Origin of the sequence: Micromonospora sp. NPDC048898, from assembly GCF_043198035.1 — a bacterium.
GTDB lineage: Bacteria > Actinomycetota > Actinomycetes > Mycobacteriales > Micromonosporaceae > Micromonospora.
The window spans coordinates 115,343-173,013 of record NZ_JBICUF010000015.1 but is presented as its reverse complement, the minus strand read 5'-3'; the positions used below and the strand labels follow the sequence as shown (position 1 = coordinate 173,013).

47 protein-coding genes (2 of these 47 running past the window's edge) are annotated in these 57,671 nt (G+C 70.4%); 18 read left to right on the top strand and 29 right to left on the bottom strand.

Annotated features, from left to right (window positions below):
- The 6 genes from ACGFIQ_RS29475 to ACGFIQ_RS29450 form a co-directional block, all read right to left on the bottom strand.
- Positions 1-641 carry the 5' portion of a MerR family transcriptional regulator gene (locus ACGFIQ_RS29475; protein WP_393248753.1) on the bottom strand. The gene continues 109 nt to the left of window position 1, outside the view, so only the first 641 of its 750 coding nucleotides appear in the window; its start codon is at positions 639-641; its stop codon lies off the left edge, out of view.
- A 246-nt stretch (positions 642-887) separates the two neighbouring features.
- Positions 888-1,541, bottom strand: coding sequence for a response regulator (locus ACGFIQ_RS29470; protein WP_393248752.1), 654 nt, complete (start codon positions 1,539-1,541; stop codon positions 888-890).
- Positions 1,538-2,692: a sensor histidine kinase gene (locus tag ACGFIQ_RS29465; protein ID WP_393248751.1), complete on the bottom strand. Its 1,155-nt coding sequence runs from the start codon at positions 2,690-2,692 to the stop codon at positions 1,538-1,540. The genes ACGFIQ_RS29470 and ACGFIQ_RS29465 overlap by 4 nt, the downstream gene beginning before the upstream one ends.
- A 14-nt stretch (positions 2,693-2,706) precedes the next feature.
- A complete protein-coding gene (locus ACGFIQ_RS29460) occupies positions 2,707-3,456 on the bottom strand; it encodes an ABC transporter permease (RefSeq protein WP_393248750.1) in 750 nt (249 codons plus the stop codon).
- Entirely contained in the window at positions 3,453-4,349 is an 897-nt protein-coding gene (locus tag ACGFIQ_RS29455) for an ABC transporter ATP-binding protein (RefSeq protein ID WP_393248749.1), read from the bottom strand. The genes ACGFIQ_RS29460 and ACGFIQ_RS29455 overlap by 4 nt, the downstream gene beginning before the upstream one ends.
- Positions 4,350-4,457: 108 nt before the next feature.
- On the bottom strand, positions 4,458-4,742 hold the full coding sequence (locus ACGFIQ_RS29450) for a hypothetical protein (protein WP_393248748.1): 285 nt from the start codon (positions 4,740-4,742) through the stop codon (positions 4,458-4,460).
- Between ACGFIQ_RS29450 and ACGFIQ_RS29445 the strand changes: the two genes are divergently transcribed.
- Entirely contained in the window at positions 4,741-5,262 is a 522-nt protein-coding gene (locus ACGFIQ_RS29445; RefSeq protein ID WP_393248747.1) for an MFS transporter, read from the top strand. The two genes, ACGFIQ_RS29450 and ACGFIQ_RS29445, sit on opposite strands and share 2 nt — an antisense overlap.
- Before the next feature lie 23 nt (positions 5,263-5,285).
- Here ACGFIQ_RS29445 and ACGFIQ_RS29440 read toward each other — a convergent pair whose 3' ends face one another.
- Positions 5,286-6,191 carry an LLM class flavin-dependent oxidoreductase gene (locus ACGFIQ_RS29440; protein ID WP_393248746.1) on the bottom strand — a complete coding sequence of 302 codons (906 nt, stop codon included), beginning with the start codon at positions 6,189-6,191 and terminating at the stop codon, positions 5,286-5,288.
- Between the two features lie 118 nt (positions 6,192-6,309).
- On the bottom strand, positions 6,310-7,329 hold the full coding sequence (locus tag ACGFIQ_RS29435) for an aldo/keto reductase (RefSeq protein WP_393248745.1): 1,020 nt from the start codon (positions 7,327-7,329) through the stop codon (positions 6,310-6,312).
- 157 nt (positions 7,330-7,486) lie between these two features.
- Here ACGFIQ_RS29435 and ACGFIQ_RS29430 point away from each other — a divergent pair, with 157 nt between their 5' ends.
- Positions 7,487-8,065: a TetR/AcrR family transcriptional regulator gene (locus ACGFIQ_RS29430; RefSeq protein WP_393248779.1), complete on the top strand. Its 579-nt coding sequence runs from the start codon at positions 7,487-7,489 to the stop codon at positions 8,063-8,065.
- A 246-nt stretch (positions 8,066-8,311) separates the two neighbouring features.
- Here ACGFIQ_RS29430 and ACGFIQ_RS29425 read toward each other — a convergent pair whose 3' ends face one another.
- Positions 8,312-9,079 carry an SDR family NAD(P)-dependent oxidoreductase gene (locus tag ACGFIQ_RS29425; RefSeq protein ID WP_393248744.1) on the bottom strand — a complete coding sequence of 256 codons (768 nt, stop codon included), beginning with the start codon at positions 9,077-9,079 and terminating at the stop codon, positions 8,312-8,314.
- Positions 9,080-9,187: 108 nt separating this feature from the next.
- On the opposite strand from ACGFIQ_RS29425, the gene ACGFIQ_RS29420 reads away from it, so the two are divergent.
- Positions 9,188-9,787 carry a TetR/AcrR family transcriptional regulator gene (locus tag ACGFIQ_RS29420; RefSeq protein WP_393248743.1) on the top strand — a complete coding sequence of 200 codons (600 nt, stop codon included), beginning with the start codon at positions 9,188-9,190 and terminating at the stop codon, positions 9,785-9,787.
- A gap of 134 nt (positions 9,788-9,921) precedes the next feature.
- On the opposite strand, the gene ACGFIQ_RS29415 is transcribed toward ACGFIQ_RS29420, so the two are convergent.
- A complete protein-coding gene (locus tag ACGFIQ_RS29415; protein ID WP_393248742.1) occupies positions 9,922-10,521 on the bottom strand; it encodes a TetR/AcrR family transcriptional regulator in 600 nt (199 codons plus the stop codon).
- 112 nt (positions 10,522-10,633) lie between these two features.
- Here ACGFIQ_RS29415 and ACGFIQ_RS29410 point away from each other — a divergent pair, with 112 nt between their 5' ends.
- From ACGFIQ_RS29410 to ACGFIQ_RS29400, 3 genes are all read left to right on the top strand, one after another.
- Positions 10,634-11,194 (top strand): hypothetical protein, encoded by a 561-nt coding sequence (locus tag ACGFIQ_RS29410; RefSeq protein WP_393248741.1) that lies wholly within the window; start codon positions 10,634-10,636, stop codon positions 11,192-11,194.
- Position 11,195: 1 nt separating this feature from the next.
- A complete protein-coding gene (locus ACGFIQ_RS29405; RefSeq protein ID WP_393248740.1) occupies positions 11,196-12,617 on the top strand; it encodes a dihydrolipoyl dehydrogenase family protein in 1,422 nt (473 codons plus the stop codon).
- Positions 12,618-12,759: 142 nt separating this feature from the next.
- Positions 12,760-13,065, top strand: coding sequence for a hypothetical protein (locus tag ACGFIQ_RS29400; RefSeq protein ID WP_393248739.1), 306 nt, complete (start codon positions 12,760-12,762; stop codon positions 13,063-13,065).
- A 201-nt stretch (positions 13,066-13,266) separates the two neighbouring features.
- Here ACGFIQ_RS29400 and ACGFIQ_RS29395 read toward each other — a convergent pair whose 3' ends face one another.
- Genes ACGFIQ_RS29395 through ACGFIQ_RS29385 form a run of 3 tightly spaced genes read right to left on the bottom strand, consistent with a single transcriptional unit; the run spans position 13,267 to position 16,520 of the window.
- Positions 13,267-14,037 (bottom strand): hypothetical protein, encoded by a 771-nt coding sequence (locus ACGFIQ_RS29395; RefSeq protein ID WP_393248738.1) that lies wholly within the window; start codon positions 14,035-14,037, stop codon positions 13,267-13,269.
- A 36-nt stretch (positions 14,038-14,073) separates the two neighbouring features.
- On the bottom strand, positions 14,074-15,405 hold the full coding sequence (locus tag ACGFIQ_RS29390; RefSeq protein ID WP_393248737.1) for an HEXXH motif domain-containing protein: 1,332 nt from the start codon (positions 15,403-15,405) through the stop codon (positions 14,074-14,076).
- On the bottom strand, positions 15,402-16,520 hold the full coding sequence (locus ACGFIQ_RS29385) for an FxsB family cyclophane-forming radical SAM/SPASM peptide maturase (RefSeq protein ID WP_393248736.1): 1,119 nt from the start codon (positions 16,518-16,520) through the stop codon (positions 15,402-15,404). The genes ACGFIQ_RS29390 and ACGFIQ_RS29385 overlap by 4 nt, the downstream gene beginning before the upstream one ends.
- Positions 16,521-16,879: 359 nt before the next feature.
- Here ACGFIQ_RS29385 and fxsA point away from each other — a divergent pair, with 359 nt between their 5' ends.
- The 4 genes from fxsA to ACGFIQ_RS29365 all read left to right on the top strand — a co-directional run bounded on the left by fxsA (position 16,880) and on the right by ACGFIQ_RS29365 (position 23,243).
- On the top strand, positions 16,880-17,062 hold the full coding sequence (fxsA, locus tag ACGFIQ_RS29380) for an FxSxx-COOH cyclophane-containing RiPP peptide (RefSeq protein WP_393248735.1): 183 nt from the start codon (positions 16,880-16,882) through the stop codon (positions 17,060-17,062).
- A 59-nt stretch (positions 17,063-17,121) separates the two neighbouring features.
- Positions 17,122-20,958, top strand: a complete 3,837-nt coding sequence (gene fxsT / locus ACGFIQ_RS29375; protein WP_393248734.1) for an FxSxx-COOH system tetratricopeptide repeat protein — start codon at positions 17,122-17,124, stop codon at positions 20,956-20,958.
- A 12-nt stretch (positions 20,959-20,970) separates the two neighbouring features.
- A complete protein-coding gene (locus tag ACGFIQ_RS29370; RefSeq protein ID WP_393248733.1) occupies positions 20,971-21,972 on the top strand; it encodes a hypothetical protein in 1,002 nt (333 codons plus the stop codon).
- 128 nt (positions 21,973-22,100) lie between these two features.
- Positions 22,101-23,243 carry a hypothetical protein gene (locus ACGFIQ_RS29365; protein ID WP_393248732.1) on the top strand — a complete coding sequence of 381 codons (1,143 nt, stop codon included), beginning with the start codon at positions 22,101-22,103 and terminating at the stop codon, positions 23,241-23,243.
- 15 nt (positions 23,244-23,258) lie between these two features.
- Here the strand turns inward: ACGFIQ_RS29365 and ACGFIQ_RS29360 are convergent, their stop codons facing one another.
- The gene (locus ACGFIQ_RS29360) at positions 23,259-25,424 is read right to left on the bottom strand and encodes a hypothetical protein (protein ID WP_393248731.1); all 2,166 of its coding nucleotides are present in this window, start codon (positions 25,422-25,424) and stop codon (positions 23,259-23,261) included.
- A gap of 339 nt (positions 25,425-25,763) precedes the next feature.
- Here ACGFIQ_RS29360 and ACGFIQ_RS29355 point away from each other — a divergent pair, with 339 nt between their 5' ends.
- Together ACGFIQ_RS29355 and ACGFIQ_RS29350 are read left to right on the top strand one after the other, a co-directional pair.
- The gene (locus tag ACGFIQ_RS29355; protein WP_393248730.1) at positions 25,764-27,650 is read left to right on the top strand and encodes a RyR domain-containing protein; all 1,887 of its coding nucleotides are present in this window, start codon (positions 25,764-25,766) and stop codon (positions 27,648-27,650) included.
- Complete coding sequence (locus ACGFIQ_RS29350; RefSeq protein ID WP_393248729.1) at positions 27,647-28,159, top strand: hypothetical protein; 513 nt, start codon at positions 27,647-27,649, stop codon at positions 28,157-28,159. Before ACGFIQ_RS29355 ends, ACGFIQ_RS29350 begins: the two co-directional genes overlap by 4 nt.
- Before the next feature lie 198 nt (positions 28,160-28,357).
- Here the strand turns inward: ACGFIQ_RS29350 and ACGFIQ_RS29345 are convergent, their stop codons facing one another.
- The gene (locus tag ACGFIQ_RS29345; RefSeq protein WP_393248728.1) at positions 28,358-29,452 is read right to left on the bottom strand and encodes a LacI family DNA-binding transcriptional regulator; all 1,095 of its coding nucleotides are present in this window, start codon (positions 29,450-29,452) and stop codon (positions 28,358-28,360) included.
- 564 nt (positions 29,453-30,016) lie between these two features.
- Between ACGFIQ_RS29345 and ACGFIQ_RS29340 the strand changes: the two genes are divergently transcribed.
- Positions 30,017-32,725, top strand: coding sequence for an RICIN domain-containing protein (locus tag ACGFIQ_RS29340; RefSeq protein WP_393248727.1), 2,709 nt, complete (start codon positions 30,017-30,019; stop codon positions 32,723-32,725).
- A 231-nt stretch (positions 32,726-32,956) separates the two neighbouring features.
- Here ACGFIQ_RS29340 and ACGFIQ_RS29335 read toward each other — a convergent pair whose 3' ends face one another.
- From ACGFIQ_RS29335 to ACGFIQ_RS29270, 14 genes are all read right to left on the bottom strand, one after another.
- Positions 32,957-33,541, bottom strand: coding sequence for a DoxX family membrane protein (locus ACGFIQ_RS29335; protein WP_393248726.1), 585 nt, complete (start codon positions 33,539-33,541; stop codon positions 32,957-32,959).
- Between the two features lie 311 nt (positions 33,542-33,852).
- A complete protein-coding gene (locus tag ACGFIQ_RS29330; protein WP_393248725.1) occupies positions 33,853-35,577 on the bottom strand; it encodes a GAF domain-containing protein in 1,725 nt (574 codons plus the stop codon).
- A gap of 107 nt (positions 35,578-35,684) precedes the next feature.
- Positions 35,685-36,647 carry an Acg family FMN-binding oxidoreductase gene (locus tag ACGFIQ_RS29325; protein ID WP_393248724.1) on the bottom strand — a complete coding sequence of 321 codons (963 nt, stop codon included), beginning with the start codon at positions 36,645-36,647 and terminating at the stop codon, positions 35,685-35,687.
- Between the two features lie 84 nt (positions 36,648-36,731).
- Positions 36,732-37,691: an Acg family FMN-binding oxidoreductase gene (locus ACGFIQ_RS29320; RefSeq protein ID WP_393248723.1), complete on the bottom strand. Its 960-nt coding sequence runs from the start codon at positions 37,689-37,691 to the stop codon at positions 36,732-36,734.
- A gap of 121 nt (positions 37,692-37,812) precedes the next feature.
- Entirely contained in the window at positions 37,813-38,562 is a 750-nt protein-coding gene (gene pflA / locus ACGFIQ_RS29315) for a pyruvate formate-lyase-activating protein (protein ID WP_393248722.1), read from the bottom strand.
- Complete coding sequence (pflB, locus tag ACGFIQ_RS29310; protein WP_393248721.1) at positions 38,562-40,799, bottom strand: formate C-acetyltransferase; 2,238 nt, start codon at positions 40,797-40,799, stop codon at positions 38,562-38,564. The genes pflA and pflB overlap by 1 nt, the downstream gene beginning before the upstream one ends.
- A 165-nt stretch (positions 40,800-40,964) precedes the next feature.
- Positions 40,965-41,276: a hypothetical protein gene (locus tag ACGFIQ_RS29305; protein WP_393248720.1), complete on the bottom strand. Its 312-nt coding sequence runs from the start codon at positions 41,274-41,276 to the stop codon at positions 40,965-40,967.
- A gap of 10 nt (positions 41,277-41,286) precedes the next feature.
- A complete protein-coding gene (ppdK, locus tag ACGFIQ_RS29300; RefSeq protein ID WP_393248778.1) occupies positions 41,287-43,944 on the bottom strand; it encodes a pyruvate, phosphate dikinase in 2,658 nt (885 codons plus the stop codon).
- Positions 43,945-44,188: 244 nt separating this feature from the next.
- On the bottom strand, positions 44,189-46,591 hold the full coding sequence (locus ACGFIQ_RS29295) for a phosphoketolase (RefSeq protein ID WP_393248719.1): 2,403 nt from the start codon (positions 46,589-46,591) through the stop codon (positions 44,189-44,191).
- A 116-nt stretch (positions 46,592-46,707) separates the two neighbouring features.
- A complete protein-coding gene (locus tag ACGFIQ_RS29290; protein WP_393248718.1) occupies positions 46,708-47,184 on the bottom strand; it encodes a nitroreductase/quinone reductase family protein in 477 nt (158 codons plus the stop codon).
- Positions 47,181-48,134: an Acg family FMN-binding oxidoreductase gene (locus ACGFIQ_RS29285; protein ID WP_393248717.1), complete on the bottom strand. Its 954-nt coding sequence runs from the start codon at positions 48,132-48,134 to the stop codon at positions 47,181-47,183. Before ACGFIQ_RS29285 ends, ACGFIQ_RS29290 begins: the two co-directional genes overlap by 4 nt.
- Complete coding sequence (locus ACGFIQ_RS29280) at positions 48,131-48,700, bottom strand: SRPBCC family protein (protein WP_393248716.1); 570 nt, start codon at positions 48,698-48,700, stop codon at positions 48,131-48,133. Before ACGFIQ_RS29280 ends, ACGFIQ_RS29285 begins: the two co-directional genes overlap by 4 nt.
- Positions 48,701-48,740: 40 nt before the next feature.
- On the bottom strand, positions 48,741-51,305 hold the full coding sequence (gene adhE, locus ACGFIQ_RS29275; protein WP_393248715.1) for a bifunctional acetaldehyde-CoA/alcohol dehydrogenase: 2,565 nt from the start codon (positions 51,303-51,305) through the stop codon (positions 48,741-48,743).
- 126 nt (positions 51,306-51,431) lie between these two features.
- Positions 51,432-52,295 (bottom strand): universal stress protein, encoded by an 864-nt coding sequence (locus tag ACGFIQ_RS29270; protein WP_393248714.1) that lies wholly within the window; start codon positions 52,293-52,295, stop codon positions 51,432-51,434.
- A gap of 561 nt (positions 52,296-52,856) precedes the next feature.
- Here ACGFIQ_RS29270 and ACGFIQ_RS29265 point away from each other — a divergent pair.
- The 5 genes from ACGFIQ_RS29265 to ACGFIQ_RS29245 all read left to right on the top strand — a co-directional run.
- Positions 52,857-53,498, top strand: a complete 642-nt coding sequence (locus ACGFIQ_RS29265; RefSeq protein WP_393248713.1) for a response regulator — start codon at positions 52,857-52,859, stop codon at positions 53,496-53,498.
- A gap of 180 nt (positions 53,499-53,678) precedes the next feature.
- A complete protein-coding gene (locus ACGFIQ_RS29260; protein ID WP_393248712.1) occupies positions 53,679-54,116 on the top strand; it encodes a MarR family winged helix-turn-helix transcriptional regulator in 438 nt (145 codons plus the stop codon).
- Positions 54,103-54,618, top strand: coding sequence for a hypothetical protein (locus tag ACGFIQ_RS29255; RefSeq protein ID WP_393248711.1), 516 nt, complete (start codon positions 54,103-54,105; stop codon positions 54,616-54,618). Before ACGFIQ_RS29260 ends, ACGFIQ_RS29255 begins: the two co-directional genes overlap by 14 nt.
- A 519-nt stretch (positions 54,619-55,137) precedes the next feature.
- The gene (locus tag ACGFIQ_RS29250) at positions 55,138-57,318 is read left to right on the top strand and encodes an MMPL family transporter (protein ID WP_393248710.1); all 2,181 of its coding nucleotides are present in this window, start codon (positions 55,138-55,140) and stop codon (positions 57,316-57,318) included.
- Between the two features lie 129 nt (positions 57,319-57,447).
- Positions 57,448-57,671 carry the beginning of a hypothetical protein gene (locus ACGFIQ_RS29245; RefSeq protein WP_393248709.1) on the top strand. It continues 1,024 nt past the right edge of the window, so 224 of the gene's 1,248 nt are visible here — the first part of the coding sequence; the start codon lies at positions 57,448-57,450; the stop codon falls past the right edge of the window.

Genomic DNA, 57,671 nt, shown 5'->3' with positions numbered 1-57,671 from the left:
TCGATGAACATCTGGCGCGTGACGTGCTGGCTCTTCGACAGATGCCGGGCGGGGTCGCGCAGCCAGGGATAGTCGACCAGATGCTGCGCCAGGAGCGCGGCGAGCTTCTCGGCGAGGTTCTGGCGGGTCGCCTCGTCTGCGTCGGGTGGCAGGGTGTCGATGTCGTGGCTGATGGGATCCGTGTCGGCGTCCGCCATGCGCCGCAGGTCCTTCATCACGTCCTCGTCGTAGAGCTGGGTGAAGACGTGGATGAGCGAGGTGTCGGACACGGTCAGCCGCGGCGCGACCGACTCGAAGCCGGCGGGCGCGTCGGCTGGCGCCCCGTCGCGCAGAATGATCGCGATGTCGGAGCGGGCTCGGCGTAGACGCTCGACCTCGGCCGCCAGGTCGGCGTCGACCTGACGCAGCACTTCCGGGGCGGGGGCGCCGCCCGAGGTGATCGCGCCGATCCGGGACAGGGGCACGCCCAGCTCTACGAGCCGCCGGATGCGCAGGAGGACGACGAGATGCTGTACCCCGTACTGCTTGTATCCGTTCGGCCGGCGCTCGGGCTCGTCGAGCAGTCCGAGCCGGTGGTAGTGCCGAATCGTGTTCACCGTGGTGCCGGCGAGTTCCGCGAGCTCACGGGTGCTCCAGGCCACGTCGGTTCCTTCCTGGGTCTGACCCGGCGGTCGGCGGTCAAGTGCTGGCTCGCAGTCGACACCGTGTTCCCACCACAGAGTCAATGCGCCGATAACTCGGATCTTGAAGCCACCTGTCAGGCGTCGGCCGAAGAGGTCGCCGCGCCCGCCCGCCAGGTCGGGGTTCCGGACATCCCGGCGGCGATCAAGCCACCGGCAAGCACCTGCCTGCTCGGCGCGTCCGCCATCGTCGTGCCCTTCCGCCCGTCAGCGAGGGTGGACCAGGCCGTTGTCGTACGCGAAGATCACCGCCTGGATCCGGTCGCGGGCGCCGATCTTGAACAGGACCCGACCGACGTGCTTCTTCACTGTCGACTCGGTCAGCGTGAAGCGTTCGGCGATCTCGGTGTTGGTGGCACCCTGGCCGATCGCCTCGAGCACCTCGCGCTCCCGCTCGCTCAGCGTGCTCAGGCGGGGATCCTCGGATGTGGCCGGCGCCGGTTCCTGCAGGTAGGCGTCCATCAGCTTGCGGGTCAGGCTGGGGGCTACCACTGAGTCTCCGCTCGCGACGGCGCGGATACCGGCGATCAGTTCCTCGGGGCGCGCGTCTTTGAGGAGAAAGCCGCTCGCTCCGGCTCGAAGTCCGGCGTAGACGTATTCGTCCAGATCGAACGTGGTCAGGATCAGCACGTGGGTGCGGGAACCGGAAGCGGTTATGCGGCGCGTGGCCTCGATGCCGTCCATGCCGGGCATGCGCACGTCCATCAGCACCACATCGGGCCGGGTCTGATCTGCTTTCCGCACGGCCTCGGCGCCGGTGGCGGCCTCACCCACCACGGTGATGCCGGGGGTGCCGTCGAGCAGCATCTTGAAGCCCATTCGTTGCAGCTGCTGGTCGTCGACGATCAGGACGGTGGTCATGAGGGCTCCTTGAGGACTACGTCAACGAGCCAGCCGTTCTCCACCGGGCCAGCGGTCACTACCCCGCTGTACATGGCGGCGCGTTCGCCTATGCCGAGCAGGCCGTGGCTTGGAGAGGCCGGTATGGCACGGCCGTTGTCGAGAACGCGTACCCGTACCTCTCCGCGGCAGGCAGCGATAGTGACTGTCGCGGACGCGCTGCGCCCCGCGTGTTTGAGGGTGTTGGTGAGCGCTTCCTGGACGATGCGGTAGACCGCGAGCTGCAGCCCCTTGCCGAGGGTGTGCAGCTCGCCCGAGGTGGAGTAGGTGACTGGCAGCCCGGCTGCCCGCACGCTCGGCAGCAGCCGGTCGAGATCGTCGATGCCGGGCTGCGGCCTCAGCTGCGGACCAGGGTCACCCTCGCGCAGCACGCCCAGCACCCGGCGCAGCTCCGCGAGCGCCTGGCGGCCGGTCTCGCCGATCAGCCGGAGCGGCTCGGCGGTCTGCTCCTGCCGCGATCTGGCGAGGGCGGCGCTGCCGTCGGCGAGGCCGACGATCACCGACACGTGATGGCCGACGATGTCGTGCATCTCGCGGGCCACCCGGGCCCGCTCCTCAGCGACGGCCAGGCGGGCCTGCTGGTCCCGTTCGATCTCGAGGCGGGCGGCCCGGTCCTCCAGGGCGATGAGGTACGCCCGGCGGGTGCGCACCGCGACGCCGGACGCGACCGCGGCCGCCTCTGTGCCGATCGCCAGGAGCAGGGTGGTGACGCGGTTCTCCGTCACCGGGTTGATCAGGTAGATCTCGGCGACCAGCAGCGCGAGGGCGATCCCGGAGGCCCAGGCCAGCGCCCGCCACGAACCGCGGGAGGCCACCCCGAACAGCATCACGAGCAGGATCACTCCGGCGCCGACGCCGACGTCCAGCAGTCCCTCGATCAACTCGATGGCCGCGGTGGCCAGGAACGCCGGGAACGGGTACCGCCGCCGCCAGTAGAGCGGTGGCAGCAGCACCAGGGTCGCGATGGTCGCCGACAGGGGTTCCTCGATGATGTTCGGGATGCTGAAGAGCACGATCGGGACGGCTACCAGGGTGTCCATGACCCACGGATGGTGCCGGTCGAACGCCCGCAGCCGTGCCTGCCGGTCCACGAGCCATCCCTGCGTGCTCATCGCCCGAGTCTCCCTTACGCGTCGGTCTTCTTGAGCCGATAGGCGGTGACGGCGAGCGTCACGACCACGTACCCGGTGAAGACCGCGAGACCGGCCCACGGACCCAGCGTGCCGTCCGTGGGAGCCAGTGCCATCACGGCGCTGCCCGCGTTGCTCGGCAGGTACGGGGTCACGGCATCGGCGATCGAGTCCGGCAGCAGCGGGGCCAGACCGGGCACGACGAGCAGCGCGCCGGACAGGATCGCGATGGCGCCGGCGCTGGACCGGACGAGCATGCCGAGCGCGACACCGAGCACCGCGACCAGCCCCAGATAGAGGCCGGCGCCGAGCAGGGCCCGCACGACGCCCTGGTCACCGAGGCCCAGACCGTCGACCTTGTCGTTGAGCACGGCCGACCCCAGGGCGAAAGCGGCGAAGGCGCCGATGGCCATCGTCACGAAGGCGGCTGCCCCGGCGACGAGGCCCTTTGACCACAGCACCGGCAACCGGCGCGGCACCGCGGCCAAAGTCGCCCGGATCATGCCGGTGGTGTATTCGCTCGCCCCCAGCAACGCACCGAGCACACCGACGGACAGGGCGGCCAGGGCGCTGCCGGACAGGGCAAGGTCGATTGAGGTCAGGTTGTCGCCCGTGAAGGAAGCCGAGGCGATCATGCCGAAGGCGATCAGGAGGAGGACGGAGATGCCGGTCGTGATCCAGGTGGAGCGCAGGGAGGAGAACTTGGTCCATTCGGCGGCGACGACGCCACCAGGGGTGATCTTCATCGGGAGGCCTCGTATTCGACAGCGTCGCGGGTCAGGTCCATGAACGCCTCTTCGAGGGAGGCGTTCTGCGGGGTGAGTTCGAACAGGGGGATGCCGCGAGCGGCCGCGGCCAGCCCGATCACGCGGGCGGAGGTGCCGGCGACGAGCAGTTCCTCGGCACCGGTCGAGGTGACCGTGATACCCGGGCCGGCAATCGTCGTGCGCAGCGCGTCGGGGGCGGGAGTGACGACCCGGACGCCCTCGGCGGTCACGAAGTCGGCCACGGTGGTGTCGGCCAGCAGTCTGCCCCGGCCGATGATGACCAGGTGGTCGGCGATCAGCGAGACCTCGCTCATCAGGTGCGAGGACAGCATCACGGTGCGGCCCTCGGCGGCCAGGCCGGTGAGCAGGTTACGCACCCAGAGGACACCCTCGGGGTCGAGGCCGTTGACCGGCTCGTCGAGCATCACCACGGCCGGGTCACCGAGCAGCGCGGCGGCGATGCCGAGCCGCTGGCCCATGCCGAGGGAGAACGCACCGACCCGCTTGTGGGCGACGGCCGAGAGGCCGGCCAGGTCGAGCACCTCGTCCACGCGCGAACGCGGGATGCCGTTCGTACGCGCCATTGCCAGAAGGTGGCTGACCGCCGTCCGGCCGGGGTGCGCGGCCTTGGCCTCGAGCAGCACACCGATCTCGCGCAGGGGCGCCTGCGACGACGCGTACGGCTTGCCGTTGACCAGCACGTCGCCGGAGTTCGGCGCGTCGAGGCCGACGATCATCCGCATGGTCGTCGACTTGCCGGCGCCGTTGGGGCCGAGGAAGCCGGTGACCTGTCCGGGCTTCGCGGTGAACGACAGGCGGTCGACGACCGTCTTCGCACCGTACCGCTTGGTCACTTCGCGTATCTGAATCATGCTCACCACGCTAGGTCCGGGCACAGCCCCCATCGTGGTACCGCGGTCGGCATCTCCGGCCCACCGTTGGTACCCAGGTTCTACTGGCCATCGCTACGTAAGGGTGTTTCACCGACGCGAACGCCGCCCCGCCGATGCGAGCGTGGAGCCACAGCCAAGCAGTACGGGGTGCCCGACCTCAAGCTTCTGCAGCGCATCCGGTGCTTGTCCGAACTCGGCGTGCCGCTCTCCCAGATCCGCGAGATCTGCCTGGACGGCGCGGCCGCGCCGGACGCCCTGAGGCAGGTCGACGCCGGCCTTGCCTCGGAGATCGAGCGGTTGAGCAAGGCCCGGACCGACATCGCGACCATTCTGCTCACCCGTGCACCGGTGGGGACCGACCTGCTGGTTCATGCCGGCGTTCTGGAGAATTCCCAGGTCGACGACTCGGGTGACCGAACGGGCCGGGAGCCGGACCGCTGTGGCCCTCGGGGCGGTACTGACTGCTGCGGGGTACGTGCTGACGGCACTGGTTCACGACGCCGTAGCCACTTTCGTCGTCTGGCAGGTCATGATCGGTGCCGGCAACGGCGTGGTGCTGGCCACGCTCTCGACGTATGTGGTGACTCGGGCGCCCGCGGACGCGGTCGGCATCAGCTCCGGCTTGTTCAACACCGCGCGGGCGGTCGGAGGCGCTGTGTCCGGTGCCACCTTGGCGGCCGTCATGGCGGCCCTGTCGAGCCACGTGCCCGGGGTCGCAACGCCGGTGACGGGTAAGGCCGGCTACGTGACGGTCTGGCTCGCCTGCGCCGTCTTGGCGATCGTCGTAGCCGCTGTGGCGCTCTGTTTGTCCACGAGAAAGTCCGTTCGAACTCGAAATCCTTCGCGAGCTGGCCAACGACCTCGACGGCGGTCTGGCACACCGGGCACTTGAGCAACCGCCCCGAGGGTCGGAGATCATTGCAGACCGACCCGCCGGGGCAGCTCTGCGGTGGACGGGGTGATGAGCTCATCGGCGACCCAACGCGCGACGCCAACGGGGTAGGGCGCCGGCAGTGTGAGCACGATGTGCCCGAAGCCGGCGCCGATCGTCCTGCCGATGGCGTCCCGGGTGAGCCCGGGCCGGTCGTAGGAGACGGGCAGGTTGATCGAGCGGGTGATCGACGCTGGGTCGCGGCCGATTTCGGCGCAGTAGCGTTCCAGCAGGGCGCTGCGGCTGACGGCGTCGTCGACGTCGCCGCTGGCGATGTTCCAGATGTCCGCGTGCTCGGCGACCACCCGCAACGTGGCGGCGGAGCGGCCACCGACAACGATCGGCGGGTGCGGGCGCTGCACGGGCTTGGGGCTGGCGAACGCTCCGGTGAGGTCGACGTACGTTCCGTGGAAGTCGAACGGCTCGTTGTCGGTCCAGAGTCGCCGGATGACAGTGAGCGCCTCGGCGAGGCTGCCCACGGCGTCGGCGGTGTCGGCGAAGGGCAGGCCGTGCGCGGCGTACTCCCGCCGGGCCAGAGGGTGACCAGGCCGTGACCCGACGCCGATGCCGAAGTCGAGGCGCCCGCCGGAGACGATGTCGACGACCGTGGCGATCTTGGCGAGCATCGCGGGAGGTCGGAAGCGGTTGCTGGTCACCATTACGCCAAGTCGCAGCCGCTCGGTCTGCGCGGCGAGGGCGGAGAGCAGGGTCCAGCCTTCGTACGCCGTGCCGCCCGGGTCGCCACCGATGGGCATGAGGTGGTCGAACAGCCACGCGTGCTCGATCTCGGCGATGGCGTCCGCTTCCTGCCATACCCGCAGGATGTCGTGGTAGTCGACGTGCATCGGGGCGGTCATGAGCCCGAAGCTGGGCGAGGGCTTGCTTGGCATGGGTCCGTTCGTCCTTTCGGCGCCGAGGCTGGAAGGTCTGGCTGTGCGGCGGGTCAGCGGCGGGCGGACGCGCGGGCGCACGTCCGCCTGCCGCCTGGTCACTGACACGTGCGAGTGATCAGCGGCGGCGCAGCGCCGGCTCGAGCAGAGCGGGCGGCGTGTCGTTCTTCTCGTGGGCGGCGAGGTCGACACCGGGAGCCACGATCGCGTCGATCGCGTCCAGCACGTCGGCCGAGAGCACCGTGTCCGCGGCGGCGAGCTGCGAGCGGAGGTGGTCCATCGTGCGGGGGCCGATGATCGCGCTGGTCACGCCCGGGTGCGCGGTGACGAAGCCGAGCGCGAGTTGGATGATGCTGAGGCCGGCGTCGTCGGCGACTGTGGCGAGCTGCTCGACGGCGTCGAGCTTGGCGCGGTTGGCGGGGACACTGATGTCGTAGCGCTGCTGCATGAAGCCCGAGCGGTTCGTGCTGATGGCCTGGCCGGCACGGATCGCGCCGGAGAGCCAGCCCGATGCCAGCGGGCTCCAGGCGAGCACGCCCATGCCGTACTCCTGGGTCGCGGGCAGCACGTGGGTTTCGATGCCGCGCTGCAGGATCGAGTAGTTCGGCTGCTCGGTGACGTACCGGCTCAGACGTCCCTCGTGGGCGGCCCACTGCGCCTGCACGATGCGGTAGGCGGGGAAGGTCGAGGAGCCGAAGTAGCGGATCTTGCCCGCGCGCTGCAGGTCCGTCAGCGCCGACAGCGTCTCGTCGTCGCTGGTCGTCGGATCCCACCGGTGCATCTGGTAGAGGTCGACGTGGTCGACGGCGAGGCGGCGCAGGCTGTTCTCCAGCGCGGTGACCAGCCAGCGGCGCGACCCGCCCCGCTGGTTGCGCTCGTCGCCCATCGGCAGGGTCGCCTTGGTGGCCAGAACGACGTCGTCGCGGCGGCCGGCGATGGCCTTGCCGACCATCTCCTCGGACTGGCCGCCGCTGTAGGCGTCGGCGGTGTCGATGAGGTTGATCCCCGCGTCCAGCGCGGCGTCGACGATGGCGGTGGCGTCCTCCTGGGTGGTGTTGCCGATCTTGCCGAAGTTCATGGCGCCGAGCACGAGGGTGCTGACCTGCACACCAGTGCGACCCAAGGTGCGGTACTGCATGACTGTTTCTCCTTCAGACGTCCGGCGGTCCACGGGTTTGGCGGTAGCGCACCCGGTTCATTATGCTGAGCAAGCGGAGCGCTGTTCCGGTAAACACCATACGGAACGGTGTTCCGGATGCCAAGTGGAGTGACGGAGGTAACGCGACGTGGCTGACATCGACAGCGGCGTGGAGCAACCGGTCCCGCGCAAGCGGGCCGACGCCCGGCGCAACGAGAGGGCCCTGCTCGACGCTGCCGCCGCGGCGTTCGTCACCTCCGGCGTCGACGTGCCCGTGCGCGACATCGCCGTCAGGGCGGGCGTCGGCGTGGGCACGATCTACCGCCACTTCCCCAGCCGGGCCGACCTCATCGTCGCCGTCTACCGGCACCAGATCGAGGCGTGCGCCGAGGCGGGGCCGGCCCTGCTGGCCGACAGCGACACGCCGTACGCCGCCCTGGCGCAGTGGATCGACCTGTTCGTCGACTTCCTGGTCACCAAGCACGGTCTCGCGGCTGCGCTACAGTCCGACGACGCCGCCTTCCAGAGCCTGCACGCCTACTTCCTCGACCGGCTCGTCCCGGTCTGCGACCAGCTCCTCGACGCCGCAGTCGCCGCCGACGAGATCCGCCCCGACCTGGACGCCTACGGGCTGCTGCGCGGCGTCGGCAATCTTTGCATCGGCGCGGGCAACGACCCCCGTTACGACGCACGCCGCCTGGTCGACCTCCTCGTGGCCGGGCTTCGCGTCCGCTAGTGCGGTGTCCACGAACGTCCACCGGGTGTCCGGAGGTCGTTGCGGAGCCTCGCCTTGTGGGCGAGCGAGTCCCCTCCGGCTGGTGGGGCGGGCCTCCGCGGGCCACCTGATCCTCGCGCCGCGCCCGGGGCGGCGGGGATCACGTCGGGACCGGCCGGCACCGGGGAGGGTGCCGGCCGGCTCGACGGTGCGTGAGCACCTCCGACAAGACGCCAGCTGTCGGGGTGGTGTGTCCGCGGCCCGTCCTCAGAGCGCGGTGCCGCCCGAAGCGTCGATGACCTGACCGGTCACCCAGCGCCCCTGGTCGGAGGCGAGGAAGGCGATGATGCTGGCCACGTCGTCCGTCTCGCCGAGCCGGCCGAGGGCGACGCGCGCCGTCTGCTGCGCCGCGAGTTCCGGATTGTCGACCAGGTACTGGCTGTTCCGGGTCATGACGATGCCGGGTGACACCGAGTTGACGGTGATTCCACGCGGGCCCAGATCCAGCGCCATGTCGTAGCTGAACCAGTTCAGCGCCGCCTTGCTGACGCCGTAGGCCAGCAGATCCGGGCTTCCGACTCTGGCCGCGGTGCTGGAGACGTTGATGATCCGGCCGCCGTCGCGCAGTCGCGGCAGCGCGAGCTTCGTGATGAAGAACGGCGCCTTCACGTTCACGGCCATCACCTGGTCGAACTCGTCCTCGGGGAGGTCGGCCAGGCGGGCGAAGCTTCCCTTGCCGGCGTTGTGGACGAGGATGTCGATTTCCCCGTCGGGCACGAACTCCCGGCCCGCCTTGTCGAAGGTCTCCCAGAAGCGAGCCGCGTCGCCGGGTGTGCCCAGCTCGGTGTGCACGGCGAAGGCGCGTCCGCCGTCCTTGCGGATGCGCTCCACCGTGTCGCGGGCCGCCGCCTCGTCGTGGCCGTAGCCGACGGCGACCGTCGCCCCGTCACGGGCGAACCGCTCGACGGTCGCCCGGCCGATCCCGTGACTGCCGCCGGTGACGACTGCCACTTTGTTCTGCAGTGCTCCTGACATGACCGCTCCTTTGTTGAATGATCGCTCAAGAGGAACCGTAGCTCGTTCTTGAGTGATCTACCAACAAGTCTCCGACCTGCTTTTGAGCGATCGCTCTAGAATGGGGTCATGGACACACCAGAGGTACGGCGAGGCCGGCCGCCCACCTTCGACCGGGCGGCGGCACTGGCGGCCGCCACCCGCCTGTTCTGGGAGAAAGGGTACGAGGGGACCTCGATCAACGACCTGACCCGGGCGATGGGCATCCGGCCCGGCAGCCTCTATGCGGCGTTCGGCGACAAGAGGTCCCTGTTCAACGAGGTCATCGAGGCGTACGGTCGCTCCCCGGCCGGCGAGTTCATCTGGGCCGCCATGGCCAGGGAGCCGACGGCCTTCGATGCCTTCCGCCGCATCCTGCTCGACGCGGCGGCGATGTACACCGACGCCGAGACGCCGGCCGGAAACCTGCTCTGCAGCGCGGCCGCGGCCGACACCGATGTCGCCACCTACATGCGCGACCTGCGCAACGCCAGCGTCGGCACCTTCGAGAAGCGCCTGACAAGCGCCCGGCAGGAGGGCGAACTACCGGCGACAGCCGACCCTCGCAAGCTTGCCGCGTACTTCACGGCCGTCATGCACGGCATGTCCCAGCGCGCCCGGGATGGCGCCACGGCGGCGGAACTCACTGAAACCGCGGAACTGGCCATGGCCGCCTGGCCGGCGCGCTGACCGCTGCGGATCTCCCTGGCTGCCGGCGAACCAGGGACTCGTACAGGTCGATGGCTGGCGTCGGGATCGCCGGATGTCGCCCGCCCCCGATCGGCGCGGCCGCGCCGAAGCCTGACCGCGTGCGGCCACGCGGACTAGCCCGCGGGTTCGGTCGACTGGCGCTCGGCAGTGATCCGGAGAAGTCCTTCCACGCCGCGGAGGAAGGTCTCGGACACCAACGCGGGGTCGAAGAGGCATCCGGCTGCCATGGCGCCGTCGCGGAGCATGACGAAGTGACGCGCGGCGGGCTCTGCCGTCTCCTCGTGGACCTGCGCCATCAGCGTGGTGAGCGTGTCCAGGAACCATTGCCGGTGGGCGATGATCTCCTGACGCACGGGATGTTCCGTGTCGGGATACTCCGCCGCAGCGTTCAGAAACGCGCATCCACGGAACCCCGGGGACTGGATGCTCTCCGCGATGGAGTTGGCAATCGCCAGGAGTGGCCGTGAATTGGTGGTGATGACCGTGTCGACCGCGCCGCGATCCATCTCATGGACTTCACGCAGGTAGGCGAGGATGAGATCGTCCTTGCTCGGGAAGTGCCGGTAGAAGGTGGCCCGGGTCACTTTTGCCTCGGCAATGATCCGATCTACGCCGACGGAATGGATGCCCTCCGAGTAGAAGATCCTGGTTGCCGTGGTGAGGAGCCGGTGGCGCGCCTCGGAGGGCCGGGCACCGGGTGCGGTGGTCGTCATGCCGTCATCGTAGCGGATAGAACGTTCGGTCTTGACGATGTGGGTTGCGTCTGTCTTGCTAGGCAAGACAGAACGATCGGTCTCTCTAACCCCTCCGCCGAAAGGGTCACCCGTGACCACCATTGCTGCTTCGCCCGGTATTTCCCAGACGGCTTCCGCGCTGCGGCGGCTGTACTTCGTCCGCTTCGCATTCGCCATCGTCTGGGCTGGCGTGACGATCGCTACGGCTAAGGAGATCGGTCCGCTCGCGGTGGCGCTGTTCGTGCTCTACCCGTTGTTCGACGTGGGTGCCGCCATCTACGACCTCCGTTCGTCGCGGGCCACGGGCTCGCCGACCCTGCTGTACGTGAACATCGCGGTAAGCCTGGTCACGGCGGTCGGCGTGGGCGTCGCCGGTGCCTCCGGTGTTCCCGCCGTCCTGCGGGTGTGGGGCGCTTGGGCGGTCGTGGCGGGTCTGGTTCAGTTGATCGTGGGGGTCACGCGTCGGAAGATGGGCGGACAGTGGCCGATGATCATCAGTGGCGGCATCTCGGTTCTGGCCGGTGGGTCCTTCATCGCCGGTGCTTCCGCGGACAACCCGTCGCTGACCAACGCTGCTGGCTACGCCATTCCCGGTGCCATCTTCTTCCTCATCGCCGCCATCCGCCTCGGGCGCGCCGCGAAGGGCAACTGACATGACCACAACCGAGTACGACGTCGTCGTGATTGGTGCCGGTCCGGTCGGTGAGAACGTGGCCGATCGGGTCGTGCAGGGCGGGCTGACCGCCGCGATCGTTGAGCGGGAGTTGGTCGGTGGTGAGTGCTCGTACTGGGCGTGCATGCCGACCAAGGCGTTGCTGCGCAGCGCGTCGGCGTTGCGGGCGGCTCGTCATCTGCCGGGTGCGCGGGAGGCGGTGACGGGCGACCTGGACGTCGCGGCGGTGCTTGGCCGGCGGGACTCCTTCGCGTCGCATTGGCAGGACGACGGGCAGGTGTCCTGGCTCGAGTCGGCGGGCATCGCGCTGCACCGCGGTCAGGGGCGGATCAGGTCCGCCCGGGTCGTCGAGGTGACCGGCGTCGACGGTGTCACCACGACGCTGACCGCGCGGCACGCGGTGGTCGTTGCGACCGGAAGCAGCGCCCTGCTGCCGGATATCCCGGGGCTGCGGGAGTCGGTGCCGTGGTCCAGCCGCGAGGCGGCTTCGGCCAGTTCGGTTCCCCGTCGGCTCGCCATCATCGGCGGTGGCGTGGTGGCGGCCGAGATGGCGACCGCGTTCGCCGCTCTGGGGTCCGCGGTGACGGTGCTGGCCCGCGACGGTGTGCTGCCGTCGGCAGAGCCGTTCGCGGGGGAGTTGGTCACGGAGTCGTTGCGCGAGGCCGGTGTCTCGGTACGCCTCGGCGCGGAGGCCGTCTCCGTCAGCCGCGACGACAGCGCAACCGTCCATATCGATACGGCTGACGGCGAGCAGGTTGAAGCCGACGAGGTGCTGGTGGCGATCGGTCGCACCCCGAACACCCGGGACATCGGACTGGACAGCATCGGGCTGGTGCCGGGTGCCTGGCTGGCGGTCGACGACACGCTGCGGGTCGTCGGCGGCGGGGAGTGGTTGTACGCCGCCGGCGATGTGAACCGGCGGGTGCTGCTGACCCATCAGGGCAAGTACCAGGCGCGGGCTGTGGGCGACGTGATCGTGGCCCGGGCGAAGGGCGAGAAGGTCGAGGACGGCCGGTGGGGCCGGCACGTGGCGACGGCCGACGAACGTGCGGTGCCGCAGGTGGTCTTCACCGACCCGGAGATCGCGTCGGTGGGCCTGACCGCCGCTGCGGCCGAGGCAGCGGGGCTACGGATCCGGGTCGTGGACTACGACCTCGGGGCCGTCGCCGGATCCTCCCTGCACGCCGATGGCTACCGGGGACACGCCCGCATGGTCGTCGACGAGGACCGAAAGGTGATCGTCGGCTTCACCCTCGCCGGCCCGGACGTCGCGGAACTCATCCATGCCGCGACCATCGCCATCGTCGGCGAGGTCCCGCTGGACCGGTTGTGGCACGCGGTTCCGGCCTACCCGACCGTCAGTGAGGTGTGGCTGCGGCTGTTGGAGACCTACGGCCGCTGACGGTGAACCCGGCGCTCGTCCCGGCGCTGTTCGCGCCGGGACGAGGCTCGCCGTCCACACCGTGAATCGGGGACGAATCCCGTTGCGGCGTTGGCTTCGTCCGAAAATAGAACGAACATCTTTGCACTTCGAGGAGAGTCCCTTGCCCACCAAGATCACTATCGTCATCGATAACCCTGCGAGCCCCGACGACTTCGAGCGGGCCTACGCGGACGTGAAGGCTGCCGCAGCGAAGTTCCCGAAGCTGCGGCGACTCGAGTCCGCGAAAGTGTGGCCGAAGGAGGATGGCACCGCTACCCCCGCGTACCGGACGCTCGACCTTTACTTCGACAGCTACGAAGATGCCTCCGCAGCGGTCGCGACAAGCGTTGCCGCTGATGTCTTCGGCACCCTCGTCGGGACGCAGGTCACGTTCAAGGGGCTGTTCTCGGACATCGAGCAGGTTTGAGTATTACGAGTTCCCCGGGCGTAGGCAGAAACGACGCCCTACGCCCGGGGTTCCTCAGCCGACGTCGGCCGCCGGCGCGCTCCACCACCCTGGGCTGACCGACCTCGTGGCTCGGATTTTCCGGGTTGGAGCGTGCTCCGTCCAGGTTGTCGCCCCCCGTCGCGTCGTAGATCCCGCGCTCGGGCGGCGTCCGGCGCCCGCTCAGCCAGCCCCGCCCGAGCGCTGGATGAGGTGCTGCACCCACTTGTCGAACTTGCTGCTGGCGCCGCCGGCCAGGCTGGCCAGGTCCTGCTCGGTCACCGCGCCCCGGTCGGTCAGCGACACGATGAGGCTGCGCAGCCGCCGGTGGTCGTCCGCCTCGGAGGGTTCGACGGGGCCGGTGCCGCCGACCTGCCGTTGCAGGTCCTGGAGGATGTCCATCATCTGCGGCAGTGTCTCGATGACCTGCGAGAGACCGGTTTCGTGCGGGCTCGACGAGCCGCGCAGGTCCTGCAGGGTGAGCGCCACCGACATCGGGGTGACGATGTCGGCGTCGGTAGTGATCGAGTCGATGGCGCGGCCCAACTGTTCCTTGGCCGAGTGCACACTGTCCAGGTCGGTGTGGTCGACCAGGATCGTCCGCATCCCCTGCACGTCGAAGGGGAGCTGCTGGTCCTTCGCCATCAGCTGGACGAAGGGTTTGCGGAGCGCGTGCCGCACCGCCAGTTCGTAGAAGACGTTGGCGTTCTGGTCGGTGAGGTCGGCGATGACCAGGTCGTTCTGGATGATCCGGTCGAGCACCTGCGAGGTGATCAGGCCGGCGCGTTCGATCTCGTCACCCCGGATCGCCTGGTAACCCCGCGCCTCGACGACCGGGCGGATGACGTGTTTGAGGATCTGGTCGCTGCGTCGGCGGATCTCGGAGCCCTCCTGGCCGATCGGAGCGATGACGAAGCACTCACGTCGGCTGGGCTGCCCGTTAGCGTCCCCCATGCGGCACAGCGTAGAGGAGATCGGCAAGCCTCGCTGTCACCCCCGTCGCGCCTCGGCCCGCTCCCAGTGGGCTTGGTGCGCGGCGAGTAGCCGTCCGGCGTCGTCCACCGCGTTGGGAGTCACCCGTTCCGAGGCCCACCTGTCGAGGACCGGTGCCATGCCGTCGACCAGGCGCCGGCCGACCGGGGTCAGGCGTGGCTGCGCGGCCAGCACCCGCACGGTTTGCCTGGCCGCCCGGGTCCAGCGGACGAACTCGACCTCGGCGTGGTGCCGGGCCGCCCGGTCCCGCTCGACGAACCGTTGCCGTCGCCAGAAGCCGGCAACCCCCAGGTGGGCGTACGCGCCGTGCAGCAGGCCCTCCAGGGGGCGGGGGTCGGGTCGCCACGGCGCGTAGAACGACTCATCCGGACCGGGCTCCACCAGGGGGAACAGGTCGGCCAGCGCGGCCAGCTTGAGGTGTTGGATCTCGTGGGCGAGGGTGACCGCCGCCGAGCGGGCATCCGGCGGCAGGGACATCGCCACCGCGCCGAACCCGTGGTGGAACGTGCCGCTGCGGACCCCGGACCGCGGCGGGTCGAGGGGCACCAGCGCGCGTAGCGCCACCGCCACCTCCTCGGCGACCTCCCGGTGCTCGTCGGTGAGCAGGCGCCACGCCCCGCGCAGCCGGTGCTGCCACCGGCCGGGGTCGCGTACCGAACCGGCGATCGGGTGAGCGTGGGCCTCGGCTGCCATCGGCACGTGCCGCCAGGTGCCGGTGTCCAGCAGCAGTCGCAGCGCCAGCCCGCCGTGGGTGGCACGCAGCTCGGGGACCGGCCGCCAGCGGTGGTCGGGCGGGTGGTCGTACCCGATCTCGGTCCGCTGCCCGGCGCAGCGCACCTCGGCCCGCCCACCCGCGCAGCGCACGCGGGCTCGGGTGGCAGCGGGGTCGACCCGGAGGGTGCCGAGGCCGGGCAGGTCCAGCCGGCCCGGTGTGGTCGGGTCGAGCGGCACGTCCAGGTCGGCGTCCGCGCGGGCCCGCACCACCGCGGCGGCGGCGACCGCCGCGAGCAGACCGGGGTACGCCGCCGCGCGCTCGTCACCCCGGCGCAGCAGTGCCGCGGTGCCGAAGGCCCAGGCGGCCACCGGGGGATGACCCCACGCCGCCTGGCGCTGGCCCTGCTCCAGGCCACCCACCACGCGGTACGCCGCCTCGACCGCAGCCCGGTCCGGGTGGTCCACCCGATGGGTGAGGACGACCAGTGCCCGGACCATCAGCAGGTTCTTGCTGTGCTGGGCGGAACGCAACAGTTCGAGGGCGGTCGGGCCGCCTCCGCCGGTGGCGAGCCCGTCGAGAACGGCTCGGGGTAGCCGGTGCCCGGCTGTCGTCACCGGTGCGCCTCCCGCAGTGCTGTCACGTCCCGCCGCAGGGTGCTGCGGATGTGAGCGATGAGCTGGTACAGGTCGGCGCAGTAGACCGACGGGTTGTCGAAGCCGCGGCCGGCGTGCCACCGGTGTGTGTAGAGGCCGCCGCCGCAGACCTGGTGCAGCTCGCAGGCGCGGCACTGGGCGCAGAGCCCGGCTGCCCCGGACTGCTGGGCCCGCACGCCGGGCTGGTCGAGCGCGGCGTCGAAGGTGTCCCGGTCGACGTGCAGGCCGGTGCTGCCGGCACTGGCGTGGGCGGCGCCGAGAGTGTCGTCCATCTCGATCGCCCCGTCGGTCTCCACCACCGTCACGGCGACCGGGCTGACCCCCACCCCGGCGAGCCGGGAGGAGCCGCCCAGCAACAGCTGGATGATCTCGTCGAAGAGGCGGACCCGGGTCCGTCGACTGTCGTCGGCGTACCACTCGTCGAAGACGGCGGTCAGCCAGTCCGCGTACGGGGCCTGCCGTGGGTCGGCGGGGCGGCCCGCGGGCGGCGACGACCAGGTGCCGTGCGGCAGCAGGAAGTCTATCGTCGGGGGACTGTGGGCCAGCAGGCTGCGGTAGGTGGTGACCGGGTCGTTGCGCAGGTCCACGGTGCACAGCAGACCGTTGAACAGCCGCCGGTACGATCCGGTCAACTGGTGCAGTGCAGCCTCGACCCGGTCGTGGCTGCCCCGACCGTCCGACCCTCGCCGGTGCCTGTCGTGCGCCGCGCGGTCCCCGTCGAGGCTGACGCTGATCCCCACGTCGAGCCGGTCGAACAGACGCAGGAAGGGGCCGTCCAGGCGGACGCCGTTGGTCTGCACCGTCATCCGCGCGGGCACCGGGGCGGCACCGCGCCGCAGCAGCTCGACGGCCCGCTCGACACCGGCAACCCCGGCCAGCAGCGGCTCGCCGCCGTGCAGCACGACGCTCACCCCGCCCAGCCGGTGTCGGCGGGCGTGTTCGCCGATCCGCTCACCGGTGCGGGCCAGTGTCGCCGCCGACATCGTCCGGGGTCGGGATCGCCAGCGCTGGTCAGCCATGGTGTACACGTAGCAGTAGTCGCAGGCCAGGTCGCAGCGGCTGTGCAGCTTCACCACGAACTGTCGGAAAGGAGACGGACGCCGTACTGGCGCGGGGAGGACCACCGTGCCGGGTGACGGCCGGTGACCACCAACGGGTCCGGGCATCAGACGCTCCGCCGTCCTGTCGGTCGCCGGTCGGGCCACCTTCCAGAGTGGAGCATACATCGACAGATGGCGTTCCGGGTGCGGCGAATGACCGGCCGGCGTCGGGACGGACCCGTCCTACCTGGTCCGGCCGCCGTCCGGGTGTCGGCCGTCGAGGCGGCGCACGGTTATCATGAGCACACTCAGCGGAGCTGGCGACCGGTCAATGTCTGGCCCGGCGGTGGGGCCGACCGGGCGCGGCACGACACGGAGACAGGCGGTGGTCGGTGATGGACACCGAAGAGGACGACCTCCGTTCCGAGTTGATCGACCTGACCGACATGGACCTCGCCGAGCTCGACGCGATCCCGGGTGGTGTGCTCGTGGCCGCACTGGCACGACTCGACCGCCGCACCGCCGCCGCCGACGAACAGTACGCAGGCTTCGAAAGCGCCCTCGATGGCGACGACTGACCCCACGGGTGCCGCGATGACGCAGCAGCCCGCACCACCGCCCGGGCCGGGGGAGACCGATGAAGATCAGTAGTAACGAGACGCCGCGTGTCGCCACGATCGTCTCGTTCGTGTCACCCGCCGACGACACCGGCCGTAGCAGCGCGGTGGCCAACGTCGCCTGGATCCTCGCCGGCAACGGCAAGAAGGTGCTCGCCGTCGACTGGTGCCCGAAGACCCCCCGGGTCTACGACTTCCTGCGCCCGGTGCAGGTGGACGCCGTCTCGGCGGCCCGGGAACTGGGCGAGGACCTTGCCACCGCACTCACCCCCGCACCGGACGTGCCGCTGGTGCCACCCTCGACGGTGATCGCGCCGGCCGCGCCCGAGCAGGGCACCCTCTACCGGTACGCGGTGTCCGGCTCGACCGCGACGTTCAGCATGGTGGGGCTCGGCGCCACCACCGACGGGCTACCCACCGGGGATGCCGCCCGCATCCGGCAGCTGCTCCAGCAGGCCGACTACGACTACGTCCTCATCGACGCCCCGGTAGACCTGAGCGCACCGGGAATCACGCACTGCGCGGTGCTCAGCGACGTCGCCGTGGTCTGCATGCCACCCCGCCGACTGTCAGTGCAACACGCCGCCGGGCTCGCCAAGGAGCTGCAGCAGCGGGCCGCCGGCGGGATCCGGGTGCTCGCCGCGCCGACCCTGCACGAGGGTCCCGACGCCGGGCACGGTGGTTCCCGTGACTACGTCCGGCAGGCATTCGGTTGGCTGTTGGAGAAGCCGCCGGGTGACGCCCTCGGCCCCGCCGCAGCGGGAATCGTGGAGGTGCCGGCGCACAACTACGACACCTTCGACGACGTGCTGTCCGTGCTCGGCGACGACCCGGACGACGCCAACAGCCCGTTGACCGCGTACGAGCGGATCACGGAGTGGATCAGCGGGGGCGAGGTCACCCGGGCGGCGCCCGTCGCGGAGCGGATCCGCCGACGTTACCGGCACGCTGTGCTGCTGGACCCGGCGGAGAATCTCGGCGACATCGCCGTGGCGTACGACCCGGTCGACCGGCCCTGGGCGGACTGGATCGGCGGGCAACTGCGCCGCGCCGGGGTCCGGCCCCACCTGCGGGCGGTGCGCCCCGGCGCGCAGCTCGACGTCGCGCCGCACGGCACGGTGCTGGCGGTTCTCTCGCCGGATCTCGCCGAGACCGCCGGGACGGCCCTGGCCGGGCTGCGCCCGGACCTGGCCGGCGGGTCGGAGGAGGTCCTCGGCGTGCTGGTGACCGGGGAGGCGTGGCGGGAGCCGTTCGGGCCCGAACGGGTCGTCGACCTGCGCACGGCCGACGCCGTCCGGGCGCAGTCGTTGCTGCTGAGCCAACTCGGTCTGATCGCCCCCGCGCAACCGTCCGGCGACCTGCGCAACGTGCCACGCTTCCCGGCGGACCCGGACCGTCGGGTGCGGTTCAACGTGCCTCCCCGCAACCCGTCGTTCGTCGGCCGCGACGACTATCTTGAGCGGCTGCGCGACCACCTCACCAGCGAGGACGGCCCGGTGACACTCACTGGTGGGGCGGGAGTCGGCAAGAGCGAGCTGGCCCGGGAGTTCGCCCACCGGTTCGCCTACGACTACGACGTGGTCTGGTGGATCCCCGCCCAGGACCGGGAGACCGTGCAGACCGGGCTCGGTGCGCTCGCCAACGAGATCAAGGCGGTGGACAGCACCGGTGCGGCCGAGGCCGCACTGAAGGCGCTCTCCGCTGCCGACGGCGCGTTCCAACGCTGGTTGCTGATCTATGACAACGCCGACGACGCCGACGTGCTGACCGGCCTCCGGCCGCGAGACGGTGTCGGTCACGTCCTGATCACCTCGCGGGACGACGGTTCCTCCGGGTTGCCCTCTCCACTGGAGGTCGCCGCGCTGACCGGCGACGAGAGCGTCGCGATGCTGCGCCGGGTGCTCGGCATCAGCACCGAGGACGCCCGGGCGATCGCTGTGGCGCTGGAGCACCTGCCGCTGGCCCTGCGTCTGGCGACCGCCTGGATGCGGCAACGTGCCCTGGGATTGGAACGCGCCGGGGTGCCCAGCCTGGAGGCGGTGGGTCAGGGCGTCCGGGAGTTGCTGGTCGCGCTGGACGGGCAGTCCGACGAGGATACCGGCGAACACATCCCCGGATCGCACACCTCGAGCGTCGCACGGGTCCTGCGGGTCACGCTGGAGGCGCTGCGCGCAACCCCCTTCGGGGAACTGGCCATCCGGTTGGCCGAGCTGAGCGCCTTCCTCTCCCCGGAGGGCATCGGGCTGCCGCTGCTGCGGTCCACCTCGATGCTGACCCAGCTCGCCGCCGCGTCCGGCACCGACGTGGACGAGTTGCTGCTCGACGCCGACGAGGTGGACCTCGTCCTCACCGTCGGCGCCCGCTTCGCGCTCTACGACGTCGACTGGGGGAACGGGTCGGCGCTGCGGATGCACCGCGCCATCCAGGTGCTGCTTCGCGAGGCCATCCCCGAGCCGCAGCGCTCTGAGCGGCACCGGCAGGTCCTCCAGGGCCTCGCCGGCTACGCCCCGACCGACCCGGAGGCCGACGGTCGCCGCTACGCCGACGTCTTCGACGAGCTGCAACAGCACCTCGTCCCCACCGGGGCGCTGGACTCCGACGACCGGCAGGTCCGGCACTGGGTCGTCAAGCAGGTGCGCCACCTGTACCTGTCCAACGACAGTGATGCCTGGCGTTCCGCGTTGCTGCTGGCCTCGGCGGCCTGCGACCAGTGGGACGGCGGCGACGAGCTCGACCAGCTGACCATGCGGCTGTTCGTCCAGACGGCGAATCTGCATCGGGCACTGGGCAACCACCAGGAGGCGCTGCGCCTTGACGAACGGGTCCTCGGCGAGCAGCGCCGCCGCTACGGGCTGCGCCACGTCCACACCCTCGTCGCCGGTCGCGGTCGAGGTGGTGACCTGCGCGGTCTGGGCCGCTTCGAGGACGCCCTGGTCGAGGACCAGGCCACCTTCAAGGGTTTCCGCGAGATCGTCGGCGACGACCACCCGAGCACCCGGATGGCGGTGAACAACCTCGGCATCTCGTTCCTGCTCACCGGTGACGCCCCGGAGGCCTTGCGGCTGGCTCGCCAGGAACGGGACCGCCGGATGTTGCTGTTCGGCCCGGAGGACCCGCGGACCTGGCGGGCGTCGTGCCAGGTCGGCACGTGCGAGCGGGAGGTCGGCGAGTACGAGCTGTCACTGGCCACCCTCAGGGAGGCCTTGGCACGCATCCACGAGTTGCCCAGCGGCAGCCTCCTCGACGAGTTGCGGGTGCACCGCAGCCTCGCCGTCACCGAACGCCGCCTCGGTCTGGTCATTCCGGCCAAGAAGCGCAGCGCCGAGACGTACAGCGGCTATGTCAAGAACCTCGGCGAGGATCACCCCCTCACCCGGGGCAGCCTGCTCAGCCTGGCAGCCGACTACTACCGGGCCGGCGACGCCGGGATCGCCGTGAAGAGCGCCATGCGCTGCCTGCGTGGCTACGAGCGGAAGCTGGCGGCGGGACACCCCTTCACCGCTGTCTGCTCGGTCAATCTGGGTCTGTTCCAGCGCGGTCTGGGGGAGTCCGACCAGGCCGTCTGGTATGGCGAGCGCGGTCTGCGGTCGCTGCGCGCCAAGCTTGGCGACGCGCACCCGTGGACCCTGGCGGCGAGCACCGCCCAGGCCGGGCACCTGGCCGCCAGCGGCGACCTGGGCAGCGCGCTGTCGACGCAGGAGGAGGCGCACGCGACCGCCCTGAACTACCTCGGCCGCGGTCATCCGGTGACCCGGGACGCCGCCGCGAACCTCATGGCGGTCCGCGCGCTGCGCGACGGCAATCCCGGTGGTGCTGCCGCCCTGACCGAGACCGACATCGATGTGCCGCAGAGTTGAGGGAGTGACCTGGTGACCGATCCGGAACTGCACGACGTCCTGATCGAGGAGACGGCCGAGCAGGACGTCCCGGGTTTCCTGAAGAAGCGTGACCTCTGTCGGGGGTTGCTGCTCGCTGACGGCGGCGTCTACCACGTGGCCCACTACACCACCGGGGTGCTCGACTTCGCGCTGGACCTGCTCGCCCACCCATCCACCCCGGTACCCGGCGACGAGACCACCCCGCAGGAGCGGCGCGAGGTGTACCGCCGCGTCGGCGCCCAACTGGTGTACCGGGTCAGCGAGCTGAACCGTCGGCTGGGCGAGTTGCACAGCGGGGCGCTGATCCGCACTGTCGTGCAGACCCGCGCGGGTCTCGTCTTCTGCAACTCGGTGGTCGGCAACGAGCACGTGGTCGGCTTCGCCGCCGTGCCCGGAACGGACACCGCGTCGGTGGCCGACCCTGCTCGGGTCAGCGTCGTCGACCGGGCCGCCGCGCACGCCGCGACCGACCTGCGCCGGCTGCTGCGGCAGCGGTCGCAGAACCCGGGCGGCTGGGAAGGTGAGGTGGGCGACGAGCCGCCACCGACAAGCGCGCCGACCGACGGCTTCCAGCCGCACCTGACCGGGTCGTCCACGCCCGACGAAGCGTCCATGGCGGCGCTGCGCCCTGAGTGCCTGCACTACCTGAGCCACCACCGGGCGGGTGAGCAGGCGTGGGCCGTCGACATTCTCGGCCACCCCGACCTGGACACGTTCTTCAACCGGGGAGTCACAGTGGCGGATCGGCGCGACCGCTACCAGCGCCTCGCCGGGGACCTGTCGTTGCTGGCCCTGCAGGTGAGCCGGGACCTGCGCCGGGCCGTCACCGGGGACGTCACCCGGTTGGTGCTCGACGTGGAGATGGGCGCCGTCTACCACTACCGGCTCTCCGCTGACGACTACCTGGTGGGCGTCACCCTGGACCAGGACCGGGTCGCCGTCGCCGACCAGGAGATGGCGGCGGCGGCCCGACGGCTCGCGCGGCCGGCCTGAACTCTGCCGCCAGTCCCCGTGGTTCGGTGATTGAGGTGATTGCCCAGCGCCGATATCCTCATGTCGAATCAACGGGGGTTCGACGTGTCGGTTGGGTGGCCGTGACCGGACTGAGGAGAGCAGCGCCCGTGCTCGCCGCCCTGGCCGGGTTGCTCGTGGCCTGGGCCGGCGACGTGGGCGGGCTCGAAGGCGGCCCTGGGTACCTCATGCTCGCCTCGGTCCTGTTGGCGGTCGGCCTGGTCGGCAGCACCCGGGACATCAGCCTCGCCGAGGTCCGCGCCCACCTGGGCACCGTACTGCTGGCCGTCACCGTCGGCGTGGTCGCCAAGGCCGCGCTCATCGCCGCGGTCATGATGCTGGTCTTCGGCGACCCCGCGTTCCTGGTCCTCGGCGTCGCCGTCGCCCAGATCGACCCGCTCGCGGTGGCCGCGATGAGCCGCCCCGACCGCACGTCCGCCCGAGCGCGCTCCATCCTGTCCATCTGGGCGTCCTTCGACGACCCGATCACAGTGCTGCTCACCGTCTACGTCTCCGCGCTCGCCCTGGACCTCAGCGGAGGTGGCGGCGGCGCGCTCGCCGGCGCGATCAGCGACCGGCCGCTGGACCTGCTGCTCGACCTGCTCGCCAACGTGGCCTTCGCCGTGGGCGCCTGGCTGCTGTGGCGGTTGCTCCGCGCCGCCGGCCTACGTGACGACGCCCCCCGCCCCCGGGTCCGTACGGCGCTCAACTGGCTGGCCGTGGCGCTGCTGATCGCGCTGGTCCTCTTCGCCGCCTGGCAGTTCCTCATGCTCGGCGTCGCGCTGGCCGGGCTCTTCTTCCGTCCCCGGCTGGGCCCCGTCGTCGGCCGCTCCACCCAGGCGGCGTACCTGGTCGCCACGTTCCTGCTCGGGCTGCTGCTCGTGCACGGCGTCGACATCGTCCCCGGCGTGGTGCTCGGTCTGGCGGCCGTGGCGGCGCAACTGGTGGTGTCGCTGCCGATCAGCCGTGGCCTGCCCACTGCCGACCGGCGCTACCTCGCCTGGGGGCAGCAGAACGGCATCACAGCGGTGATCCTCGCCCTCGTCCTCGAACGGGACTTCCCCGGAACGGTGGGGATCGTGGCGACGGCCATCGTGGTCATCAACATCACCCACGCCCTGGCCACGGCCGTGCTGGACCGGCGCCTCCCCGACGGCCCCGGCAACGCCCCACCCGGGCCGGACGCCGACCCGACCGGGCCGCCCCGGATGCGCGATGGCCCGGCGACGCGGACACTGGAGCCGGAACGCTGAGCCCGGCCGACGCGCTCAACCGGCCAGCAACAACTGACGGACCCGACCGCCCAGCCCGTCGAAGACCGACCGGGCCTGTGACCAGGTGCGCGATCGTTCGACCGGGTCGCCGCCGTCCTCCGCGCCCGTGCCGGAGGCAGCCAGCCCACTGAGGGTGTCCAACTGGAACAGCGGCAGATACTCGGCGATCCCGTCGTACGTCTCGCAGAGCAGGTCCAGCCGCTCCAGGTCAGTCGGTTGGGGATTCGCGCGGTGGCCGTCATACCACTGCTCGACCCCCTCGCGGAACGCTTCGATGAGGCGGCGGAGGACGACCGACGTGCCGACCGCGCGTTGGACGTCCCGGGAGCGCAGCAGCGACCGTAGCGCCTGCCCGCCGTCGGCGCCGCCGACGGTCGCGACCCGGTGCGGGGCGAACGCGTCGCGTAACCGGCGCTCGAACCCGGCGAGCTGATCCAGTGCGGCGACGGCCTCGACGAACATTCGTGCCACCCGCCCCGGCAGCGGCGACGTCACCCCCGTCGACGCCGGATGCTGCCCCGGGACGACGCCCAGCCGCCCGACCGGGCCGGTGAGATCGTGCCGCAACTCGCCCCGCATCTCGTCGAGCTGGTACGACAGGTGTTCGATGGACCGTTGGGTGTTGCTCTGCTGGCGGTGTATGCGTTCGACGCGTTGGCGCACCGAGGTGAGCGCGTCCGCCCCGATCGCCTGCTCCAGCCGCCGCATCAGGGCCTTGACGCTGCCCGACAGGTCCTCGGCGAACGACTGCGGGTCGTGGACGATCGGCTCGACGCTGAACGTTCCGGCGAGCTCCGCGGCGAACTCCGCGGGCAGGTGACCGACGACCACCAGGATCACCTCGCTGTCCGGAACTGCCGCCCGGATCGCGACGACCCGCCGGTTGAGGTCGTCGACCTCCTCGGCCTTGAGGACCGACTCACTGAGCAGCACGCAGCAGCCGGCGTTGCGTTCCTCCAGGGGGATCCAGAAGTCGACAGGCAGGTCGCGCATCGATCCGACCAGGTGATCCCGCTGGTACGACCAGCCGTCCTGGGTGAGCACCCGCCGCACGTCGGCGGCGACGTCCTGCCGGTTGGCCAGGTCGAACTGGACCCGGACCACCTCGCGGACCATGACGTGGGTGACAGGTGTGCCGGCCTGGGTGGCGCGCTGGAAGAGGTGGTAGCAGAGCCGGATCACCCGCCGGGGCACCCCGTCGGCGAGGTTCGCCAGGTATTCGGTGGTCTCCACTGTGAACGGCGCGAGTCGGGCCGTGCCGGACGCGCGCAACTGGGTCTGCCGGATGAACGTGCGGACGTCCTCGCCGGTCAGCGCCGACATCCGCACGATCGGCCCGATCCGCTGCCGTACGTCGGTGCTGAGGAGGTGCAGCATGTCGGGCAACCCGGCGATCACCAGGAAGGCCCCGGCGGAGGTGAACACCCCGAGCAGCCGTTGCAGGCGGGCCATCGTCTCCGGGCCGGGCCGGCCGCCCGCGGTGAGGATCTTGTCGAGCTCGTCGAGGACCAGTACGAAACGATCGTGTCGTCGACAGTGCAGCAGAGCCAGCACGCCCATCGCCTCGACGGCGGTGGCCTCGACGTCCGCGCTGGCCGTCACCCCGGCGGCGACCAGCGCGGGGCCCGGGGGGTGACCCGAGAGCCAGTCCCAGGCGGCCACCTCGGTGTCCGGGTCGAGCAACATCGCCAGGGCGGTGCCGAAGGCCGGGTTGGTGGTGACCTCGGCGAGGCTCGCCCGCAGCCGTCCGACCAGACCGTCCGCCGAGCGGGTGGGGCCCGCGGGGTCGGGCAGATATCCGGTGAGCAGCTCCCGCACGGTGTCGCGGGACAGCCGGGACAGGAACCGCCGGTGCAGGGACAGGAAGGTGTCCCCGGGCGCGTCCAGGTAGATCGCCTGCCCGGCGGCCCCGGTCACATTCCGGGCGTGGGCCAGCAGCTCGACAGCGAGGTGGGTCTTGCCGGTGCCGTAGTCACCGACGAGGGCGACCACCGCGCCGACACCGGTGCGCAGGTAGTCGTCGAGCTGTTCGGTCGCGTCGCGGACGGCGGCGGTGACCACCGTGCTCGCGCCCGTACCCTGATCGGTCACCCGGGCCACGGCCGTCGGCGAGAAGGGATTGACCGGGCCTGCCACCGGTGGACCTCCGGTTGCGTCCATCTCCGTGATCCTCCGGTAGGTCCGGCCTGGGCGCCAGGTGGCGGGGGACCGGAGGCCGACCCGCTCGTGCGCCCCCTCCGGCCCGTCTAGCAATCGTAGCCTTCGGCGGCCACCCCGGTGGACCGATCCGCACCTGCGGGCTGCGGTGTTCACCAGCAAAAAGGGCCGATCAGCCGGGGTGCCGATGGTCCGGTCGGATCGACTGCGTCGAATACGATACGGAGTGGCCCGGTCTGGCCCGATCACGAGTCGGTCCGGAGGTGCGCGTGGACGGTGGGCATCGGCCGTCGGTCCGGCGACACTGGTGCGACGACGGTCCCCGGACGAGGGAGTTGGTCGATGACGGGTCCGGTCCCCGGCGCGTACCGCCCGGCCGGGAGGGCACTGCGAATGGTCTTCGCGGTGATCGGTGTGGTCGCGCTGGTGCTCGGCTACGTCGGCTTCGACCGACTGTTGCGGGCCGAGCCGGGCGCGGGCCACGACCTGTACGACGTGGTCTACTACGACATCCAGCTCTTCGTGCTGGGCGCCGAGCCGTTGCAGGATCCCGGCCCGTACCCGTGGCAGTTGCAGGTCGCCCGGTTCGCGGCCCCGCTGTTCACCCTGCTCGCCGTGGTGGAGGCCAGTCGACTGCTGTTGGCCGCCGAGATCCGGCGGCTGCGTGCTCGCCGGGCGCGGGGGCACTCGGTGGTCTGCGGCGACTCCCAGTTCGCCCAGATGCTCGCCGACCGGCTCTTCAGCGGGGGTGAGCGCGTGGTCGTCGTCCGCGCCGAGCCGTTCGGGCCACTGGAGTACCGACGCCGCCGCTACCTGGGGGTCGTCGGGGATCCGACGAGTCCCGAGGTGCTGCGCGGCGCCGGCCTCCCGCACGCCCGCACCGTGTACGCCTGCACCGACGACGACGACCGCAACCACGCCATCGCCAACGCCGCGAGCCGCCTCATCCAGGACCGGCGGCAACCGGCCCGGGTCTACGTGCAGGTCCACGACCCGGAGATGTGCCTGTCGTTGCAGGCCCGGCGACTGGGTGCCGCTGGTTCCAGCCGGCTGCGACTGGATTACTTCCACGTCGACGACGTCGCCGCCCGGGCCCTGCACCGGCACCACCCCCTGCCCTCGGCGCTCCGACGACCGGTGCGGATCCTCATCGCCGGTCGGGGCAGCTTCCGTCGTGCCGCGCTGGTGGCCAGCGCCCGGCACTGGCAGCTGCGCCAGGCCGAGGCGCCGGCCGGTCGGCCCCTGCCACCGCTGCACGTCGACCTGGTCGCACCGGACGCCGCCGCCGAACTCGAACTGGCGAGCGCCCGGCACCCCTTCCTGTCCGGCGCGTGCCAGGTGCGGGCGTACGACCTGGACCTCGACGGTCTGGTCGGGTCGGGGATGCTGCGCCACGGCTACGACCGGCTCTACGTCTGCGCTGACGACGAGCGGACCGGGCTCCAGTTGGCGTTGGACACGCCCGCCCTCTGGCAGCGGGCGGAGAGCACGGTGTTCGTACCGGTGTACCGGCAGGCGGCTCTCGCCGCCGCGTTCCACGGTGACCGGCGGCACGACCTGCTCGACGAGGTGCACGGGCGGCTTCAGCTCTACCCGGTGCTGACCCGGGCCTGCGACGCCCAGTTGATCGCCGAGGACCTCACCGAACGGCTGGCCCGGCAGATCCACGACAGGTACGTCCAGGCGCAGGTGCGCGCGGGGGTACGCCTGGGCGCGTCCCCCGCGATGGTGGACTGGGCCCGGCTGCCCGAGTCGCTGCGCCGGGCCAACCGTGCTCACGTGCAGGACATCGCGGCGAAGCTGTTGAGCCTCGGCTGTGTGGTGGCGCCCCGACACGGCACCACAGCCGGCACGGCGGACCCGGGCGCCAGCCGGGCCATCGACGACCGGATCGACGAGCTGGCCCGGTTGGAGCACGAGCGGTGGTGTCGGGAGCGACGGGGGGAGGGCTGGCTGTACGGCGAGCCGCGCGACGACGCCCGCCGCCGGCATCCCACGCTGCGGCCGTGGGACGAGCTGGCGCCGGACGTGCAGGAGATGAACCGGAACGAGATCCGGGCGCTGCCGGAGGTGTTGTCCGATGCCGGCTTCGAGATGATCCGGCTGACCGCCGACCCGCCCGACCCGGCTGCCCCCGCCGACCCGCCGTCGCCGTCGCGGCAGGTAGCTGGCCCGGACGACGCCCCGCGTGCGCCGGGTGATGCGTCGGGCGAGAGGATCGGCGGATGACGCTCGACCCTCGGCCGGTCCGGGTGGGAGTCACTGGGCACATCAACCTGACCCCCGGCACCGAACGGCTCGTGTACGACGCCCTGCGCACCGAGTTGCGCCGGATCAGCGGGCGGCCGGTGCGGGGTGTCACCTGCCTGGCCGTCGGCGCGGACCAGGCGTTCGCGCGGGCGGTGCTGGCCACCGGCGGCACGTACGAGGTGGTGCTGCCGGCGCCCGACTACCGGGAGCGGGTGATCCCCTCGGCCAACCGCGCGGACTTCGACGACCTGCTCGGCCGGGCGGACGAGGTCGTCCACACCGGATTCCAGCACTCCGGCACGGCGGCCTACGTGGCCGCCAACCGCGAGTTGCTGCGCCGGGTGCACCGGTTGGTGGCCGTCTGGGACGGGGAGCCCGGCTGTCACGAGGCGGCGACCGACCGGACGGTGAGCTGGGCGCGGCAGCGGGACATCCCGACCAGCATCGTGTGGCCAGCGGGCGCCCGGCGGACCGCCACCGCTGGCTGAGGACGCGTGCCGCGCGACCAGGTCAGCACTGCCGTCGGCGCGGGGCGCCCCACGGCTGCGGGCTGGGGTGCGGTGAAGGCCACCGACACGGCGCTCGCGCTGGGCGCGTCGGCGGTCTTCGGGCCGTGCTTCCCTGCCGTTGCCGCCGCACGCGGCCAGCGCGGCACTCAACGACACCGCTCCGGCCGCGGCGACGGCCTACCGGGAACTGTGCGGACGATGTGGCCATGGTGAGATGCCATCAAGGGCAGGGGGGCCGGCGCGCGGTGGTGGCGCCGTCGAGGCGCGGACGACGAGCTCGACCGGTTGGTCGGCCGCCGGTGGAAGCTCGACGTCCGGCTTCTCGATGACCTGTACCAGCAGCGCGAGGCCCTGCCGCGTGACCTCGTCGAACGGCTGCCGCACGGTGGTGAGCGGGGGAGTGACGTAGGCGGCGACCGGGATGTCGTCGAACCCGACGACGCTGATGTCCTCGGGCACCCTGCGCCCGGCCTCGAACTGCGCGCGGATGAGACCGATCGCCATGTCGTCGTTCGCGGCGAACACCGCCGTCACGGTGCCGTCGCCGGCCAGTTCCCGGCCCGCCGCGTAGCCGGACGCGGCCGACCAGTCGCCTTCGACGACCGGCGGCTCGTCCGCGCCGTGGGCTCGCAGCGCCTCGCGCCAGCCGGCGAGACGGTCCCGTGCCGAATACCACCGCTGCGGGCCGGCCAGGTGATGGACTGTCGCGTGCCCCAACTCCAGCAGGTGCTCGGTCACGGCCCGCGCGAGCCGGCCCGCGCCGACCCTGGCGGTCAGCACCTGCGGCGCGGCGAAGGTGGGCGGCGCGCCGAGGACCAGGACCGGCACGTCGACGCTGATGAGGCCGACGCCCTCGTCGATCGGCTCGGAGATGACGACGCCATCCACGCCCTGGTCCAGCAGCGACGCCAGGGCGCTCGCGATGCCGCCCGGGTCGCCCTCGATCGTGGTGGCCACCCGCAGCGTGTAGCCCACCTCCCGGACCGCCCGCTCGACGCCCATGAGCCACGACGCCGGCCCGTACAAGGCGCTGCCGAGCGTCACCACGCCGATCGACCGGGTCCGCCCGGAGGCCAGCGCCCGGGCCGCCTGGTTGCGCCGGTAGCCGAGCTCCTCGGCGGCGTCCAGGACCCGCCGGCGCACGTCGGCCGAGACATACGGCTCGTCGTTGAGGACCCTGGACACCGTCTTCTGGGAGACGCCGGCCAGCCGCGCGACGTCCACGCTGCGCGGCGTCGGAGGGCTTCCACCCGGCCTCGCCAGTCGCGTCACGGCACCTCCCATGGTCGGCCATAGTCCTGTATGATTGCGCAGTCATGTCTACGCAGTCAGACTCTCACCGTAAAGAGCCCGTAACCCGCCCGTGACGCTGGCGAAGCACGTTCCCTAGCAACACCCTAACTCCGGTTTTGAACCGAACAAGTCAGGCCGCGCCGCCCGCCGACTTCGCCGAGGACCGCGTTGCTGTCCACGCCTTCGACGTGTCACGCGGCCGGGGGCCGCAGAGGCGAATCGGTTCGCTATTCGATCGGCGCCGCGTCGGTGGGCCGGCGATACCGAATGCCTGAGCGCGATGCCCCAGTGCTCCGGAGGAGTCGTATTCATCGGCGGCCACTCGAAGCTTGCGAGGCGTCAGGAGCAGGGAGTAACCGTCCTGAAACCTTGACTTCACGCGCGACGCGCCCATTAATACATAGCTATGTATCTGGGCCGCAGTCACCCTTCCCGGGTGGTCGGCGACGCCGGCAGATTCGTCGAATCGATTCGAGTATCGGCCGTGAGGCTGTGCCCTGAACCGGTGTTGCGGAGCTGGCGGATGAGTCACAGGAGGTAACCGTGCATCGTACGAACGTCCACTGGGGTGGCCGATTGTCGGCGTTGGCCAGAGGGCTTGCCGCGACCGTGGCGCTCGCCCTGCCCATGACGCTGGGTGGTCTGACCCTGGCGACCCCCGGATCGGCCCTGGCCGCGCCGGTCGCGACGCAGAGTGTCGCGGCCGCCGGCCTTGACGGTGTGGCGGCCGGCAACGCCGCGATCACCTCGGTCGACCTGGCCGGGACGTGGAACTTCACGCCCGCGGGTCGGGGGGCGACCACGATCGCGGTACCCGGTGGCGGCTGGTACAAGCAGGGCTTCACCACCGTGAACGAGGCGGTGTACTCGCGCAGCATCACCGTGCCGGACTCGGGGCAACCGCAGTCGACCTGGATCGAGTTCGGCGCCGTCAACCACCAGGCGACACTGTCGGTCGACGGCCGGGTGGTCGCCACCCAGACGACGGCGTTCACCCCGTCGAACTTCGACATCAGTGCATACGCGGCGCCCGGCACCACCCACACGATCACCGTGAACGTGAAGGGCCGCGGCGCGTTGAAGGCATCCAACGGCCGGTACCTGGTGCCCGACGCCGCCACGTGGTCCGAGGCCATCCCGCAGGGGATCTTCGGGTCCGCGTTCCTGCGGGTGTACCCGGCGGTGTACGTCAGCGACACATTCGTGCGTACGTCGGTGGCGAACAAGACGCTGACCTACGACGTGACGGTGCGGAACACGTCGGGCAGTTCCCGGTCGGTGACGTTGACCGGGTCGCTGGCGTCCAACAACGGAACGGCTTTCAGCTACCCGGCACTGCCCAGCCGTACGGTCACCGTGGCGGCCCGCTCGACCGCGACCGTGACCGTCGGGCCGGTCGCGTGGAACCTCGACAGCACCTCGTACTGGTGGCCCAACGTGCCGTACCGGTCGGGATACCGGGCGCAGCTGCACGAGCTGACGGTGCATGCCGTCACCGACGACGGCCGGACGAGCGACGCCGAGTACCGGTTCGGGTTCCGGGAGGCCACCCAGAACGGTGACTACTACTACCTCAACGGCGTGCGCGTGAACTTCCGCGGCGACAACCTCCAGGGTGCCGACTACGACCGGATCAACAACGGCGGCAAGGGCGACGCGTACCACACCCTGCCCGGCTTCCTGCCCCCGTCGTCCGGCAACGGCGGCTGGCCGCAGGCGGTGGACAACTACCAGCGGCTGAACTACAACGTGGTGCGCATCCACCAGGAGCCCGGGAGCCCGTACATGTTGGATGTCGCCGACGAGATGGGCCTGATGATCATCGACGAGGTCGCGATTCGCGGCTCCCAGTCCTCGCAGGAGTGGCAGAACTCCGTCGGGCGCGAAAACATGATCAACCACGCCCGTGCGCTGGTCCTGCGCGACCGCAACCACCCCGCGATCATCCGCTGGAGTCAGAACAACGAGCCGAACCAGAGCGGCCAGGATTCCGAACAGTTCGAGAAGGACCTGTACGCGGCGATGAACGGCGCCGACGGCACCCGGCCGATCATTGTCGAGGTGGGCGTCGGCAACAATGTCAGCCTGTATCCCGGGATGACGTACTCCAACTTCGCGGTGATCCCGCACTACGTCGACGGCTTCGGCAGGTACGGGGAGGGCCTGGTCACCGTGAACGGGCGGCCCGACGGCGAGGGCGAGTTCATCTGGCCGGCATGCAACAACAAGCAGGGCTTCGAGTGGTTCGCCACCGCGACTGCCGCCAAGCGTGGCAAGGGCGCCACCGACCTGCGTCCGTACACCCTGCTGTCCGCCTGGGCCAGCGTCGTGCCCGGCGTGCGGTCCACCGACTTCACCCCGGAGGAGGGTGGTCACCCGATCTACGGCGTCGACAACCTGCCCGACCCGTGGAGCAACCCGCAGATCCAGCGCGTGCAGGCGGCGTTCAACCCGGTGGCCGCGATCGACCTCCCCTACTGGTCCGCCTCCGGCAATTCGGACTCGAACGGCAACTTCCCGCTGCCGCAGGCGGTGCCCAGCTACGCCCGCAACGCCACGGTGACCCGCAACATCACCGTGTTCAACGACGACCTCACCAACACCTCGGTGAACTTCGCCTGGACCGCCCGGCTCGACAGCCCGACCGGCGCGGTCGTCGCGTCCGGCAACAGCAACCTGACCATCCCACTCGGCACACGGGTCACCCAGCCGGTGACCTTCACCGCCCCCGCCACCGGCAGCCGCGTGTACCTGCAGCTGTCGACCGCCAAGTCCGGCAGCACCGTCTTCACCGACTCGGTCGAGTACTTCAACCTTGGTGGAGGCGGCGGAACCGGGCCCGCGGCAGGCACCTACCGCATCGTCAACCGCAACAGCGGCAAGCCCCTCGCCATCGCCGGTAACTCCACCGCCGACGGTGCCAAGGCGGTCCAGCAGAGCGGCTCCCCCACGTGGACGATCAGCGCCACGCAGGACGCCTACACCCTGCGCTACACCGCCTCCGGCAAGGTGCTCGACGTCAACGCCGGCAGCACCACGCAGGGCCTGCAACTGCAGCAGTGGTCGGCAAATGGCGGCGCCAACCAGATGTGGTACCTGCGGCCCACCGGTAACGGCTACTACACCATCGTCGCCCGCAGCAGCGGACTGGTAGCCGACGTCTCCGGTGCCTCGACAAGTGACGGGGCGCAGGTCGTGCAGTGGGCCGCCAACGGCGGGACCAACCAGCAGTGGCAGTTCGTACCCGCCTGACCAGTAGCAGAGGTGAGTGTCACGTTCGGCCGCCGGTAACGGGCTGCCGATTGTCGCGCCGACCCGGGGCCACGAACCGTGCCCCCGGGTCGGCCGCGATCCAATCGGTGACCATCCCGCAGGACGGCCGACGTCAACCTCACCTCGCAAGAAAGCCATCCGTGACCATGTTGGAGTTCGACGGGGCGATGCCCGACCGGTGTCCCGGCCGGGCATTCGCGATCGCTTCGGTCAGATCAGCCAGCGGTTCTTCTGCACGAAGGGCAGCTTGGCCCACTGCCGGCCCAGGCCCCAGGTGTGCCCGGCGTAGGTCAGCGCGAGCACGATGGCGCCAATCGCGTAGACGACGTGGTAGTCGGTGACCGGGTTGGTGGAGCCGCTCGGCTTGCCCGCGCTGGTGTGCTGGGCGAGCGGCCATTCGGCTGCCCACATCATGGCCATCATGACGCCGGCCGCCGCCGCGGCCAGGCGCATTCCGACGCCGAGGATGAGCGCGACGCCGATACCGAGCAGGCCGAGCATGAAGGCCCAGTTGGCCCAGGCGTCACCGGCGATGCTGTGGAAGAAGCCCTGCAACGGTCCCACTTCGACATTGGCCAGGAAACCCTTGGTCGGTGACCCGCCGTTGATCCACGACTTGGCCGAGGGGGTCGCGTAGCCGAAGCCGAAGGCCTTGTCCAAGAACGCCCACACAAAGACGAACCCGGTGGAGATCCGTAGCACGGCGAGGGCCCGGGCGGCGGTCTTGGTGAGCATGGCCCCGGGCGCCTCGACGTGTTCGAGGTGCGCCGTACGGCTCCGGTCGATGGTGTTCATTTTGGCTCCTCCTCGGTTGTTCTTCCACCCCCGACTCTGCTCCGGTCGAAGCTTCGCCGCCCGGGTCGAACCACCCGACTCGTACGGGACCAAAGTCCTGATCACTGGCCGAGGCGCGCTGGCGTGCCCCGGCGTCCACGAGCCGCAAGCCATGCTCGTCGAGCTGATCGTCCACGGTAGGACACCATTCCGCCGCCTTGTCCGGCCGCGGTCCGGCGGCGTGTCTGGAGCCTCGGGGCTGCGCCACCCCGTCTGGACCTGCTCGGCTGCTGCTCTCCGCCCCGGGGAATCCCCGGGTGGGGCCAGCGTTCTCAGCCGCCGGTCGGGACCCGCCAGGTCAGTGTTGTCCCGGTGCCTACGCGTGCGGCGCTGACCTCGAAGCTGCCGCCCAGATCTTGGGCGCGTTCGCCCATGTTGACGACGCCGCCGCGGGCGAGGGCTGGGTCGAAGCCCTTGCCGTCGTCCTCGACGCACATGACGACTTCGCCGTCTGCGGCCCGCAGCGAAACCCGGGCGTTGGTGGCTTCGGCGTGCCGGGCGATGTTCGACAGGGCTTCGCGGAGTACGGCGATCAGTTCGGGCTTGATGTCGTCGGGAACGGCGCTGTCCACCGGGCCGGAGGTGTCCAGGACGGGCCGGAATCCGAGCGTCTCGGCTGCCGTGGCCACCGCCTCGTTCATTTCGGCGCGCAGGGACGGGCCGGTCGGGGTCCGTAGTTCGAAGATCGAGCGGCGGATGTCGCGGATGGTGGCGTCGAGGTCGTCGACGGCGGCGTTGATGCGCTTGGCCACCTCCGGCCTTCCGGCCTGGTGCACAGCGCCCTGCAGTTGCATGCCGGTGGCGAACAGCCGCTGAATGACCACGTCGTGCAGGTCCCGGGCGATGCGTTCCCGGTCCTCGAGTAACACGAGCTGCTGACGTTCCTCCTGAGCCCGGGCCCGTTCGAGGGCCAGGGCGGCCTGCCCGGCGAAGGTCGACAGCAGTGCGGCGTCCTCGTTGCCGGATGACTGATCGGGTGGTTGAGCCACGATGAGTACGCCGTGCAGGGTGTCCGGGCCGGCGAGCGGTACGGCCATCGCCGGACCGTCGGGCACCGGCCATGGCCATTCGATGGCGCTTCGAAGGTTTTCGACGGCGCGGAACTTCTCCTTCCCGAACGCCGCCGCGGCGGCCGGCTCCACGGGAACGAGCTTGCCGGCGAGTTCGCCATACGACGGATCGGTGCCGTCGGCCACCTCGATCGAGTATCTGGCGTTGACCTCGTCGTACAGCATGACCAGGACGAGTTCGCTGCCGGACACCTCACGGGCGCGCCGGGCGATAAGCCGCAGCGCCTCGGTGCGTTGGACGGTGCCGAGGAGCACGCTGGTGATCTCGGCGGTGGCGGCGAGCCAGCGCTCGCGGCGCTGGGCCAGTTCGTAGAGCCGGGCGTTGTCGATGGCCACTCCGGCTGCCGCGGCCAGTGCGACGACGATTTCCTCGTCGTCCTGGCCGAACTCGTCGGCGCCCTGTTTTTCGGCGAGGTAGAGGTTGCCGAAGATCTGGTCGCGGGTGCGGACCGGCACGCCGAGGAAGCTGTGCATCGGGGGGTGGTGCGGTGGGAAGCCGTACGAGTCGGGGTGTCTGGTGATGTCGGGCAGCCGCACCGGGCGTGGGTCGGTGATCAGCAGGCCGAGGATTCCGCGGCCGTGCGGCAGGTCGCCGATCCTGGCGTGCGCGGCCGGGTCGATGCCGTGGGTGATGAAATCGCTCAGGTCGGTGCGATCGGCGCCGAGTACGCCGAGCGCGCCGTAACGGGCGCCGGCGAGCGCGCACGCTGCCCCCACGATGCGTTGCAGGGTGCTGCGCAGGTCCAGATCCGTGCCGATGCCCACGACCGCGTCGAGCAGCGCTCGCAGGCGCTCCCGGCTTGTCATCACCTCGCCGACCCGGTCGAGCATCTCCTGCAGGAGTTCGTCGAGCCGGACACGGGAAAGCGGACTGAGCCCGAGCGACGGCCGTTCGATCCGGTCGTCCGCCGACGGATGTTCCACCATGTCGGCCAGACTAATGCCGGGCCACGGATTACGGACCGACGGCCGGCCGTCCATTTGCGCGGCCGTCGGCGGTGGCCCGCCACCATAGAAGGCCGGCCGCCGGTCCGTCAGCTCGCACGGACGACGACGTCGGCGACGTCCCGCCGCGGGGTGGGTCGTCCGGGCGTGCCGTGGCCGATGCGCAGGGCGAGCTGCGGGTATCCGGTCCGGCCGAGGGAGCGCCGCAGCTGGTCACGGGCGGCTGGTACCTCGATCGGTTGCGAGATCATCGAGGTGGCCAGGCCGGCGTCGGTTGCGGTCAGCAGAACCTTCTGCAGGGCCTGGCCGGCGTTGATCTGGTCCACCGGCCCGTCGCCGGCCACGCCGAGGACGCCGACCAGCGGTTCGGGTTCGTGCGCACGGGCGGATGCGCGGCGCCGGTCGCCGAAAGCCCGTTGTGGTAGCAGGTCCCGCGGTTCGGGCAGCGGTGCGCCGGCACCCACCGGAACGCCGTCGGGCGCGTCGTCGGCGTGGATCCAGCTGATCAGCTCGGCCTGGTAACGGGCGTCGCGGCGCAGCACGCGGTCGGCGCTGCCGGCGATCTCAGCGAAGCCGGCCAGGGCGGTCATGCCGACCAGCAGGTCGAGCCACGCGGATTCGCTGCGCGCGGCGTCGATGAGGCGGATGCGAACGTCCGCCGGCACCGGTTCGGGCCAGAACGGCGCCCGGTTGCTGTGCCGGCGGCCGATGGCGGCGTACAGGTCCTGCTCGGCGTAGGTCGGTGGCCTTTCCGGGGCGGGGATGAGCCGGGCGATCACGGCGGGTTCGGCGGAGCGGGGGCGCGGGTGCACCTCGGCGGGCCGGCTGCGCATGGCGAGGGCGAGGCGGGCGTTGTAGGTGGCGGCGCCGCATGCCAGACGGATCGCCCAGCCGGACCGGTCTGCGACGGCGAGCTGCCGGGCCGGATCGGCGACGACCTCGATGCCGCCGTCACGCAGTCGGAACAGCCACGGCTGGCTGTTGTGCATCGACGGCGCGCGGATGCCGGCCTCCGCGGCCGCTTGCAGGTCCGCGTCGCGGTAACCGTCCACTGCGGGTCTCCTTCGCGCTGGTCGAGGGGACGACGACAACCGGGCACGCTGCTTCGGTTGCCACGGTCAGGGGTACGTCGTGGCCTACTTCACGTTGGTGATGACGTCGCGGGGATCGCGGCGCGGTGCGGCGGGCACGGGTACGCGGTCGGGCCGGTAGCCGAGCCGGACCGCCAGGTACGGCTCTCCGATGTGGGAGACCAGGCGGCGCAGCAGATGGCGGGGCCACTCAGGCTCGACAGCGTCGCTCAGCGGAGCGGTGGCCAGGCCGTCGGCGGTGGCCAGCAGCAGCAGCGCGGACAGCGCCGCACCGCCGCGGAGCAGGCTGACGCGCTCGTCGCCGTTGCCGAACAGAACGACGTACGCCGCACCCTGGTCGTGCACAGCGCCCGCGGTGAGCTTCGCCGTGGCATCGGGGAAGAAGTCGCGGACGGGAACGCGCCGCAGCTCCGGCTTGACCGCGGTGGTCGCCGGCACGCCGTCCCCGGCACTTTCCGGCCGGTTCGTCCAGCGGTGCAGGTCGGCGCGGTAGGCAGGGTCGGCCAGCTCGACGGCGGCGGCGATCTCGGCCGAGACGGCGAGCATGGCTACCTGGTCGGGTCGCACCGTGTGCAGGTAGGCGCCCTCCGCCTCGACGAGGCTACGCAGCTTGGTCAACTCGGTGTCGGCCACCGGTCGGTCGTCGAAGGCTCGTCGGTCGGTGCGCCGGTGGGGGATGGCTGCGGCCATGCGCACCGCCTCGGGATCGGGTGGCACCGGCCGGCCGAGGGCGATTCGGGCCAGCAGATCGGGCCGTGCCGGGTCGGGCAGGCTTTCGACAGTCACGGACCAGCCGGCCGCGGCCAGATAGGTGCGGGCGTGGTGCAGGGCGGCGCCGCAGCTGAGCAGCATCAGCCGGCCGTCGGGGTCGATGCTGTCGACGCGGCGGTCCGCCTCGGCGAACAACTCCATCGCCTCGCCGCTGATCCGCCAGTTCCAGGGCTGGGTGTTGAAGACCGACGGTGCGTGCTGTGCGGCGCGGGCGGCCTGCTCGAGCGGTGTCATGGGGAAACCTCCGTATCTGTCACCACCACCTTGCCGTTCACCCGCCCCGGCCGTTCAGGGCCGAAGGTCCCGTTCCACCGGCCAGCCGGTACCCGCCGGGCCCGGCCACGTCAGTGGGCGGTCAGTACACCGTCAGCCCGCGATCGTGGAACTGGCCACGGACCCGACGCAGCAGCGCCTCATCCGGCGGCGGCGTGTCCGCCAGCGCAAACGGCAGGCCGAGGGCGGCGTACTTCTGAGCGCCCAGCCGGTGGAAGGGCAGCACCTCGACGCGTTCGACGGTGGGCACGCTGGCCGCGATGGACGCGACGGCGTCGACGTTGCACGGGTCGTCGGTGAGACCGGGTACGAGGACGAAACGAACCCAGATCGGCATACCACGGTCGGCCAGGCGGTGCGCGAACCGCACGGTCGGCGTCAGCCGCCCGGTGCGGGTCACGGTCCGGTACGTGGCCGGGTCGCCGGACTTGATGTCGAGCAGGACCAGGTCGGTGGCGTCGAGCAGCGCGTCGTCGGCGCGGTCGCCCAGCAGGCCGCTGGTGTCCAGGGCGGTGTGCAGCCGCATCTCCTTGCAGTGGCGCAGCACCTCGCGGCTGAAGGCGGGCTGTTGCAGCGGTTCGCCGCCGCTGAGAGTGACGCCGCCGCGGGCGACCTTCAAGAAACGTTCGTAGCGGCGGATTTCGGTGAGCAGGTCGTCGACGGAGGTAGGCCGGCCGAAACGGCGGTACTGGGTGTCGGGGCTGTGGCAGTAGAGGCAGCGCAGCGGGCACCCGGCCAGGAACGCGACGAACCGGGTGCCCGGCCCGTCCACTCCGGTGGAGATGTCGAAGGAGTGGAGCGAGCCGGTCACCGGTGCGGTGACGACGGTCATCACAGCGCTCCGTGGAAGGTCCGGGAGATGACGTCGCGCTGCTGCTCGGGAGTGAGTCTGACGAAGTTCACCGCGTACCCGGATACCCGGATGGTCAGCTGCGGGTACTTCTCCGGGTGGGCCATGGCGTCCTCGAGCGTCGCCCGGTTCAGCACGTTGACGTTCATGTGGAAACCGCCGCTGTCGGTGTAGCCGTCGAGCACTCCGACGAGATTGGTGATCCGTTCGTCACGGGCGTGGCCGAGGCCGTCCGGAGCGACGGTGATCGTCAGCGAGATCCCGTCGCGCGCGCAGCGGTACGGCAGCTTGGCGACCGACAGCGCGGCGGCGACCATGCCGTGCGTGTCGCGGCCGTTCATCGGGTTCGCGCCCGGCGCGAACGGCTCACCGGCGCGCCGTCCGTCGGGCGTGTTGCCGGTGTGCGTGCCGTAGACCACGTTCGAGGTGATCGTGAGAACCGAGAGCGAAGGCTCGGCACCCCGGTAGGTGGGCTGCCGCCGGATCTTGGCCATGAATCGTTCGACCAGGTCGACGGCGATCGCGTCGGCGCGGTCGTCGTTGTTGCCGAAGGCCGGGAAGTCCCCGTCCACGGCATAGTCGACGGCCAGACCGCTCTCGTCGCGCAGCACCTTGACGTGGGCGTGCCTGATGGCGCTCAGGCTGTCCACGGCTACCGACAGGCCAGCGATGCCGGTGGCGAGGAAACGGTGCACGGGGTAGTCGTGCAGGGCCATCTCGATGCGCTCGTAGGCGTACTTGTCGTGCATGTAGTGGATGACGTTGAGCGCGTCGACGTAAGTCTCGGCCAGCCAGTCCAGCGTCCGGTCGTACGCGGCCAGGACCTCGTCGTAGTCGAGCACGTCGTCGACGATCGGCTCGGCGACGAAGACCCGCTCGCCGGTCATCTCGTCGCGGCCGCCGTTGATCGCGTACAACAGTGCCTTGGCGAGGTTGGCGCGGGCGCCGAAGAACTGCATGTCCTTACCCACCCGCATGGCCGACACGCAGCAGGCGATGGCGGTGTCGTCGCTGTACGCGGGTCGGATCAGATCGTCGTTCTCGTACTGGATGGCGCTCGTGTCGATGGAGACCTGAGTGCAGAACCGCTTGAACCCCTCGGGCAGCGCCGGCGACCACAACACGGTCAGGTTCGGCTCCGGGGCCGGCCCCAGGTTGTACAGGGTCTGCAGGTAGCGGAAGCTCGTGCGGGTGACCAGGGGGCGGCCGTCGCAGCCGATCCCCCCGAGCGCCTCGGTCACCCAGGTCGGGTCACCGGAGAACAACTGGTCGTACTCGGGCGTGCGCAGGAACCGGATGATCCGCAGCTTGATGACGAAGTCGTCGACCAGTTCCTGCGCCTCCCGCTCGGCGAGCCGGCCCTCGGCGATGTCGCGCTGCAGGTAGACGTCGACGAACGTGGCGGTCCGGCCCAGCGACATCGCCGCGCCGTTCTGCTCCTTGGTGGCCGCCAGGTAGGCGAGGTACAACCACTGGATCGCCTCGCGGCCGGTGCTCGCCGGGCCGGAGATGTCACAACCGTACTGGCCGGCCATGAATCGCAGCTCCTCCAGCGCCCGAATCTGCTCGGCCAGTTCCTCGCGGTCGCGGATGACCTCCTCCGACGACAGCTGAGCGTCGAGCGAGGCCTTGACCGTCCGGCGTTCGGCGATCAAGCGGTCCACCCCGTACAGCGCGACGCGCCGGTAGTCGCCGATGATCCGGCCCCGGCCGTACGCGTCCGGCAATCCGGTGATGATGTGCGAGCGGCGGGCGGCCTTCACGTCGGCCGGGTAGGCGTCGAAGACGCCGTCGTTGTGCGTCTTGCGGTATCGGCTGAAGATCGTCCGCACGGCCGGGTCGAGGGTGAAGCCGTACGCCTCGAGACCGGCCTCCACCATCCGCAGCCCGCCGTTCGGCATGATCGCGCGGCGCAGCGGCGCGCTGGTCTGCAGGCCCACGATGAGTTCACGGTCCCGGTCGAGGTAGCCCGGCTCGTGCGAGGTGATCGTGGACGGGGTGTGGGCGTCCACGTCGTAGACCCCGCGACGGCTCTCCTCGACGAACATGCGTTGCAACTGCTGCCAGATTCGCTCGGTACGGTGCGTCGGCCCGGTCAGGAACTCCGACCCACCGGAGTACGGCTCGATGTTGTCGTGGATGAACCCGCCGACGTCGATCGTCTCGCGCCAGCCGGTGCCGCGGAACCCGCGCCAGGCTTCGTGGGATGTGGTGGCCATTGCCCCTCCTTCGTCTCCTCCCAGCCTTGCCGAGCGACCACCCGCGGTTCAGGGCCAGAGGTCCCGGACGGGTCGGGACCGTCCGGGACCTCTGGGTGCGGGCGCGATCTCGTCGGCCCTGGGTGGGTTGGTCATGGTGGCCCGGCGGCGTGTGGGCGGAACACCTCAGCGCTGCTCGACGAGCCGGTGTGCGCCCAACAGGTGCGCCCACCAGGGCCGGCTCGTCGAAGCGGCGCGCAGCGGTGGCCTGCCGGTGCGCTTGAGACTGATCCAGCCGCCGGGACCCATCGTCACCGTGCCGATCGCCGGGCGTCGACGCAGGGCCAGGCCCGCCGACACCGCCGCGGTGGTCACCGCCGCGGTTGCCAGCGCGGCCACCGCGATGGTGGTGGCATCCACGGCCGGCACGAAGCGTCCGTCGATGTAGGCGCCGATCTCCCGATCGCCACGGCGGACCGGTGTCACAGTCGTCGTCATCGTTGACCTCCTACCGGCTGTCCGAGCCGGCCGCTGCGCTCGCGGCACGACCGGCTTCGAGCCGGGCGATCGGCACCCGAAACGGCGAGCAGGACACGTAGTCCAGGCCCGCGTGGTGGAAGAACCGCACCGAAGCCGGATCACCGCCGTGCTCGCCGCAGACCCCGACGGTCAGATCGGGCCGCGTGGCACGGCCGCGCTCGACGGCGGTGCGGACAAGCTCGCCCACGCCGTCGCCGTCGATGCTCTCGAACGGTGACACCGAGAAGATGCCCAACTCGACGTACCGGCGGAAGAACGCGCCTTCCACGTCGTCGCGGGAGAAGCCCCACGTCATCTGGGTCAGGTCGTTCGTGCCGAACGAGAAGAACTCGGCGACGCTGGCGATCTGCCCGGCGGTCAGGGCGGCCCGGGGCACCTCGATCATGGTGCCGAGCCGGATCGGCGGCGCACCAGGCACGCTCGCCAGTACCGACTCCGCTTCCGCGCGTACCGTCTCGAGTTCCTGAACCGCTCCGACCAGCGGAACCATGATCTCCGGTTGGGGGTCGCCGCCTGCGGCGATGCGAGCGGCCGCGGCCTGCGCGATCGCGCGGACCTGCATGGCGAACAGACCCGGGATCACCAGGCCCAGACGTACGCCGCGCAGCCCGAGCATCGGGTTCTGCTCGTGCATGCGCCGCACCGCAATCAGTAGTCTGCCGTCGTGGCCCGGGTCCACGCCGAGCGCCTCCGCGCGGGCCACCCGGGCGGTCAGCTCCTCCAGCGGGGGCAGGAACTCGTGCAGCGGTGGGTCGATGAGCCGCACGGTCACCGGCAGCCCGTCCATCGCGGCGAACAGCTCCTCGAAGTCGGCCCGCTGCAGGGGCAGCAGTGCGTCGAGGGCTTCGGCGCGGGTGGCGTCGTCCTCGGCGAGGATCAGCCGCTCGACCAGCCGGCGGCGGTCGCCGAGGAACATGTGCTCGGTGCGGCACAAGCCGACCCCGGTGGCGCCGAAGCGGCGGGCTCGGGCGGCGTCGGCGCCGGTGTCGGCGTTGGCGTGCACGGCGAGCCGGGCCTGGCGATCGGCGTGGATCATCAGCCGCTGCACCGCGGAGAGCAGCGGGTCACCGTCCGCCGCCAGCTTGCCCTCGAAGTACCGCACCACCGCGGAGGGCCGCACGGGGACCGATCCCGGGTAGACCTTTCCGGTGGTCCCGTCGATCGAGATGATGTCACCGGCGTGCAGGGTGCGACCCGCCACGGTGACGGCGTCGCCGTCGATGCGCAGTTCCTCGGCGCCGCAGACACACGTCTTGCCCATGCCGCGGGCGACCACCGCGGCGTGCGACGTCTTGCCGCCGCGCGAGGTGAGGATGCCGTGAGCGGCGATCATGCCGGACAGGTCGTCGGGGTTGGTCTCCCGGCGCACCAGGATGACCGGCTCGGTCGCCGCCACTGCGGCGGCGGAGTCGAAGACGATGGCGCCGACGGCCGCGCCCGGAGAGGCCGGCACGCCGGTGGTCAGCGGCGGGGGAGTGGCGGTGGTGTCGAAACTGGGGAACATCAGCTGGGCCAGTTGTTCGCCGGTGACCCGCTGCAGTGCCTCGTCCAGGGTGATGCTGCCCTCGTCGACCAACTGGGCGGCGATGACGAACGCGGCGGCCGGCGTGCGCTTGCCGACCCGGGTCTGCAGCATCCACAACGTGCCGTTCTCGATGGTGAACTCGATGTCGCACAGGTCGCGGTAACGCTGTTCGAGCCGCTTGATGATCGACAGCAGCTGCCGGTGGCTCGCTGGATCGATGGTGACGAGCTCGGCCAGGGGCACGGTGTTGCGGATCCCGGCGACCACGTCCTCTCCTTGAGCGTTGCGCAGGTAGTCGCCGTAGACGCCGCGCCGGCCGGTGGCCGGGTCCCGGGTGAAGGCGACCCCGGTGCCGGAGTTCGCCCCCCGGTTGCCGAAGACCATCGCCATGACGTTGACCGCGGTGCCGAGGTCCTGCGGGATGCGCTCCTGCCGGCGGTACACGATGGCGCGTTCGGCGTTCCACGAGCGGAACACCGCTGCGATCGCCAGGAACAGCTGTTCGTGCGGCGCCTGCGGAAAGTCCCGGCCGCTGTGCTCGTGGAACACCTTCTTGTACGCGTGTACCAGGTCCTGCAGTTGATTCGTGTCGAGTTCCGGGTCCGTTGCGACGCCCGCGATCGACCTGGCGGCCGTCAGTTCCTCCTCGAAAGCGTCCCCTGGAACGTCGAAAACCGTCTTGCCGAACATCTGGATCAGGCGCCGGTACGAGTCCCAGGCGAACCGCTCATCCGCGCTCTGCCGGCCGAGTCCGACGACACTCGCGTCGTTCAGGCCGATATCCAGAATCGTCTCCATCATCCCCGGCATCGAGAACTTGGCACCCGAGCGCACCGACAGCAACAGCGGATCCGCGGCGTCGCCGAAGGTCTTGCCCATCCGGGTCTGCATCAGCCGCAGGTGGTGCTCGACCTCGGTGAGTAGGCCCGCGGGCATCGTGCCGGTGTGCAGGTAGGCGCGGCACGCATCGGTGGTGACGGTGAACCCGGGCGGCACCGGCAGGCCCATCAGGGTCATCTCGGCCAGGTTGGCGCCCTTGCCGCCGAGCAGGTCCTTGAGGTCCTTGTTGCCGTCGGTGAAGTCGTAGACGTATCGGGTCATGGCACTGTCACCCCTTCCTTTTCTTCCTTTGTAGACCGCTCGGGGTTCTTCGCCGTAGGGCCGGACGACCCCCATCGACGGGCCCTGGCGAGACGCTCTGACCTGTGTCATTGCGGCTCCTACCGGTACCGGTGGGAAGCAAGGAAGCGGGTGGCTGACCGCCACCCGCTCCGAGGTCTTGCCGCTGCCGCCGGGCAGCGTCGGGAGACGGTGGCGCCGGCCGGCGCCACCGTCTCGGTAAAGCTCAGCCGCGTGCGGCCCAGTCGCCGAGCGCCCAGTCGTGCACCTCGGGCATGTCCTCCAGGTGCTCCACCACGTACGTCTCGTGGCGGTCGAGCTGGCTCTGGCACCACGCCTTGAGGTCCGCGGCGCCGCGGGGGAGGCGCTTGGCGTTGTTGATGGCGTCCATGACGAGGTGGTACCGCGACGCCTTGTTGCGGACCGTCATGTCGAACGGGGTGGTGGTCGTGCCCTGCTCGATGAAGCCGCGGACGCGGAACCGGTCCGCGTCGGGGCGGCCGTGTACGAGCTGGTGTATCGCGCCGGGGTAGCCGTGGAAGGAGAACACCACGTCGACGGTGTCGGTGAACAGCTCGGTGAACAGGGTCTCGCTCATGCCGTGCGGGTGGTCCTTGGGCCGGACCAGGGTCATCAGGTCGACGACGTTGACGACGCGGACCTTGAAGCCGGGCAGCCGGTCACGCAGGATCTGTGCCGCAGCGACCGTCTCCATGGTGACGACATCGCCGGCGCAGGCGAGGACGATGTCGGGGTCGCTGGTGCCGTCGTCGGTGCCGGCCCAGTCCCAGACGCCCGCGCCGCGCGCGCAGTGCTCGATCGCCTCGTCCATGGAGAGGTACTGCAGCTGTGGCTGCTTGTCGATCACGATCAGGTTGATGTACGACCGCGACCGGAAGCAGTGGTCGGCCACCGACAACAGGGTGTTGGCGTCCGGCGGCAGGTAGACCCGGGCGACGTCGCCGCGCTGGGTGAGCACCACCTGGATCAGGCCGGGCCCCTGGTGGGAGAAGCCGTTGTGGTCGTTGCGCCACGCCGTCGAGGTGAGCAGCACGTTGAGGCTGGGCACCTTCTCGCGCCACGGCAGGTTCTTGGCCTCCTGCAACCATTTGCCGTGCTGCACGGTCTGTGACGCGCTGACCATGGCGAACGCCTCGTACGTGGCGAACATGCCGTGCCGACCGGTCAGGTTGTAGCCCTCCAGCCAGCCGTGGCAGTTGTGCTCGCTGAGCACCTCCATGACCCGGCCGTGGCGGCTGAGCGCCACGTCCTCCGGCGTCACTCGCTCCATGAAGGCGCGGTCGGAGACGTCGAAGATGGCACCGAGCCGGTTGCTGTTGGTCTCGTCGGGGCAGAACAACCGGAACCGGTCGGCGTTGCGGGTGTAGATGTCGCGCATTATCTCGCCCAGCTTGCGCGTCGACTCGGCCCGCTGTTGTGCGGGCCGGGGCACGTCGACCGCGTAGGCACGGAAGTCCGGCAGGTCCAGGTCCCGGGTCAGCACCCCGCCGTTGGCATGCGGGCTGGCACTCATCCGCAGGTCACCGTCGGGAGCCTGGTCCCGGATCAACGCCACGGGCGCGCCGGCGGAATCGAACAGCTCCTCCGGACGGTACGACTTGAGCCAGCGCTCCAGCAGTGCCAGGTGCTCCGGGTTGTCCTTGACGCCGGACAGCGGCACCTGGTGCGACCGCCAGGTCCCGGTGACGGTGATCCCGTCGACGGAGTCCGGACCGGTCCAGCCCTTCGGCGACCGCAGGATGATCAGCGGCCAGGTCGGGCGGGTACCGTCCCAGGAACCGTCACGGGCGGCGGTCTGGATCTCGCGGATCCTCGTCCAGGCGGTGGCGAGGGCAGCGGCGAAGCGGTGGTGCATGCCGGGCAGGTCGGAGCCCTCGACCTCGATCACGTCGTAGCCGTGGCCACGCAGCAGGCTGCGTACCTCCTCGGGGTCCTTTCGCCCCAGCACGGTGGGACCGGAGATCTTGGCGTCGTTGAGGTGCAGGATCGGTAGGACCGCACCGTCGCGCTCGGGGTTGAGGAAGGACACGCCCTTCCAGGAGCCCTCCAGTGGCGCGGTCTCGGCCTCACCGTCGCCTACCACCGCGATGGCCAGCAGGTCCGGGTTGTCCATGACCGCGCCGAACGCGTGGACCAGGACGTAGCCCAGCTCGCCGCCCTCGTGGATGGAGCCGGGGGTGGTCACCGACACGTGCGACGGGATACCACCCGGGCTGGAGAACTGCCGGAACAGGCGCAGCATCCCGGCCTCGTCCTGGCTGACGTCCGGGTAGACCTCGCTGTAGGTGCCTTCCAGGTAGCCGGCGGCCACCAGTGCCGGGCCGCCGTGACCCGGACCGGCCAGGTAGATCGCCTGCTGACCGGTGTGCCGGATCAGCCGGGAGACGTGCGCGTAGATCAGCGACAGGCCGGGGCTGGTTCCCCAGTGACCGAGCAGGCGCGGCTTGATGTGCTCAGTCGACAGGGGCTCGCGCAGCAACGGGTTGCCCTGCAGGTAGATCTGTCCGATGGTCAGGTAGTTGTTCGCCCGCCACCACGCGTCCAGACGGGCGAGTTCGGTGTCGTCGAGCTCGGCGAGCGTACGGGGTTGGGATACGACCGCGGTCACGGCGATTCCTTTCACAGATCTCGGCTTGTCAGGAGTCACGCTAGGCCCAGCCGGGGTCGGCCACCCAGGGCCGGAAGCCGTCCGCCTAAGGACCTTTGGCCCCCCGCTCCGGGACCTCAGGGCACCGCCGCTCTGATCAGGAATACCGGGTACTCCGGCGCCATCGCGGTGAACTCAGCGAGTGAGGAATGCCTGTCGATCGGGAAGTGCGGGCGGGCACCCGGTGCCTTGGCGAGATATTCGCGCAGGATGGAGGCTCGTTCCGCCACGTCGACCTCGACCAGCCGGACCGGCTCCCGCCGGCCACGCCGCAGGGTGGCCGCACCGTCGGCGGCCCGGACGTTGGCCACCCAGTTGGCCCGGCTTCCGAGCATCGAGACCAGGTAGCGCTCGCCGTCATGAATGGTCATCACCAACGGCACGGCCACCGTCCGCCCGGTACTGCGGCCGACCACCTGCAGAGTCACCCAGGCCGACGGTGCCAGGAATCCGCTGCCGTGCTGGGCGGCGGCGATCCGGTTGAGCACCCGCGCCAGGCGACCGGGACGCCCTCCCCGGTACATCCGGGCGCGCCATGATCGTCGAATTGTCACTTGTCGCTCCTTCGCAGAACCTCGGACAGCGGCCGGCGCGGTGCCACCGCAGCCTGTGGTCCGTATCCGATCCGGATGATCATCTGCGCCCAACGGCCGGCCGCGGTGTCGGTGAGCAGTTCGCGGATCGCCGGAACCTCGACCGGTTGGCTGATGGGAGTGGTGGCCAGCCTCAACCGGGTGGCCGCCAGCAGGACGTGCTGAAGGGCCTGACCGGCGCGTACCCAGTCGTGCGGGCCATCACCGAGCGTCGCGAGCACGGCGATGGTCGGGTGCGCCTCGAAGAACTCACTGGTCCGCCAGGGTTGCGGGTGGACAAGGCCGAAGTCTCGGATCGGCATCCGTTCGAGGGCGTCCCACGGTCCGATGGCGGCGGCTGGGATGCCGTCGCGGCGGCCCGACGCGGGCCTCGTCCAGCGGCTCAGCTCGGCCCGGTAGCGGCCGCTCGTGCGCAGTCGGCGCTCAGCCTGCTGCCCGAGCCCCAGGATGGCATTGCGGGTGACCGGACCGGCGACCGTGAGTGCCACACCCTGGTCCGCGGCGGCCACGGTCAGCTCCTCGATCGCGTCAGCGGACACCGCCGAGTCGGCGAACGGCCACCGGTTGGTGTGCCGCCTGGCGATCGCTTCGGCCAGCGTCGTCACGGTTTCCGGCGGTGGGGCTTCGCGATCGAGCAGCACCCGGGCCACCAGGTCGGGCGAGTCCGCCTCCGGGAAGAGGGCGTACGTCGTGCGCCAACCCTCTGCCCGCAGCGCCAGCCGCAGCGTGAACAGGGCCGCACCGACACTGATCAGGAGCTCGCGCCCGGACGCGTCCAGCGCGTCGAGTCGGCGGCTGTGGTCCGCGTACACCCGCACTTCCCGGCCAGTGACCCGGAAAAGCCATGGCTGGCTGTTGTGCAGCGAGGGAGCTAGCGTCGCGGCCGCCACGCACCGGGCGAGCATGTTCATGACGCGCCTTCCGCGCGCTGTTTGATACCCAGCAGCATCCGGCGTTCCATGATCAGACTGCCCGGTTCCATCACCAGGCGGTACGCGATCCGAGCCGGTCGCGGACTGCCCGCCAGCGCCATCCGGTTGCGGCTGATCAGCCGGGTACCCGCCCGGTGTGGCCGTAGGTGGAAGGCCCACACCCAGGCGCCATCGGCGGACCGGAACGCCAGCGTCCGCCCCGGGTCGAGGATCTCGACCCGAAGGGCGGGCCCGTTCTTGCCAAGCGGTAGTTCGTCGCCGACGGCGAGGTCCTGGAACTGGGGCAGGATCTCGTCGGCGCTGTGCATGTCGAGCCCGAACAGGTTCTCGATCCAGTCGTAGGTGTAGGCGCCACCGCGACCGCTGCCCATCTGCACGAGCCAGGGCCAGACCGCCTCGGGTGACGCGTCGATGGTGACTGCCCGGGTCGAGACGATGTCCGGGTCGGCGAGGAGTTCGTCGCCGGGCAGAGTGGCCGCCACCTCGCCCATGGTGGCTCCCCACGTGAGCCACCGCCCGGGTCGTTGGAGCACAGTTCCCTTCATGACCTCTCCTTCCTGAGCGGAAGCGGCACTCCCGGCTTACTCAGCCGGCGGTCGCCGATCCGTAGTACGCGGCGCGCATCAGGTCCTGCATGTCGGCGAGCATCGGCATTCTGGGATTGGCCGGCGCGCACTGGTCCTCGTACGCGTTGAGCGCCTGCTGCGGCAGCGCCGCGAGGAAGGCCCGTTCGTCCACACCGACGGCCGCGAACGAGGGCTCGATGCCGACCTCGTCGCGCAGCCTCTCGATCGCTGTGGCCAGAGCTTCGACCGCTTCGGCGTCGGTCGCCGCGGGCAGCCCGAGGGTGCGGGCGATGTCGGCGAATCGTTGCGGCGCCCGGTAGCTCTCGTATTTCGGCCAGCCGGTGAGCTTGCTCGGGACGGTTCCGTTGTAGCGGATGACGTGCGGGAGCAGGATCGCGTTGGTGCGTCCGTGTGCGACGTGGAAGGTGGCGCCCAGGGTGTGCGACATGGCGTGCACGATGCCGAGGAAGGCGCTGCCGAACGCCATGCCGGCGATCGTCCCGGCGTTGTGCATTTTCTCGCGGGCCTGCGGGTCGGCGGCGCCGTGGTGCACGGCCCGGGCGAGGTTGCCGAAGATGAGCCGGATGGCGTGCAGGGCCAGGCCGTCGGTGAAGTCGCTGGCGTACACCGACACGTACGACTCGATCGCGTGGGTGAGCGCGTCGAAGCCGCTGTCCGCGGTGACCACCGCCGGCAGGTCGGCGGCCAGCACCGGGTCGACGATCGCCACACTCGGCGTGAGGGCGTAGTCGGCGAGTGGGTACTTCTTGCCCGACGCGGTGTCGGTGATGACGGCGAACGGGGTGACCTCGGCCCCGGTGCCGGAGGTGGTCGGGATGCACACGAGCTGGGCCAGGGTGCCGAGGGTGGGGAACTTGAAGGCGCGTTTGCGGATGTCGAAGAACTTCTCCCGCAGATCGGCGAAGACCACCTCGGGGTGCTCGTAGCGCAGCCACATCACCTTGGCGGCATCCATCGCCGAACCCCCGCCGAGCGCGATGATGGTGTCCGGCCGAAACGAGCGCATCAACTCGGCGCCGCGGTCGACGGTGGACACGCTGGGCTCCGGTTCGACGTCGTCGATGATCTGCAGAGCCACCTGCTCGCGGCGGCGGTGCAGCACGGACAGCACGCGGTCCACGTACCCCAACTTGGTCATGGTGTGGTCGGTGACCACCGTGACCCGGTGCACGTCGGGCATGTCGGCGAGGTAACGGATCGCGTTCGGCTCAAAGTAGATCTTCGGCGGAACCTTGAACCACTGCAGATTGTTCGTACGCCGGGCAACCCGCTTGATGTTGATCAGATCGACCGCGGTGACGTTGTGCGACACCGAGTTGTGGCCGTAGCTGCCGCAGCCCAGCGTCAGCGACGGCAGGAAGGCGTTGTACATGTCGCCGATGCCGCCCTGCGAGGCCGGTGCGTTCCAGATGATCCGGACGGCCTTGACCCGACGGCCGTACGCCTCGGCCAGATCCGCGTCCTGCGTGTGGATGACGGCGCTGTGGCCCAGACCGTCGAACTCGACCATCTGCTCGGCGTACGCGAAGGCCTGGTCGTGACCGGTGGCCGACAGCAGGGCGAGCACCGGGCAGAGCTTCTCCCGGGTCAGCGGCTCGGCCGGGCCGACCCGGTCGACCGGGGCCAGGATGATCGAGGTGTCCGGGGCGACCGGGAAACCTGCGTGTTCGGCGATCCAGGTCGCCGACTGCCCGACCACGTCCGGGTTGAGTTTTCCGGTGCCGAAGAGCAGCGTCTCCAGCAGCGACTTCTCCTCCGGCGTCGCGACGTGGGTGTGCAGTCGCCGGAACTCGGCAAGGGCGGTGGGCCGGATCGCGTCGTCGATGATGACGGCCTGCTCGGAGGCGCAGATCATGCCGTTGTCGAACGACTTGGACAGCACCACGTCGTTGACCGCGCGGGCCACGTCGGCCGAAGCCTCCAGGTACGCCGGGACGTTGCCGGCACCGACGCCGAGCGCCGGCTTGCCCGTGGAGTAGGCGGCTCGGACCATGGCGTTACCGCCGGTCGCCAGGACCACCGAGACACCGGGATGCTGCATCAACTCGTTCGTCGCGGCCACCGACGGCTCCTCGATCCACTGGACGCAGTGCTCCGGCGCGCCGGCGGCGACGGCCGCGTCGCGGACCGTGCGGGCGGCCTCCTGGCTACAACGTTGCGCCGCCGGGTGGAAGGCGAAGATCACCGGGTTGCGGGTCTTGAGGGCCAGCAGGGCCTTGAAGATGGTGGTCGAGGTCGGGTTGGTCACCGGCGTCACCGCGGCCACCACCCCGACCGGCTCGGCGATCTGGGTGATCCCGGTGATGTCGTCCTGGGCGATCACCCCGACGGTACGGATGTCGGCCATGTGGTTGGTGACGTGCTCGCAGGCGAAGATGTTCTTCACCGCCTTGTCCTCGAACACGCCGCGGCCAGTCTCCTCGACCGCCAGCATCGCGAGTTCGGCGTGCCGGCTGAGCGCGGCCACCGACGCCTTCTTCACGATCTCGTCGACCTGTTTCTGGTCGTAGGAGTCGTAGTCGGCCAACGCCTTGAGACCGTTCTCAACCAAGGTCACGATCATCCTTCTGCCCTCCGTCGGTCCGTCCTCTAGAACGTAGGTCTCCGTCGATCGGTAGCGGCACGGCCGATGGACCCGCGAGGACGGGACCACCGGCCCGCGCCACGGTCCAGGTGCCAAGGCCAGGGTTCAAGCCGGGATTTCCCGGACCACCGCCACCGTGCACGGCGACCGGTGCAGCAGGTGCTGGCTGACCGAGCCCAGCAGCATCCCGCGGAGGGCACCGCGCCCACGGCTGCCGACCACCACCAGTTGCGCTTCGGCGGCCGCCTCGGTGAGCGCGTCGGCCGGGTGCTCGGCCAGGTATGTCGCGGTCGCCTGCACGTCCGGGTACTTCTGGTGCCACTCGGCCAGTAGCTCGCGGACGGCGTCGCTCTGCTGCCGGATGATCTGCTCCACCACGCTCGGGCGTTCCTCGACCAGGCTGGCGGCGAAGGTGCCGCCGCGGATGACCCGCAGCGGGACGTTGCGGGCGGCAGCCTGCTCGATCGCGAACTCGAGCGCGAGCCGGGCGCAGTCGGAGTCGTCCACACCGACCACCACCGGGGCGTCCGGCGCGGGCACGCCGCGTACCACGACGACCGGGCAGTGGGCGTGGGCGCTGACCGCCACGGTCAGCGACCCCATCGCGGCGATCGCGTGGTGGCCACGGCTGCCCAGCACCACGACGCTCGCCTCGGCAGAGCTGTCGATCAGGGTCAGCACGGCGGGTGCGTGCACGATGGAGATCGTGGTGCGCACGCCGGGGTGGCTCAGCGTCGCTGCGCTCACCGCCTCATCGAGGCCGCCGCGCAGGGAACGCTCCAATTCGCCGTCCGGCCAAGCATCCGACGCTGGGATCATCGACGCCGCGGGTGCCCAGGTGGGCCACTCCCAGGCGTAGAAGAACTCCACCGGGGCGCCGGTGCGGGCGGCTTCGTCCAGAGCCCAGGTCGCAGCGGCCCTGGCCTCGGTCGACAGGTCGTAACCGACGATGATCTTCTTGGTGGTCATGACGTGACTCCTTTCTCGGTACGGTCGGCCGCGCTCGATCCGCGCAGCACGGGCGCGGTGCGCGGGTGGCGAACTGCTGGTTCACCGAGCCGGCCACAGGCTGGCGAACCCGCCATGACTGCTGATGCCGAGCACCACCAGTGCCGCGTTTCGCGGCGACATCGAGCGTCCGGCCGCATCCCGTGCCGTCGGCTGCTGCGATGATCTCCGTAGGCCCCATGCCAGGCTCCTCCCACGTTCTGCTTCGATCCTCGGAGTTCCCCCGCCCAAGCGGCAGAGCATGCGGTCCCGTCATCGCAGGTCTTCCGACCCTCGCCGGCCTAGCTGGTGCGGGACGAACCGGCCTCGCGGGAGCTGGCCACATCAGAACCGGGCAGCGCGTCGCGGACGCACTCCTCGCTCACCAACCTGAGCAGCGTGTGTCGCTTCCGGCTGTGCCGAACGGCGGCTCTCCGTGGGCCGACAGGCCCCGGCCGGTGCCAACACGTGGCCTCACTCTCCGCCTGGACGGAAGGGGTGCCGCCGCTGGTGTCGAGCTCCACGGCAGGGTAGGAAGGACGCATGATCCGTGTCTTTCTGCTCGACGACCACGAGGTCGTCCGTCGCGGCCTGATTGACCTGCTGCAGGCCGCCGGCGACATCCAGGTGGTCGGCGAGTCCGGTCTGGCGCAGGAGGCGACCCGGCGGATCCCAGCGTTGCGGCCCGACGTCGCGGTGCTCGACGCCCGGCTGCCGGACGGCAACGGCATCGACGTGTGTCGTGACGTGCGGGCTGTGGACTCGACGATCAAAGGGCTGATCCTGACCTCGTACGAGGACGACGAGGCGTTGTTCGCGGCGATCATGGCCGGTGCCGCCGGATACGTGCTCAAGCAGATCAAGGGCACCGACCTGGTCGACGCGGTACGCCGAGTGGCGGCCGGGCAGTCACTGCTCGACCCCGCAGTCACCCAGCGAGTCCTGGAGCGCATTCGCAACGGCGTCGAGCAGCCGCGCGAGCTCGCCGGTCTGACCGACCAGGAACGCCGGATCCTGCAATATGTGGCCGAGGGCCTGACCAACCGGGAGATCGCCGGCCGGATGTTCCTCGCCGAGAAGACCGTCAAGAACTACATGTCCAGCCTGCTCGCCAAACTCGGTCTGGAACGCCGCACCCAGGCTGCGGTGCTGGCCACCAAGCTGCTCGGTGAGCGCCCACACTGACCCGGAGGGGCGCAGCCGAAAATGATGACGGTGGTGCCGGTCGCCGCGGTGGCGCAGACCGGTGAGTGCCGGCCAGTCCCTGGGTGTCGAGCACGCCGGCGAAGGGCTTGACCGCCTGTTCGGTGTAGCTGTCCGCCGAAGTGGTTGTGTCATCGAACAATTTGGTTGTATTGTCGAACCATGCAGGGCGAGGAGGTGGATGCGGCGCAGGAGGCCCTGATGCGTTTCATCCGCAACTTCGGCCTCCATCAGCCCGATCGCACGCCATGCGGACAGCCACTGCCGGTCTCCGAGGCGCACGCCATGGTGGAAATCGCCCGCGAGGCAGGCATCCGTCAGACGGAACTGGCCCGCCGGCTGCGGCTGGAGAAAAGCACCGTCAGCCGCCTGGTCACCAACCTGGTCAACCGGGGTTGGGTGCACCGCGAGACGGCCGACAATGACGGCCGCGGCGTCGTGCTGCTCCTCACCGACGCCGGAACCACCGCTGCCGCTCGGCAGGCCGACGCCCGCCGGCACCGGCTCACCGCTCTGCTCGCTCGCGTACCCGATGACCAACACGCCGCCGTGGTGCGCGCGCTGCAAACCCTCGCGGAGGCCGCCGATGAACCGTCCTGACCGCCACTCCCGGACCCTGCTCATGGTCGCTGCCACCGCCACCATCATCACCCTCAGCGGCGGATGTGCCGACGACTCGACGCCGACACCGGTGACCTCCAGCCGACAGGCCGAGGTGGCCGAGCGGGGCGCGTCAGTCATGCCGTTCGACCTGGAAAGCACCACGCACCAGTTCACCAAGAGCGGTAGCGGCGGCGTCCAAACCGTGACCGCCGACGACCCGCAGGACGCCAACCAGGTCGCCCTCATCCAGCAGCACCTGCACGAGGAAACCTCCCGCTTCCGCCGCGGCGACTTCACCGATCCGGCCGCGATCCACGGCAACCAGATGCCCGGCCTGCAAGCGCTACGCGCACACGGCGGACGCATCACCATTGACTACGAAACCATCCCCGGCGGGGGACGCGTCACCTACACCACCAGTGACAGCGAGCTCCGCAATGCTCTGCACCACTGGTTCGACGCGCAGGTCAGCGACCATGGCGAGCACGCCACCCGCTGAACACCATCTGAATGGCACTGACAACCTCACCCCTACCTTGGGTGAGGTTGTCAGTGGGCGGGACTCCGCCTGCGCATCGCTGCTGCCCCAGACTCATGCCGCCTGGGGCAGCGGCACGTGGCGATCTTGCTGCAGAACCAGTGGATCGCGCTGGCCACGCGGCGTTGGCGCTGTGAGTGCGGCGTCGCTCGGCCCACCGACCCGCCAGCGCCCCATCGGACATGGGCGGGCCTGCGCTGAGTGGTGCCTTCCTGAGCCAGGATGGTTGCATGCTGAGCCATGTGGTGCCAGAATGGCGCCACGAAAGGTTGAGGTGTGCGGTGGGAGCCGCACGTCGAGACTTCTATCAAGCGACGCGGTCGAGGTCTCCCGTCAAGGCCCGCAGACGGCGACGTTGTCGAACAGACAGACACTCCTTCCGTAAATGGCAACCCAGTCCGCCGTTCTCCGCCGCCTGGTGGCAGTGCGTGGCGGGTGGACGTCGCGGCAACTCATCACCGATGACAGGAGTTCTCCCGCATGTTCGCCAGATTCGGACGCGCCATCGTCCTCAATCCATGGAAAGTGATCGCGGTATGGCTCGTGCTGCTCATCGGCTCGTTCTTCGCGCCGTCCCTGACTGATCAGGTCAGCACCGATCAGGCGAGCTTCCTGCCGTCGCGCTACGAGTCGGTGCAGGCGCAGCAGGTGGCAGAGCGTGCGTTCGGCCAGGGCGACGGGGCGAGCGCCACCATCGTCGTCAAGCGCGGTGACGGCCAGCCCCTTGGCGCCGCCGACACCGACCGGGTCAATCAGCTCGCCCAGACGATCCAAGGCGCCCGCATCGACCGGGTCGGTGCCGTAGTCACCGGGCCGCAGGCCGTCTCGCCAAACAAGCTGGTGCAGCTCGTCAACATCTCGCTCACCGGCCCACCCGCCGACCCGGTGCTCGGCGACGCGGTCGTGTCCATCCGCGACAAGGCGAAATCCACCCTGGAGGGTTCGGGCCTTTCGTACGCGGTGACCGGAGATGTCGCCCTCGTCGTCGACAACCAGGACGCCTTCGACACCGCGCTGCTGGTCGTCAGCATCGTGACCCTGGCACTGGTCGTCGGCCTCCTGCTCGTCATCTACCGCAGCCCGGTCGCGGCCCTTCTGCCGGTCGTGGTCGTCGGCGTGGTCTCGGCGGTGTCGAGTGCGGTCATCGCCCTGTTCGTCAAGGCATTCGGCATGCAGGTGGACCAGTCGTTGACGACCATTCTCACCGTGGTGCTCTACGGCGTGGGTACCGACTACATCGTCTTCCTGCTGTTCCGCTACCGGGAGCGGCTACGCGCCGGTGACGCCCCGAAGAACGCGCTCGCCACGGCAGTCAGCCGGGTCGGTGAGGTGATCGCGTCGGCCGCCGCGGCGATCGTGATCGCGTTCGGCGCTCTTCTGCTCGCGGTGTTCGGCGGCTTCCGGAGTCTCGGCCCAGGTCTTGCCATCGGGGTGGTCGTCATGGCGATCGCCGCGGTCACGCTGGTGCCGGCGATCGTCTCGCTCATCGGTCCCAAGGTGTTCTGGCCGTCGAAATCCTGGCAGCGCGCACCTCGGGGTAGCGTCTTCCAACGGCTGGGCCGGTTCACCGGACGTCGGCCGGCGGTGGTCGCCCTCGCCTCGGGCGGCGTCATGGTCGCACTGGCGCTGGGCGTGTTTGGCCTGAAGGTCGACTATGACCAGGTCGCGCAGTTGCCCGCCAACACCGAGTCGGCGCGCGCCCTGGACGACCTGAAGACCGGCTTTCCCGCTGGAGCCCTCAACCCGACCACCGTCTACGTCCGCGCCGACAACGGCCAGCGCCTCGACCCAGCAACACTGACCGGGTACGCGCAGGCACTGGCCCAGGTGCCCGGGGTCGGTAGCCTGATGCCCGGTCCCGACGGCAGCCCTGCCACAGTCAGCTCCGACGGCGCGATCGCTCAGATCAACCTGCTGCTGAACACCAGCCCGTACTCGACGGCGGCCCTCGACCTGGCCGGTGACGACCTCCGACAGGTGGCCCACGACCAGGCCCCCGCTGGAACAACCGCGCTGGTCGGCGGTGTCAGCTCCGTCTTCGCCGACATCCGCGACGCGAACAACCGCGACCTGTTGGTGATCTTCCCGGTGGCCGGGGTGCTGATCGCCGTGATCCTGGGGCTACTCCTGCGCAGCATCGTCGCCCCGGTGTACCTCATGATCGCAGTCGGCCTCGGCTTCGTGGCGACGCTCGGGGCGACAGTCCTGGCCTTCCAGGGCATCGGCGGCCGGTCCGGAGTGTCGTTCTCCCTGCCGATCATCCTGTATCTGTTCGTGGTGGCGATCGGCACCGATTACAACATTCTCATGATCGCCCGGCTCCGCGAAGAGGCACGAGCCGGCAACGATCCCCGCACCGCCGCCTCGTTGGCGATCCACCACGCTGGACCGTCGGTGGCCGCGGCCGGTCTGATCCTCGCCGGCACGTTCACCTCGATGCTGTTCGCCGGAGTGTCGTTCCTGACCGAGATGGGCTTCGCGGTCTCGGTGGGAATCGTGCTGTCCGCGTTCATCATGTCGCTGCTCCTCGTCCCCGGCATCACCGCGCTCCTCGGCCACACCGCCTGGTGGCCGGGGCACGGCGACGCCACCCGCTTCGACCCTTCGGCCACGCCGGCCGAGGCCAGCCCTTCGGAGTCGGCGGCCACGTCAGCGCACTGAACAATCGCGACCCGCGGTGGGCGGGGCGGACCGTCCCCGTCCACCGCACACCCATGTGTTTCAATGCCGCTAGCTAATAGTTGATCGTGGTCTCAACACCTGAGGCTCGCAGGACAACGAGGAGAGTGCATGAGGCGACGGATACCCGCACTGCTGGCGGCAACCGTCCTCGGCCTGGGACTGACCCCGGGGCCCGTCCACGCGGCGCCCACCGCGAGTGTCAGCGCAGGCGGGGGCATCGTCGCCCCTCCGCGGTTCGACTTCGCGACCGCCCGCGCCGCTGTGGACCCGGAGACCCAGGCACGCATCGCCGCCATCGCCGCGCTGCTACCGGAAAACTGGCAGGCCATGCT

Coding starts and splice junctions, on each gene's coding strand:
- ACGFIQ_RS29470 (WP_393248752.1), bottom strand. CDS start 1,541: ATGACCACCGTCCTGATCGTCGACGACCAGCAGCTGCAACGAATGGGC.
- ACGFIQ_RS29465 (WP_393248751.1), bottom strand. CDS start 2,692: ATGAGCACGCAGGGATGGCTCGTGGACCGGCAGGCACGGCTGCGGGCG.
- ACGFIQ_RS29460 (WP_393248750.1), bottom strand. CDS start 3,456: ATGAAGATCACCCCTGGTGGCGTCGTCGCCGCCGAATGGACCAAGTTC.
- ACGFIQ_RS29455 (WP_393248749.1), bottom strand. CDS start 4,349: ATGATTCAGATACGCGAAGTGACCAAGCGGTACGGTGCGAAGACGGTC.
- ACGFIQ_RS29445 (WP_393248747.1), top strand. CDS start 4,741: ATGCCGGCGTTCTGGAGAATTCCCAGGTCGACGACTCGGGTGACCGAA.
- ACGFIQ_RS29450 (WP_393248748.1), bottom strand. CDS start 4,742: ATGAACCAGCAGGTCGGTCCCCACCGGTGCACGGGTGAGCAGAATGGT.
- ACGFIQ_RS29440 (WP_393248746.1), bottom strand. CDS start 6,191: ATGCCAAGCAAGCCCTCGCCCAGCTTCGGGCTCATGACCGCCCCGATG.
- ACGFIQ_RS29435 (WP_393248745.1), bottom strand. CDS start 7,329: ATGCAGTACCGCACCTTGGGTCGCACTGGTGTGCAGGTCAGCACCCTC.
- ACGFIQ_RS29425 (WP_393248744.1), bottom strand. CDS start 9,079: ATGTCAGGAGCACTGCAGAACAAAGTGGCAGTCGTCACCGGCGGCAGT.
- ACGFIQ_RS29420 (WP_393248743.1), top strand. CDS start 9,188: ATGGACACACCAGAGGTACGGCGAGGCCGGCCGCCCACCTTCGACCGG.
- ACGFIQ_RS29415 (WP_393248742.1), bottom strand. CDS start 10,521: ATGACGACCACCGCACCCGGTGCCCGGCCCTCCGAGGCGCGCCACCGG.
- ACGFIQ_RS29405 (WP_393248740.1), top strand. CDS start 11,196: ATGACCACAACCGAGTACGACGTCGTCGTGATTGGTGCCGGTCCGGTC.
- ACGFIQ_RS29395 (WP_393248738.1), bottom strand. CDS start 14,037: ATGGGGGACGCTAACGGGCAGCCCAGCCGACGTGAGTGCTTCGTCATC.
- fxsA (WP_393248735.1), top strand. CDS start 16,880: ATGGACACCGAAGAGGACGACCTCCGTTCCGAGTTGATCGACCTGACC.
- fxsT (WP_393248734.1), top strand. CDS start 17,122: ATGAAGATCAGTAGTAACGAGACGCCGCGTGTCGCCACGATCGTCTCG.
- ACGFIQ_RS29360 (WP_393248731.1), bottom strand. CDS start 25,424: ATGGACGCAACCGGAGGTCCACCGGTGGCAGGCCCGGTCAATCCCTTC.
- ACGFIQ_RS29355 (WP_393248730.1), top strand. CDS start 25,764: ATGACGGGTCCGGTCCCCGGCGCGTACCGCCCGGCCGGGAGGGCACTG.
- ACGFIQ_RS29350 (WP_393248729.1), top strand. CDS start 27,647: ATGACGCTCGACCCTCGGCCGGTCCGGGTGGGAGTCACTGGGCACATC.
- ACGFIQ_RS29335 (WP_393248726.1), bottom strand. CDS start 33,541: ATGAACACCATCGACCGGAGCCGTACGGCGCACCTCGAACACGTCGAG.
- ACGFIQ_RS29330 (WP_393248725.1), bottom strand. CDS start 35,577: ATGGTGGAACATCCGTCGGCGGACGACCGGATCGAACGGCCGTCGCTC.
- ACGFIQ_RS29320 (WP_393248723.1), bottom strand. CDS start 37,691: ATGACACCGCTCGAGCAGGCCGCCCGCGCCGCACAGCACGCACCGTCG.
- pflA (WP_393248722.1), bottom strand. CDS start 38,562: ATGACCGTCGTCACCGCACCGGTGACCGGCTCGCTCCACTCCTTCGAC.
- pflB (WP_393248721.1), bottom strand. CDS start 40,799: ATGGCCACCACATCCCACGAAGCCTGGCGCGGGTTCCGCGGCACCGGC.
- ACGFIQ_RS29305 (WP_393248720.1), bottom strand. CDS start 41,276: ATGACGACGACTGTGACACCGGTCCGCCGTGGCGATCGGGAGATCGGC.
- ppdK (WP_393248778.1), bottom strand. CDS start 43,944: ATGACCCGATACGTCTACGACTTCACCGACGGCAACAAGGACCTCAAG.
- ACGFIQ_RS29285 (WP_393248717.1), bottom strand. CDS start 48,134: ATGAACATGCTCGCCCGGTGCGTGGCGGCCGCGACGCTAGCTCCCTCG.
- ACGFIQ_RS29280 (WP_393248716.1), bottom strand. CDS start 48,700: ATGAAGGGAACTGTGCTCCAACGACCCGGGCGGTGGCTCACGTGGGGA.
- adhE (WP_393248715.1), bottom strand. CDS start 51,305: ATGATCGTGACCTTGGTTGAGAACGGTCTCAAGGCGTTGGCCGACTAC.
- ACGFIQ_RS29270 (WP_393248714.1), bottom strand. CDS start 52,295: ATGACCACCAAGAAGATCATCGTCGGTTACGACCTGTCGACCGAGGCC.
- ACGFIQ_RS29265 (WP_393248713.1), top strand. CDS start 52,857: ATGATCCGTGTCTTTCTGCTCGACGACCACGAGGTCGTCCGTCGCGGC.
- ACGFIQ_RS29260 (WP_393248712.1), top strand. CDS start 53,679: ATGCAGGGCGAGGAGGTGGATGCGGCGCAGGAGGCCCTGATGCGTTTC.
- ACGFIQ_RS29255 (WP_393248711.1), top strand. CDS start 54,103: ATGAACCGTCCTGACCGCCACTCCCGGACCCTGCTCATGGTCGCTGCC.
- ACGFIQ_RS29250 (WP_393248710.1), top strand. CDS start 55,138: ATGTTCGCCAGATTCGGACGCGCCATCGTCCTCAATCCATGGAAAGTG.